The sequence below is a fragment of the Microcoleus sp. S13_C3 genome (assembly GCF_036700905.1).
Lineage (GTDB): Bacteria > Cyanobacteriota > Cyanobacteriia > Cyanobacteriales > Microcoleaceae > Microcoleus.
Genome location: NZ_JAUBPT010000020.1, coordinates 1 through 57,671 on the forward strand (window position 1 = coordinate 1; position 57,671 = coordinate 57,671).

The 57,671-nt window shown below is 45.7% G+C and carries 46 protein-coding genes and 1 tRNA gene (1 of these 47 running past the window's edge); 29 read left to right on the plus strand and 18 right to left on the minus strand.

Features of this window, described 5'->3' with window-relative positions:
- Positions 1 to 178 precede the first annotated feature (178 nt).
- Complete coding sequence (locus tag QUA16_RS08175; protein WP_333102686.1) at positions 179 to 1,222, minus strand: AI-2E family transporter; 1,044 nt, start codon at positions 1,220 to 1,222, stop codon at positions 179 to 181.
- A gap of 311 nt (positions 1,223 to 1,533) precedes the next feature.
- Here QUA16_RS08175 and QUA16_RS08180 point away from each other — a divergent pair, with 311 nt between their 5' ends.
- From QUA16_RS08180 to QUA16_RS08220, 9 genes are all read left to right on the plus strand, one after another.
- Positions 1,534 to 1,797 (plus strand): hypothetical protein, encoded by a 264-nt coding sequence (locus QUA16_RS08180; RefSeq protein ID WP_333181089.1) that lies wholly within the window; start codon positions 1,534 to 1,536, stop codon positions 1,795 to 1,797.
- Positions 1,798 to 2,204: 407 nt separating this feature from the next.
- Positions 2,205 to 3,356: a glutamate--cysteine ligase gene (gshA, locus tag QUA16_RS08185; protein ID WP_333102688.1), complete on the plus strand. Its 1,152-nt coding sequence runs from the start codon at positions 2,205 to 2,207 to the stop codon at positions 3,354 to 3,356.
- Positions 3,357 to 3,733: 377 nt separating this feature from the next.
- Entirely contained in the window at positions 3,734 to 4,195 is a 462-nt protein-coding gene (locus QUA16_RS08190; protein ID WP_333102689.1) for a tRNA (cytidine(34)-2'-O)-methyltransferase, read from the plus strand.
- A gap of 581 nt (positions 4,196 to 4,776) precedes the next feature.
- On the plus strand, positions 4,777 to 7,248 hold the full coding sequence (locus QUA16_RS08195; RefSeq protein WP_333102690.1) for a peptidoglycan DD-metalloendopeptidase family protein: 2,472 nt from the start codon (positions 4,777 to 4,779) through the stop codon (positions 7,246 to 7,248).
- 138 nt (positions 7,249 to 7,386) lie between these two features.
- Positions 7,387 to 7,459 (plus strand) — tRNA-Met (locus QUA16_RS08200).
- Positions 7,460 to 7,585: 126 nt separating this feature from the next.
- Entirely contained in the window at positions 7,586 to 8,185 is a 600-nt protein-coding gene (locus tag QUA16_RS08205) for a peroxiredoxin (RefSeq protein ID WP_015178160.1), read from the plus strand.
- A 147-nt stretch (positions 8,186 to 8,332) separates the two neighbouring features.
- Positions 8,333 to 9,592, plus strand: coding sequence for a transposase (locus QUA16_RS08210; protein ID WP_333102691.1), 1,260 nt, complete (start codon positions 8,333 to 8,335; stop codon positions 9,590 to 9,592).
- A 94-nt stretch (positions 9,593 to 9,686) separates the two neighbouring features.
- Positions 9,687 to 10,229 carry a redoxin domain-containing protein gene (locus QUA16_RS08215; protein WP_333102692.1) on the plus strand — a complete coding sequence of 181 codons (543 nt, stop codon included), beginning with the start codon at positions 9,687 to 9,689 and terminating at the stop codon, positions 10,227 to 10,229.
- Between the two features lie 353 nt (positions 10,230 to 10,582).
- A complete protein-coding gene (locus tag QUA16_RS08220; protein WP_333102693.1) occupies positions 10,583 to 14,632 on the plus strand; it encodes a hypothetical protein in 4,050 nt (1,349 codons plus the stop codon).
- A 233-nt stretch (positions 14,633 to 14,865) separates the two neighbouring features.
- Here QUA16_RS08220 and QUA16_RS08225 read toward each other — a convergent pair whose 3' ends face one another.
- On the minus strand, positions 14,866 to 17,337 hold the full coding sequence (locus tag QUA16_RS08225; RefSeq protein WP_333102694.1) for an ATP-dependent Clp protease ATP-binding subunit: 2,472 nt from the start codon (positions 17,335 to 17,337) through the stop codon (positions 14,866 to 14,868).
- A 436-nt stretch (positions 17,338 to 17,773) separates the two neighbouring features.
- Between QUA16_RS08225 and QUA16_RS08230 the strand changes: the two genes are divergently transcribed.
- Positions 17,774 to 23,113, plus strand: a complete 5,340-nt coding sequence (locus tag QUA16_RS08230) for an AAA family ATPase (protein WP_333102695.1) — start codon at positions 17,774 to 17,776, stop codon at positions 23,111 to 23,113.
- A 4-nt stretch (positions 23,114 to 23,117) separates the two neighbouring features.
- On the opposite strand, the gene QUA16_RS08235 is transcribed toward QUA16_RS08230, so the two are convergent.
- Positions 23,118 to 23,684, minus strand: a complete 567-nt coding sequence (locus tag QUA16_RS08235; RefSeq protein WP_333102696.1) for a hypothetical protein — start codon at positions 23,682 to 23,684, stop codon at positions 23,118 to 23,120.
- Between the two features lie 122 nt (positions 23,685 to 23,806).
- Between QUA16_RS08235 and QUA16_RS08240 the strand changes: the two genes are divergently transcribed.
- The gene (locus QUA16_RS08240; RefSeq protein ID WP_333102697.1) at positions 23,807 to 24,820 is read left to right on the plus strand and encodes a hypothetical protein; all 1,014 of its coding nucleotides are present in this window, start codon (positions 23,807 to 23,809) and stop codon (positions 24,818 to 24,820) included.
- 25 nt (positions 24,821 to 24,845) lie between these two features.
- On the opposite strand, the gene QUA16_RS08245 is transcribed toward QUA16_RS08240, so the two are convergent.
- A complete protein-coding gene (locus tag QUA16_RS08245; RefSeq protein ID WP_333181090.1) occupies positions 24,846 to 24,974 on the minus strand; it encodes a hypothetical protein in 129 nt (42 codons plus the stop codon).
- 12 nt (positions 24,975 to 24,986) lie between these two features.
- Between QUA16_RS08245 and QUA16_RS08250 the strand changes: the two genes are divergently transcribed.
- Together QUA16_RS08250 and QUA16_RS08255 are read left to right on the plus strand one after the other, a co-directional pair.
- Complete coding sequence (locus tag QUA16_RS08250; RefSeq protein ID WP_333102698.1) at positions 24,987 to 26,087, plus strand: glycosyl transferase; 1,101 nt, start codon at positions 24,987 to 24,989, stop codon at positions 26,085 to 26,087.
- A gap of 110 nt (positions 26,088 to 26,197) precedes the next feature.
- The gene (locus tag QUA16_RS08255) at positions 26,198 to 26,614 is read left to right on the plus strand and encodes a secondary thiamine-phosphate synthase enzyme YjbQ (protein ID WP_333102699.1); all 417 of its coding nucleotides are present in this window, start codon (positions 26,198 to 26,200) and stop codon (positions 26,612 to 26,614) included.
- On the opposite strand, the gene QUA16_RS08260 is transcribed toward QUA16_RS08255, so the two are convergent.
- On the minus strand, positions 26,601 to 27,116 hold the full coding sequence (locus tag QUA16_RS08260; RefSeq protein WP_333102701.1) for a heme-binding protein: 516 nt from the start codon (positions 27,114 to 27,116) through the stop codon (positions 26,601 to 26,603). The two genes, QUA16_RS08255 and QUA16_RS08260, sit on opposite strands and share 14 nt — an antisense overlap.
- A gap of 421 nt (positions 27,117 to 27,537) precedes the next feature.
- Here QUA16_RS08260 and QUA16_RS08265 point away from each other — a divergent pair, with 421 nt between their 5' ends.
- Together QUA16_RS08265 and QUA16_RS08270 are read left to right on the plus strand one after the other, a co-directional pair.
- Positions 27,538 to 28,743, plus strand: coding sequence for an EAL domain-containing response regulator (locus tag QUA16_RS08265; protein ID WP_333102702.1), 1,206 nt, complete (start codon positions 27,538 to 27,540; stop codon positions 28,741 to 28,743).
- A gap of 53 nt (positions 28,744 to 28,796) precedes the next feature.
- Positions 28,797 to 29,642 carry a prohibitin family protein gene (locus QUA16_RS08270; protein ID WP_333102703.1) on the plus strand — a complete coding sequence of 282 codons (846 nt, stop codon included), beginning with the start codon at positions 28,797 to 28,799 and terminating at the stop codon, positions 29,640 to 29,642.
- Positions 29,643 to 30,121: 479 nt separating this feature from the next.
- Here QUA16_RS08270 and QUA16_RS08275 read toward each other — a convergent pair whose 3' ends face one another.
- The gene (locus QUA16_RS08275) at positions 30,122 to 31,036 is read right to left on the minus strand and encodes a LysR substrate-binding domain-containing protein (RefSeq protein WP_333102704.1); all 915 of its coding nucleotides are present in this window, start codon (positions 31,034 to 31,036) and stop codon (positions 30,122 to 30,124) included.
- A gap of 390 nt (positions 31,037 to 31,426) precedes the next feature.
- On the opposite strand from QUA16_RS08275, the gene QUA16_RS08280 reads away from it, so the two are divergent.
- The 9 genes from QUA16_RS08280 (at position 31,427) to QUA16_RS08320 (ending at position 38,933) form a co-directional block, all read left to right on the plus strand.
- Positions 31,427 to 32,929, plus strand: a complete 1,503-nt coding sequence (locus tag QUA16_RS08280; protein WP_333102705.1) for an APC family permease — start codon at positions 31,427 to 31,429, stop codon at positions 32,927 to 32,929.
- A 212-nt stretch (positions 32,930 to 33,141) separates the two neighbouring features.
- Complete coding sequence (locus tag QUA16_RS08285; protein WP_333102706.1) at positions 33,142 to 33,846, plus strand: cadmium resistance transporter; 705 nt, start codon at positions 33,142 to 33,144, stop codon at positions 33,844 to 33,846.
- A gap of 20 nt (positions 33,847 to 33,866) precedes the next feature.
- Complete coding sequence (locus QUA16_RS08290; protein WP_333102707.1) at positions 33,867 to 34,520, plus strand: cadmium resistance transporter; 654 nt, start codon at positions 33,867 to 33,869, stop codon at positions 34,518 to 34,520.
- A gap of 549 nt (positions 34,521 to 35,069) precedes the next feature.
- Positions 35,070 to 35,735, plus strand: coding sequence for a hypothetical protein (locus tag QUA16_RS08295; protein WP_333102708.1), 666 nt, complete (start codon positions 35,070 to 35,072; stop codon positions 35,733 to 35,735).
- A gap of 146 nt (positions 35,736 to 35,881) precedes the next feature.
- Positions 35,882 to 36,304 carry a DUF202 domain-containing protein gene (locus QUA16_RS08300; RefSeq protein WP_333102709.1) on the plus strand — a complete coding sequence of 141 codons (423 nt, stop codon included), beginning with the start codon at positions 35,882 to 35,884 and terminating at the stop codon, positions 36,302 to 36,304.
- A 91-nt stretch (positions 36,305 to 36,395) separates the two neighbouring features.
- On the plus strand, positions 36,396 to 36,905 hold the full coding sequence (locus QUA16_RS08305; RefSeq protein WP_333102710.1) for a DUF202 domain-containing protein: 510 nt from the start codon (positions 36,396 to 36,398) through the stop codon (positions 36,903 to 36,905).
- A 19-nt stretch (positions 36,906 to 36,924) separates the two neighbouring features.
- A complete protein-coding gene (locus QUA16_RS08310; RefSeq protein WP_333102711.1) occupies positions 36,925 to 37,161 on the plus strand; it encodes a hypothetical protein in 237 nt (78 codons plus the stop codon).
- A gap of 170 nt (positions 37,162 to 37,331) precedes the next feature.
- The gene (locus tag QUA16_RS08315) at positions 37,332 to 37,835 is read left to right on the plus strand and encodes a hypothetical protein (protein WP_333102713.1); all 504 of its coding nucleotides are present in this window, start codon (positions 37,332 to 37,334) and stop codon (positions 37,833 to 37,835) included.
- Between the two features lie 303 nt (positions 37,836 to 38,138).
- The gene (locus tag QUA16_RS08320; RefSeq protein ID WP_333102714.1) at positions 38,139 to 38,933 is read left to right on the plus strand and encodes a sulfite exporter TauE/SafE family protein; all 795 of its coding nucleotides are present in this window, start codon (positions 38,139 to 38,141) and stop codon (positions 38,931 to 38,933) included.
- A 357-nt stretch (positions 38,934 to 39,290) separates the two neighbouring features.
- Here the strand turns inward: QUA16_RS08320 and cysK are convergent, their stop codons facing one another.
- Complete coding sequence (gene cysK, locus QUA16_RS08325) at positions 39,291 to 40,271, minus strand: cysteine synthase A (RefSeq protein ID WP_333102715.1); 981 nt, start codon at positions 40,269 to 40,271, stop codon at positions 39,291 to 39,293.
- Between the two features lie 18 nt (positions 40,272 to 40,289).
- On the minus strand, positions 40,290 to 40,727 hold the full coding sequence (locus QUA16_RS08330) for an Rrf2 family transcriptional regulator (RefSeq protein ID WP_333102717.1): 438 nt from the start codon (positions 40,725 to 40,727) through the stop codon (positions 40,290 to 40,292).
- A gap of 110 nt (positions 40,728 to 40,837) precedes the next feature.
- On the opposite strand from QUA16_RS08330, the gene QUA16_RS08335 reads away from it, so the two are divergent.
- Positions 40,838 to 41,071, plus strand: coding sequence for a hypothetical protein (locus QUA16_RS08335; RefSeq protein WP_333102718.1), 234 nt, complete (start codon positions 40,838 to 40,840; stop codon positions 41,069 to 41,071).
- A 229-nt stretch (positions 41,072 to 41,300) separates the two neighbouring features.
- Here the strand turns inward: QUA16_RS08335 and QUA16_RS08340 are convergent, their stop codons facing one another.
- The 7 genes from QUA16_RS08340 to QUA16_RS08370 all read right to left on the minus strand — a co-directional run bounded on the left by QUA16_RS08340 (position 41,301) and on the right by QUA16_RS08370 (position 48,572).
- Positions 41,301 to 41,555: a hypothetical protein gene (locus QUA16_RS08340; RefSeq protein ID WP_333102719.1), complete on the minus strand. Its 255-nt coding sequence runs from the start codon at positions 41,553 to 41,555 to the stop codon at positions 41,301 to 41,303.
- Between the two features lie 121 nt (positions 41,556 to 41,676).
- The gene (locus QUA16_RS08345; RefSeq protein ID WP_333102720.1) at positions 41,677 to 42,801 is read right to left on the minus strand and encodes a sulfate ABC transporter substrate-binding protein; all 1,125 of its coding nucleotides are present in this window, start codon (positions 42,799 to 42,801) and stop codon (positions 41,677 to 41,679) included.
- A gap of 542 nt (positions 42,802 to 43,343) precedes the next feature.
- Entirely contained in the window at positions 43,344 to 43,928 is a 585-nt protein-coding gene (locus QUA16_RS08350) for a Crp/Fnr family transcriptional regulator (protein WP_333102721.1), read from the minus strand.
- 87 nt (positions 43,929 to 44,015) lie between these two features.
- Positions 44,016 to 44,747, minus strand: coding sequence for a serine O-acetyltransferase (gene cysE, locus QUA16_RS08355; RefSeq protein ID WP_445252150.1), 732 nt, complete (start codon positions 44,745 to 44,747; stop codon positions 44,016 to 44,018).
- Between the two features lie 156 nt (positions 44,748 to 44,903).
- Positions 44,904 to 46,847, minus strand: a complete 1,944-nt coding sequence (locus QUA16_RS08360; protein ID WP_333102723.1) for an ATP-binding protein — start codon at positions 46,845 to 46,847, stop codon at positions 44,904 to 44,906.
- 253 nt (positions 46,848 to 47,100) lie between these two features.
- Entirely contained in the window at positions 47,101 to 48,132 is a 1,032-nt protein-coding gene (locus QUA16_RS08365; protein ID WP_333102724.1) for a sulfate/molybdate ABC transporter ATP-binding protein, read from the minus strand.
- Between the two features lie 77 nt (positions 48,133 to 48,209).
- The gene (locus QUA16_RS08370; RefSeq protein WP_333181092.1) at positions 48,210 to 48,572 is read right to left on the minus strand and encodes a hypothetical protein; all 363 of its coding nucleotides are present in this window, start codon (positions 48,570 to 48,572) and stop codon (positions 48,210 to 48,212) included.
- On the opposite strand from QUA16_RS08370, the gene QUA16_RS08375 reads away from it, so the two are divergent.
- Together QUA16_RS08375 and gltD are read left to right on the plus strand one after the other, a co-directional pair.
- Complete coding sequence (locus tag QUA16_RS08375; RefSeq protein WP_333181094.1) at positions 48,551 to 48,730, plus strand: hypothetical protein; 180 nt, start codon at positions 48,551 to 48,553, stop codon at positions 48,728 to 48,730. The genes QUA16_RS08370 and QUA16_RS08375 overlap by 22 nt on opposite strands.
- Positions 48,731 to 48,807: 77 nt before the next feature.
- Entirely contained in the window at positions 48,808 to 50,292 is a 1,485-nt protein-coding gene (gene gltD / locus QUA16_RS08380; protein ID WP_333102727.1) for a glutamate synthase small subunit, read from the plus strand.
- A gap of 762 nt (positions 50,293 to 51,054) precedes the next feature.
- Here gltD and priA read toward each other — a convergent pair.
- Together priA and QUA16_RS08390 are read right to left on the minus strand one after the other, a co-directional pair.
- Positions 51,055 to 53,616: a primosomal protein N' gene (gene priA / locus QUA16_RS08385; protein WP_333102728.1), complete on the minus strand. Its 2,562-nt coding sequence runs from the start codon at positions 53,614 to 53,616 to the stop codon at positions 51,055 to 51,057.
- Between the two features lie 79 nt (positions 53,617 to 53,695).
- Positions 53,696 to 54,766 carry an ATP-binding protein gene (locus QUA16_RS08390; RefSeq protein ID WP_333102729.1) on the minus strand — a complete coding sequence of 357 codons (1,071 nt, stop codon included), beginning with the start codon at positions 54,764 to 54,766 and terminating at the stop codon, positions 53,696 to 53,698.
- Positions 54,767 to 55,081: 315 nt separating this feature from the next.
- Between QUA16_RS08390 and QUA16_RS08395 the strand changes: the two genes are divergently transcribed.
- Together QUA16_RS08395 and QUA16_RS08400 are read left to right on the plus strand one after the other, a co-directional pair.
- On the plus strand, positions 55,082 to 55,390 hold the full coding sequence (locus tag QUA16_RS08395) for a hypothetical protein (protein WP_333102730.1): 309 nt from the start codon (positions 55,082 to 55,084) through the stop codon (positions 55,388 to 55,390).
- Complete coding sequence (locus QUA16_RS08400) at positions 55,380 to 56,324, plus strand: fused MFS/spermidine synthase (RefSeq protein ID WP_333102731.1); 945 nt, start codon at positions 55,380 to 55,382, stop codon at positions 56,322 to 56,324. Before QUA16_RS08395 ends, QUA16_RS08400 begins: the two co-directional genes overlap by 11 nt.
- Positions 56,325 to 56,561: 237 nt before the next feature.
- Here QUA16_RS08400 and QUA16_RS08405 read toward each other — a convergent pair whose 3' ends face one another.
- Positions 56,562 to 57,671 carry the 3' portion of a lipid-A-disaccharide synthase gene (locus QUA16_RS08405; protein WP_333102732.1) on the minus strand. The gene runs 153 nt beyond the window's last position, so 1,110 of the gene's 1,263 nt are visible here — the last part of the coding sequence; the start codon falls outside the window, past its right edge — the gene reads right to left on this strand; the stop codon is at positions 56,562 to 56,564.

The following is a 57,671-nucleotide window of genomic DNA, read 5'->3' on the forward strand; positions in this document are numbered from 1 at the left end:
AAAGGTTTCATCCTATTTTACCTTTTTTGGTCTACCCCCTTGACAATTTGCACTTTTTCTTAACTTGTCACAAATGCAAATGGGTACAGGAGAGTTTTTGAAACATGGGACTTCTACTCGGTAAGTTAAAACCGAATTTTGCAGCCGGATTTGATATAAAATAGGAGGGCTCTATCAATTAACCTTCCGCTTGCATTTCTTCAATGTCAAACCAGCTAACTATCACTCCCGCTAGGGGAATCGCCAGAAATATGCCTAAAAGTCCTGCTGATCTTGCTCCGACTAACAGTGCAAAAAATACCACTACCGGATTCAGGTTAAGGGAATTTTGCATGAGTCTCGGATGAATAAAGTTGTCTTGAATTTGCTGCAAAACAATGCAAGCTGCCAATACTTTTAAAGCTAGCCACACATTTTGAGACAATACAATAAAACAAACTAAGCTAATTCCCAGCGTCGCTCCGATCCCTGGAACTAAATCAAACAATCCGATAATAAAGGCTAAAATCAAGGGAAATTTTACATCTAACAGCAGGAAGATTAAAAAACTTGCTGTTGTCAAAAATAACATTAACAGGATTTGTGCCTGAAAAAATCCTAAAAAGTTTTTCTCTATGGTTACACTTAAACGCCTGTGCAGGTGTCGGGGTATAAATTTGAGAACTAACAGCCACAGCCTCTCTCCATCAAGTAACATGAAAGAAGCCACTACCATAATTAATATTAAATTCAATAAGTTGGTTAAAAATACTTGTAAAAAAGCAATACTCGATACAACTCCAGCTAAAGCTTGATTTCGCAGTTGTTCCTCAATAACTCGCAGGTTAACTTGCAGGTTTCTTGCCCGCAAAAATGCTTCGATGCGCTCGGACAGAGGCGCCAGAGCATTCACAAATTCAGTCATGCTGTCAATTAATTGCTGCCCTTGAGATAAAAGAGTGACGCCTACGGTGACGGTGAGGCCGCCAAAAACTAAAATGGTGAGCAGGACAACGAAGGCGACAGCTAAACTTCGCGGTAAAAATCGCTGGAGAGTTCGCACCGGATAGTTGAGCAAAAAAGCCACGAGTGCAGCAATCGTGAAAACCGCGACTGCAGTTTCAAAGTAAGCTAAAAGTTGCAGTCCAGCCCAACCTGAAGCAAATAGAAGCAAAAACCGGACTAAGGCTAAATTGCTTAGCATATTCCAAAAATTGGGAGGGGTTCTTTCTTGCTCTTTCACAGGGATTTTTAGGGGTTAATATTATAGCTCAAAAATATTGCAGAGTCCTCTTTTAGGATCGCACCCAAGATATATCTGTGGCTATCCCCCTCAAGGCAGAAAACAGATGTCGAAGGAAGAAGGAAGTTCGGCAACGGATTGTGTAACGGATTTAACGGATAGAAGGAAGTTCGGCAACGGATTGTGTAACGGATAGAAGAAAGAAGGTAGAAGGAAGAGGGATCTCTTCGGCGAAGCCGATCGGGTAAAAATAAGGAGGAAGCCACAGGGGAGAAGGATGAAGGCAGCAAGCAGTGCTTTATCACTGCTGTTTGGGGCAGGGGTGGGTTCTCTTCACCATAAGTTCGATCGCCCCCAATACCGAATCAAACACAAGCGCGATCGCACAAACAGCCTTTCTGACTCTAAAACCGCCTCGGAAACTCTTTGCCAGGGGAGTATTTGTCCTGGCAGGCCCCCAACTAGGAAACAAAAGCTCAAACAAAGCTGGCGCCGAAAAACCCGGTTTCCGTGCCAGTGGCGAAAAATTTCAACTCTGCTCCGTGGAAGATAGTTTGACATACTCACCGACGTGAAGGTACGGTGATTCTTAAGCCTCGCGACTTAAGTTTCTGCTTCTTGGCAACTGCCTCCACCCTCAAAGAGTTTTGGTCTTATGTTCGCTCCACAGACTAACCCCGCAAGCCCTGCGGTTTTTACGTGTCGAATACCAAACGGAATTCTTCGTAGGTTTGATTCTAGGGTTAGACTTCCATTGCCCTATCCTCTTTTCCCGGTCTACCGATTTTGCTTCGCCGCCAGCACCTCGGGCTGAATTTCGCTCGTATAGGCTGTTTGATCCATCGTCTCGGGTGGGTCGTTGACCAATTACATTCTAATATAAATCCGTCCTAAAAGGACGGGGTTTCTACCCAAATTTGTGATGAACAGGTCAATTTTTGGGATACTAGAAACTAGCACTCAACTTAGCTGAGGAATAAACGTGCTGCTCTCAAAAGGCTTTGAAGTAGAAATGTATACCGGCACTCCCGAAGGTGAGGTTGTCGGTCTCTCCGATCGCATAGTTGCCGATCTAGAGGGATTTGTGCGGGAGCCTGATAGCCGCAATGTGGAGTACACGACCGCCCCGCTGTGCAGCTACGATCGCCTGTTGTGTGCCTTAGTCAAGCCACGAGTTCGGCTGCGCGAGTATCTCAAACAATTGGGCGACTATACCTTGCTGCCGGGAAGTACCCTGTCTCTCGGAGGGAGCGATCGATTTTACAGATCCGATCCCAACAACCCCTACCACACCTACATCGAGCAAACCTACGGCACCAAAGTCGTCACCGCCAGCATTCACATCAACATCGGCATCTCCCAACCAGAAATGCTGATGCGCGCCATCCGCCTCGCCCGCGTCGAAGCACCGCTATACCTTGCCTTGAGCGCCTCTTCCCCCTTCCTCGACGGCGAAGTCACGGGCTATCATTCCACTCGGTGGGGTTTGTTTCCCAAAACTCCCGCCATCGTCCCCCTGTTTGAAAGTCACAAGCATTACATTCAGTGGACTGAAGAACAGCTAGAACTCGGTACTATGCAAAACGTCCGCCATTTGTGGTCTGCAGTGCGACCAAATGGCGATCGTCGCCCCTACTGTCTCAACCGCCTCGAGCTGAGAATTTGCGACCTTGAAGTCAATCCTCTGGCTTTGTTGGCCATCACAGCCTTGCTAGAAGCTCGCATCTGGCAGATGATGGAAGACCCCAGCTTAGACCCTTTAGAACTGTGCACCTTGCCGGCGGCCACCCGCAACGAAGACTTAGTTGCCCTCACAGACGCCAACGAAATTGCTGCATCCCGGCAAAGTTTGGATGCCGAACTTACCCACTGGCAAGACGGCAGAACTATTCTGGCACGAGATTGGATTGAGGAAATTTACCGCGAAGTGTGGCCTATAGCCAAAAAACGTGGCTTTAGCTGCTTTCTCTCGCCCCTCAAAAAGATTCTTCGGGAAGGCAACACGGCCCAGCAGTGGTTAAAGCTACACGAGGGCGGTTCCGACACCCGCAGTATTATTCTGCAAGGGATTCAGGGGATGGCTCACCAAGAATGGGAGCTAGAAGATAACTTGTGCGCCCAGTTAGTTGCCTGAAGTATCGGCGGTTATTATAACGGGGGCTTTCACTAGCCCCTGGCTATGCGTACTCAGCCAATACAAATAGCCCGAACCTCGCGGTCAATCGATTTTAGATTTTAGATTTTAGATTTTAGATTTTAGATTGACCCCATCGATAAATTCGGGGACTCCTTTATCGGATACAGGTTTTTTATTTCTGGACGGATGAATCCGGGGGCTTGTATCCTGGATGCTTGATTGTCAAAAGTTGCAGATCGCCGCCGAAAAACAAATCAGAATATTTAATCAATGGAGCTCGACAAAGGTTATAAATAAAAGCTATAAGGTATATCTACCTGTGGGTAGTTTTATAAATTTCCCAAGAGCTGTATTTTTCGCTTTTAATTAGCTTCATGCCCCAACTTGTCTTGATTCACCCGCAAATCCCCCCGAATACTGGCAATATCGCCCGCACTTGCGCTGCCACAGGCACGGAACTGCATTTAGTTGGCCCGCTGGGGTTTGAAATTAGCGATCGCTACCTGAAACGGGCCGGCTTAGATTACTGGCCCTACGTCAATCTCCAGTGCCACGAAGACTTAGCGACTTTTCTGGCCTATCGGCAGCAGCGCGGGGGGCGAGCGATCGGATTCAGCACTGGCGGGCGATGCAATTACGCCGAATTCCAATTTCAGCCCAGCGACTGGCTGATGTTTGGCTCGGAAACTGTAGGCATTCCCCAATTCGTCTTGGATGCCTGCGACGCCACAGTTTTTATCCCGATGAGCCAGCCTGGAGTCAGGAGTTTGAACCTCTCCGTCAGCGCCGCTGTGGGTTTATTTGAGGCTAAACGACAGTTGGGGGAGCTGGGATAAATCATTATCAACACATAAATATATAGATATTTAATAGCTGCCGGAGGCGGCCAAATCTCCATTTAAATATAAGAAATTTGTATCAAAGGGGTGAAAATCTAGATAGCCGACATTAATATATTTTATTCATTCAAAAACAGATTGTTATCAGCAACACCAAATGACTGCAAGAGGATTCAGCAACAAAAATAAATAATTTTAGCGATTTAGGGCGTCAGCGAGCACCAGCTTAGGTCTGAACACTATATCTAGTAAATATACGGTTGTAGGTTGTCCGGAAATTAGCCTAAAGTCTGATAATAGGTGAGAGTCCTATGCCTTAGCGGAACGCAAAATTTATGTCTTCGTTCCAGCTATTGCGGTGTAAGGCTTGTGGGGTTAATTGCAGCAGGTTTGACCGAGAATTTTAAAATTTCTGACGGTTTGAGCTTGTCTAAATTTAAAAAGCAAGGTAATCTGGCCTAAGCATGATAGCTGTCAACAATCAGAATATTTTTGCTTGTTGATTTAAATTCAGCGTCATGCGATCCCCTTGAGTGTTTCCAAGGACAGTTAGCGCTTCTCAGTAGGAGGTCGTTTTTTTGAAACGAACATATCCCCAAATTAAGCCTGTTCAGGCTAGTGAAATCGACAGAGACGGTTCTGCGGAACCATCCAAACAGACAACGCTCAGCACAGGCAGAGTTCGCTCTCTCGCCACGATCGGTCTGGCAATATCGGTAGGTGCTTCTGGCATCCTGCTACCGAGAAACGGAGACAGCGCTCGCGCGTCTGAACTCGCACCGACATCTGAATCCACCGCTGAAGTACAGCCAGTATCGGCCAACGGGCCCACTACGTCCGCACAAGTGGACGGTTCCAGGGCCGAACAGCCAGGAGCACCTTCTGAGCCGGCGACGGTTAAGGTGCAGGATGGGCAAAGCCTTTGGGAGCTTTCTCAGGATTATCAAGTTGAACCGTTGGCACTAGCAACTGCCAACCACATCAAACCCGATACCATCCTCCAAGTTGGCCAACAGCTAAGAGTTCCGACTGCGACGGAAGCCACACCACAACAGAACGCCGGCTATAGCACATCGGCTTCGCTAGAGCGCGCAGCGACGGTCAATCCCGAACAAGAGTTAAATCTGACTGGCTCCGAGCCGGATAGTGCAGCCATGACAGCGCTGCCATCAACCGCAGCGACCCCGCTGGTCACCACGGTACCGGAACAAAGTTCGATCGACATCCCCAATGCAGACGGGGCGATCGACAGTTTGAAAAAACAGGAAAACCGCACCACAGAATCGGGTCGAACTATGTTCGGGTCGGAGGGGGGAGCAAATTTATCTACATCTGCGGCATTTTTGCCGGAGTCAGCACCGACGCTGACATCCCCCGGATATGCAACTGGGACAACTATTCCTGACCTCGATGCCACACCTGTAATTCCCAATTCCGGGGGAGGTCAAGCAGCATCGCCCGATCGAGCATTCGAGTCAATTGAACAGTCTTTGGCAACACCCAGTTTGCCATCGGCTGTGCTAGTCCCCCCTGCGGGAAGTACCGCCCGGCCGGCTGAGGTTCTCTACAGCGTGCGTCCGGGAGATACGGTAGATGCGATCGCCAAAGGTCACGGCGTATCGCCCAAAGATCTGATCTCCGTCAACAAGCTCGGCAACCCCAACTTGCTGAATGTCAATCAACGGCTCAAAATTCCCCCAGTTGGGTTAAAAAATCCAGGGGTGCAGGCGGCAGCCTCTTATTCTGCCTCCAACTCTACATCTGTCTGGGCGGCGAGTTCGGTTCCCGCATCTTTGAACCCCAGCTCGTCTACCTCGGAAATAGTCGGTGCTGGCATTGCAGCACCCGCGCCCAAAGTGCCTGTTGTCTCTCCCCTGGAGAACCTGGAAGGTCTGAACAATATTTCAGCGCCGATGGTTCCCCAAATTAACAGCATTCCGCTGACTCAAGTTTCCCAAACCATTAGCGATCCACGGAAGCTGGATCTTCAAGGGGAACCAACATTTACAGGTGCAGTTGACACCAGTGCCCTGCCTGGACCAGCCAGTGCAACTGCTACCGCCATCGCTACGGGAGAATACCCGCAGCGGCTCAGCTTCGTGGCAAATACTAGCGCCCAGGGTTTAAATGCCACTCCTACTAGCGCTGTACCAGAGTCGAATTCGGAGGCTCTCCCTACCGCAGAAGCTCTCAACCCTTATTCCGAACGCTTGAGGGCAGAAGTGGTCAGGCTGCGAGAGGAATATCGTGCCTCGCGCAATTCGATCGGCGCAAATGCGGTGTCCCTGGCTCCAAATGACGGGCCCTCGGTCAACCCGTCTGAGGATACGCCAAGTGTCAATCCATATCTCTACACCCCCGACTATACTGAGCCGGTGCAGAATGAAATCAGCAGACCGCCATCGAGAGCCTGGTCTGAGCAGGTTCAGAAGCAGCAGCAAGAGCGTTTAGACCCCGCTCGCGCAGCGGAACTGCAACCGATCAACCTGACGCCGACCTCTGCTGGGCAGGGGCCTATGGTAGCAACTGCTCCTTTGGGATCTGAGGCTTACGACCCCCTAAGCAACCCGTCTTTGGGACGCATGGTTTCTCCAGAACTGCCTCCGCTTTCGAGCCCTGATACCTATCTGCCTAACGGCAAACAACAGTCGGCTAAGGGGTTTATTTGGCCGTCTAAGGGCGTTCTTACTTCTGGCTACGGCTGGCGGTGGGGACGGATGCACAAAGGAATTGATATTGCAGGGCCGATCGGCACGCCAATTGTGGCAGCATCAGACGGGGTGGTTACCTATGCTCAGTGGAACGACGGCGGCTACGGGTATCTGGTGGAAATTACCCATCCTGACGGCACTGAGACTGTCTATGCCCACAACAGCCGAATTTTGGTGCAAAAGGGTCAGAGAGTCGCTCAAGGCGAACAGATTTCAGAAATGGGCAGCACCGGCTTCAGTACCGGGCCGCACTTGCACTTTGAAATTCATCCCGCCGGACAGGGTGCTATCAACCCAATGGCTTTTCTGCCCGACGATGCGTCCAGCGCTTCTCGGTAACGACTGGTCGGAAGTTATGGGTTTTGAATGATTACCAAAACTCATAACTTTTACTGGAACTCATTAGAAATTGTGTTGTTTTAAAACAAGACATAGCTAACCCTACCGTGCTACGATAGTAAATCGTGAAGTAGATTTGGCTCAGTGGCGCAGTGGTTAGCGCAGGGGACTCATAAGCCCAAGGTCGCAGGTTCAAATCCCGCCTGAGCCATTATTTAATCAAAAAAATCGCGCTCTCAATATTGAGAGCGTGTTTTTTTGATTTATCAAGAAGATACTTGTAGTCGTTATGAGTATGATATATTTGTAACAGTTCGTAAAAAAGGAAACAAAATCTATGACCAGTGAATGCCTCCGGGTTGGTCAAGCTGCACCCGATTTCGCAGCAACAGCCGTAGTGGATCAGGAATTCAAGACAGTTAAACTGTCCGACTATAAAGGCAAAAAGTATGTAGTCCTGTTCTTCTACCCCTTGGACTTCACCTTTGTGTGCCCGACTGAGATTACAGCATTTAGCGATCGCTTCGAGGACTTTAAGAAAATCGATACCGAAATCCTCGGCGTATCCGTTGACAGTGAATTCTCTCACCTCGCTTGGATACAAACAGACCGCAAATCTGGCGGTGTTGGCGACCTCAACTATCCCTTAGTTGCTGACCTCAAAAAAACCATTAGTTCGGCCTACAACGTCCTCGACCCAGAAGCAGGCATTGCCCTCAGAGGTCTGTTCATCATCGACAAAGAAGGCATCATCCAACACTCTACTATCAACAATCTTGCCTTCGGCCGCAACGTGGACGAAACTCTCCGTACTCTGCAAGCTATCCAACACGTCCAGTCTCACCCCGATGAAGTTTGTCCCGCCGGCTGGCAGCCCGGTGACAAGACCATGACTCCCGATCCTGTCAAGTCTAAGGTATTCTTTGCTGCGGTTTAAGCAGATTATATGTGTAGGGACACGGCGCTGCCGTGTCCGTACCCGCAGAGGCATTTATCGAAAAATTGGGTTGAAAACCCCGTCCTTGTAGGACGGCTTTATATTTACCAGAGACACATTCACCACTAAATGTGTTAAAATACTGGAATGCTAACCTTGAATTACCGCTATCGAATCTATCCAAACATCGCTCAAGAACAGTCGCTTTTTGAGTGGATGGACATTTGTCGCGTCGCCTATAACTACGGGCTGCGAGAAATCAAGGATTGGTGCAATAGTCGGAAATGCCTGGTTGACAGATGCTCTATAAGCCATGAGTACATCATAGCTGCGAATGCTCCTTTCCCCAGCGAAGTAAAACAACTTAACGCGCTGCCTGGCGCTAAAAAGGTATTTCCCCGTTTGAGCGAAGTACCAAGTCAAGTGTTACAACAGGCACTAAAACAATTGCACAGAGCCCTCGATGGGTTTCAAAAAGTTGGGCATGGGTTCCCTCGATTCAAAAAGTTTGGGCAATTTAAGTCTTTGTTGTTTCCCCAGTTCAAGGATAATCCTGTGACTGGAGCACATATTGCCTTACCAAAATTGGGGTTAATTCCAATTAAACTGCATCGCCCAATCCCACAGGGGTTTGTAGTAAAGCAAGTCCGAATAATCAACAAAGCAGATATTTGGTACGCCTCCATCAATATTCAATGTGATGTTAGCGTTCCCAATCCAATGCCACATGGTCATCCCATTGGGGTAGATGTGGGACTTGAAAAATTTCTGGCAACTAGCGACGGAATTCTTGTAAAATCGCCCAAGTTCCTGAAAGTAATGCTCCGCAAGCTGAAATTGCTGCAACGCAGACTTTCTCGAAAGAAGAAGCGCTCTAAAAATTACGAGAAACAACGTATTAAGGTTGGTAGACTTCACCACACAGTTGATAACACCCGTAAAGATTTCCACTTCAAACAAGCTCATACCCTTTGTGATGCTGGCGATATGGTCTTCATGGAAGACTTGGATTACCGAATCCTAGCCAAAGGAATGCTGGGCAAACAAATGCTTGATGCTGGGTTTGGGCAGTTCCGAACTATCACCAAGTATGTGTGTTGGAAGCGTGGCAAATTCTTTGGTGAAGTCAGCGCTAGGAGAACTTCTCAGGAGTGTCCTGAGTGCTGTACAGAAGTTAGAAAAGACTTGAGTGTTAGAGTGCATGCTTGTTCTAATTGTGGCTATACAACGGATAGGGACGTTGCCAGCAGTCAAGTGATTAGAAATAGGGGAATAGAACTGCAACGTACCGATGGACAGTCGGGAATCCAAAGCGCCTATGCAGACGGTTTGCCAGGGGTTGAGATATCTCAGTCTAGGTCAAAGTCGAAAACCCGCAAGGGAACAACTAGGAAATCTAAGAAGTGATTCTTAGAAGCTCCGTACCTTCAGGTCGGAGTGATGTCACTTAAGCGGATTTTTAATTACCAATTAGCAATTAGCAATTACCAAATTAGGAAATATGCTGACTTCTACTAATTTTAGCGGCTTGTTAAATGAGCGGTTTTTCCAAAATTTATTGCCTGTTCCGGCGAGTAATGTTCTGAAGCTGGGACAGAGGACGCCAGATTTTGAATTGCCGGATATTAATAATGGCAAATTGGTGCGGCTGTCGAATTATCGGGGCGATAAGCCGGTAATTCTGGCTTTTACGCGGATTTTTACTGAAAAGCAATATTGCCCTTTCTGTTTTCCTCACATTAAAGCTTTGAATGAAAACTGGGAAAAATTTGCCGATCGCAATATAGAATTATTGATGGTTGCCAGTACCGACGATCGCCAAAGCCAAATTGTGGTTAGAGATTTAGGCTTGAAAATGCCTCTGCTTTCTGATCCAGGCGGTCAAGTTTTTCGGGCTTATCAAGTCGGTCAGGCTTTAGGTGCTCCTTTGCCTGCTCAGTTTGTTTTGGATGCAGATGGAAAACTCCTCTTCAAACATTTGTTTTCTTTCATAGACCACAATGCTAGTGTGGACACTTTGTTGAAATATGTCGATCATCGGTAAGGACACAGTAGCGGTGTCCTAATTTGGAGTTTTTAGCCGCTGATGCACGCTGGTGTAGGCCTATCAGCGGGATTTTTTCACCGGTTGACCAAGAATTTCTTGATGGTACCCGCCACGTGATTTATCCGTGGAATCAATCCAAAATCTAAAATCTAAAATCCTCAAGCCCCCGCCTTTATCCGTGGGGTCAATCTAAAATCTAAAATCTAAAATCTAAAATCGATTGACACTGGCTGCGACAGATATTTAGTCATAAATACTTATTGTGCCAATTTCGATGGCGGAATGTGGCCATATTGGCTCGACATTAATCTAGGCTATAGCTTGAAGGTACTTAGTACAAGTTTAAGCCCATGTCGTCTCCCAAAGATCGATCGAGCAAAATTGAATTGAGCGTCTTAGCGTCGCATCCTGAGTTGTTGACAGGTTTAGATGCGTGGCTGCGGCTAGGTTTACTTTCGCCCGCTGAGGTTGAGGAATTGTGCCGACAGTATTTAGTCTGCCCAATCAGAGAGCCCGCTGTAGATTTTTCTGAAATTGAAAACCCGATCGCTCCTATTGCCGAGCCAAAAGTACCTGCCTTATCCACGCAAAAAGCAGTATCTAGCAGCCGAGAAAGCGTTGCTAGGCCCACAGAAATTACTCAAACTCCTAATTTGATCGCTCAAATTTTGCACTCGCTAATGGCAGAAATTAGCGTGGTGTGGCTGTTGTTTTTAGGAGTGTTCATGGTAGTTGTCTCCTCTGGAGTCTTAGCTGCCAGTCAGTGGGAAAGATTTCCTGCCGCCGGACAATATGGAGTTTTATTAGCTTATACTTTAACCTTTTGGGCGATTAGCAGTTGGGCAAACAGACAGCAGAATTTGCACTTGACTGCTCAAACTTTGCAAGAAGTGACGCTGTTGCTAGTGCCTATCAATTTTTGGGCGATGGATACTTTTGGATTGTGGCGGTATCCTTGGGATTGGGCGGTAGCAATCGCAGCGGCACTTATTTTGACTTGGATAACTGCCCGGATTATAAAAGATCAATATCAAAGCTTTTCAGGAAAAAACATCACTCGCTCGATCGCCCTAAATCACTTGGGATTGAGTTATTTGCACTCTTGGTGGGCATTGGCCGGCTTTGCCCTTACTGCGGTTTATGTGGGTACAGTGGGAACTGCTGCTACTACTGTTTATCAAGTTCAGCAACAACGATTGCAATCTATCCAACGTGGGGGAAATACTGAAACATTCCCCGCTGCTTTCAGTTTGAGCCGAGATTTTCTGACTTACAAAAAAGCAGCTTTAGTAGCTTATTCGTTAGGAATTTTACTGGGCAGAGCGATATTTGTCAAGGATGTAAATATCGCTGAAATGGGTTTAGCTTTGGCGATTTGCGGCGTGCTTTTAGCATGGCTAGATTGGCAGCACCCCCTCACATCTGGGACTATTGAAAACAATATATCCGACCCGCCAAATCCCAGCAATTTTTTTAAATGGCAATTAGCGGGAATGGGTTTGTTGGGTTTGGGGTGGCTGGTTTGTTTTCGTGACATTCCGCTACAGGCGATCGCAGTTAGCGGATTGGCTGTTTGGTTTTTTTATAACCGTTTAGTGCGGTTTTGGCAAGAGTTTGATTTGGTAATGCTGGAGGCGGTGGGACTTCAGAGTATTTGGCTGTTTTGGCGAGTGCTTCCTTTAGGGATTAAAACACAAGTTGTGGCATTTTTAACTCAGCTTACAAACTCTCAGGAAACTCCTTGGGCTTTTTGGGGTGTTCTGCTGTTGCCTTATTTAATTTTAATGGTAAGTGGATCGCAATGGCTCTACCGCAAGCGAAAGTTTCAACTTGCCAGTTTTGCCGAAAAGGTTGCTCTCGGTTTGGGGAGTGTTTTAACTGTTATTAGTTTTGTCAATCCGTTTTGGCGATCGCTCAATTTATTAGTCTCTACTTTAATTTTAGGTTGGATAACTTGGAAATACGTAATTCCAGATAATTCCCGGCGAGTTTCGATGCCGGCTTCGGCGGCTGAACCACACGGAAATCCGGCAATTTTGGTTCCCATAACTCATATTATGGGTTTAGGCGCGATCGCTTCGGCAATTGACTTATTTTTTCCCAACCAGCTACCAAATATTTGGTCGGCAATATTATTGATTTTCATGGCGGCTGAGTGGGTATTTTTTGTCTGGATGAAAGCGGCGAATTTACGAGAAAATTCGGGCTTTTTCCGCTGGCATCCTGCCTGGTTCCAAAGTTCCTGGTATCTGGGCTTAGTATTAGCAGGATTCAGCTTTATATTGTTGCAAAATTATGTGATTGTCGGTACTGCAACTCATCGCCCTCAGTGGAGTTTGCTTTGTCTGGCGACTCCTTTGGCTTTGACTGCTGTTGCTAAATATACTGAGGTTCCTCACAAACAAGTGGCCAGTACCTTTAGTGTGATAGCCCTAATATTTGCACAATTTCTAATTTTTATTTTTCCCGGGTATCGGTTAATTGGTTTGGGTTTTGCAGCCGGATTAATGTTGGTCAATACTTACTATTTAGTCGAGATACCAGCGGCTGCGATTGGAGTGGGGTTTGGCTTGAGTTTCGTAGCTGCGGTGATTTATCAATTAGGTTTTGTGTCGGGTTGGCTTTGGGGAATTGCCGGGGCGATCGCTGTTTTGTGTCTGTGGTTGGTTCGCAGCATGATTGTTCGTTTTTCCAGCGGTTTACATGAGCCTTCTCCATTAGGTGAAATTTACGATCTAGCTTTAGATGGATGGGCAATCTTACTGGCAGGCTTGCTGTTAACAACTATTACTTTTTATTCCTATGAACTCTACGCAGGCAGTACCTTAACTTTCCCGCCCTCTACTGAAGTTTTGGCTGCTATTTTGGTGATAATGGCTGCGATTATTTTCCGAAGTTTACGCCAACTTTCCCCTCTGGCAATTTATGCCTTGGCTTGGAGTTTGGAGTTGTTGACAACAGTGAGTTTGAGTTTTGTCGATCGCACTACGATTAATTTGGCAGTGGCTAATATCGCTCTCGGATTGTTTACTCAATTGCTGGGGGATTGGTGGCGGCGCCGTCACCCCGATCCCACAATCTTACCTAGCATTCATCTTATACCTTTAGTTTACGGGGTATTGGGTTTAACTTTCCGATCGCACACTTTTGCGAATTGGACGGGTTTAACTGTGTTGGGGGCGTCTTTAATTGCGATCGGCATTGGTAGGCGGGAGCCCGAATTCAAACCTTTGGTTTATTTAGGATTAATGGGCGTTTCCCTTGCTGCTTACGAATCGCTACTCTATCAACTTTTTCAAACACCAGGAGGAGCTTTTGGCGATGGCTTAATTGTCCTGGCCACTCTCGGCACAACTTTAACATATATCTATCGCATTTTATCTCCTTGGCTCAGCAATTATTTACATTTAACCAATGCAGAGTTAAAAAAATTTGCTCACCTGCACTGGGTTTTGAGCAGTTTGCTACTGATTGGGGCTTCTGCCAATGATATTAAGTCCGGCCTACGTTTAGGATTACTCACTGGTGCTTTATTAGTTCAATACGCTTTCTTGCAAGGACGAAATAATCTCGATCGCCAATGGGCAGAAATTTGGATTTACTTGGGTTGGCTAGAAGCCTTTGGCATCCGGGTTTACTGGATCAATACGCCTTTAGTTAAGTATATTTCCGGGCCGCTGGGGCCTTGGAAAGTTGCCCTCGCTTCTCTATTAGCCTATTTCATTTACATTTTGCCTTGGGACAACTGGGGTTGGTCAAAAAAACCTTGGCAGGTAATGGCTGCGCTGATTCCAATAGTTACTATTTTGGAAAGTCCGGCTAAGTTTTATCCGATTAGCTTGCTGATAGCTGCCGCCTTCTATGTTTTCCTAGCTTGGGAAAGGCAGGAAGTCCGTTTTACCTATGTGAGTGTGGCGATAATTGACTGGATATTGCTGCGGTGGTTCTGGCAAATAGGATTGACTCAGCTAGAGTTTTATGTTACTCCTTTAGGACTTTCTTTACTTTACATTACTCAGTTCGATCGCACTCTCAAATTACCAGCAGAAAAACCGCTGCGCCACACTCTGCGAATGCTCGCAACTGCGCTGATTTGCGGGATGCCTCTTTTGACTCAGCAAAGCCACGGTTTAGTTGCAGGAGCTTTTAGTTTGGTGGCTATTGCAGCAGGTTTGGCGCTGCGAGTTCGGGCATTTTTGTTTGTGGGAACGGGAATTTTTTTAATCAATGTTTTCTATCAGTTGGTGGTTCTGATATTCGATTATCCGTTGATAAAATGGGCGATTGGTCTGGCTTTTGGGATTGCCTTTATCTGGATTGCTGCTACTTTTGAAACGCGGCGCGATCGCATTTCTGCTTTTGTACAGCATTGGGTTGTGCAATTACAATCCTGGGATTAGATTCAGCGATAAGGATCGCGAATTAAATAATTTACACAAGTTTGTGGGATGGGCGTCCCGCCCGCCCTTTCTGGACGGGCGGGACGCCCATCCCACAAGAACCATCAAAATTCTAAGTTATTTAATTCTCATTCCTAAGTTGCTTTTTTTTACTGGTATTTTTTAATTAAAAACCCGGTTTCTCGAAGAAACCGGGTTTTTAATCAACAGTATTTATCCGTTGGTAGAGTGCATTAATGGCTTAATGCGAATTCGGGCAATTTCGGCTCAGATGAACCATCGGGCACTACCTTAACCTGACCGTTTTCATCCACATCAACGATCGCCTTTTGGCCGTCTTTCAGCTTCCCAGACAGCATTTCCTCAGCCAGTACATCTTCCAACAACCGCATGATTGCGCGGCGCAAAGGTCGAGCACCGTAGCTGGGATTGTAGCCTTCTGTAACTAACAAGTCCTTGAACCGGTCTGTCACCGACAAAGTAATACCCTGTTCGGTTAAGCGGCTGAAGACTTGCTGCAACATAATGTCCGCAATCTGCTTGACTTCTTCCCTGTTCAACTGGCGGAAGACGATAATCTCATCCAAGCGGTTGATAAATTCGGGACGGAAAAACTGTTTCAGTTCTTCGTTTACCAGGCTGCGAACGCGGTTGTACTGCCCGTCTGCGGCACTTTCAGCAAACTCGAAACCAAGACCGCCACCGCCTTTTTCAATCACTCGCGAACCGATGTTTGAGGTCATGATCAGTAGTGTATTCTTAAAGTCCACTGTCCGACCTTTAGCATCAGTCAAGCGGCCGTCTTCCAAGATTTGCAGCATCATGTTGAAGACATCTGGGTGAGCTTTTTCGATTTCGTCGAACAAGATGACTGTGTAAGGACGGCGCCGGACTGCTTCTGTTAGTTGGCCGCCTTCGTCGTAGCCAACGTAACCCGGAGGCGAACCGATGAGTTTGGAAACCGTGTGGCGTTCCATGAATTCGGACATATCTAACCGAATCATGGCTTCTTCCGAACCGAAGAAATATGTTGCTAGGGCTTTTGTAAGTTCCGTTTTGCCGACGCCTGTGGGGCCGGAAAAGATGAAACTGGCGATCGGGCGATTGGGATTTTTCAAGCCTACCCGCGCGCGGCGGATAGCCCTAGAAACGGCGCTGACAGCTTCTTCTTGACCGATCAAGCGCTGGTGCAAAGTGTCTTCCATGTGCAGCAGCAATTCCGATTCGGATTCTGTCAGCTTGCTGACTGGTACTCCCGTCCAATTAGCCACGATGTGGGCGATGTCTTCTTCGGTGACGATGGGAGAAGTTTTGAGTTGGCTTTTGTTGATCGTAGCTTCGGCGATTTCGGCTTCAATCTCTAATTCGCGATCGCGCAATTTTCCAGCTTTGTCGAAGTCTTGCTCGCGCACTGCTGCATCTTTTTCTTTTGTTACTGCAGGCAGTTGCTTTTTGAGTTCTTTAACTTCGGGGGGGGTTTGTGAATTCATCACGCGGACGCGGGAACCTGCTTCGTCAATTAAGTCGATCGCCTTGTCTGGCAAAAACCGATCGTTAATGTATCTGTCTGACAGTGTGGCCGCTGCTTCTAAAGCTGCGTCGGAAATTGTCAGTCTGTGATGCTGTTCGTAAGCCGATCGCAACCCGTACAATATTTCTATTGTTTCAGCCACGCTCGGTTCGCCGACTTTGATCGGTTGGAAGCGCCGTTCTAAGGCAGCGTCGCGCTCGATGTGTTTGCGATATTCGTCCAGGGTAGTGGCGCCGACACACTGCAATTCGCCTCTAGCAAGGGCTGGTTTGAGCATATTGGAGGCGTCCATGCTACCTTGAATCGCGCCTGCACCGACTAAGGTGTGAATTTCATCAATTACCAGAATGATATTGCCGGCAGCGCGAATTTCGGCCATGATTTTCGTCAGCCGTTCTTCAAATTCGCCTCGGAACTTTGTACCAGCAATCAGCGAACCCATATCGAGGCTGATTACTTGTTTGTCTTCTAGAATTTCCGGGACGTTTCTGTTAACAATTCGCTGGGCTAAGCCTTCGGCGAGGGCTGTTTTGCCGACTCCCGGTTCGCCTACTAAGACTGGATTGTTTTTCGTGCGGCGGCCGAGCACTTGGATCACGCGCTCGATTTCATTTTCGCGGCCCACTACGGGGTCGAGTTTGCCTGCTGCAGCTAACTTGGTCAGGTTTGTGCCAAATTCTTCTAAAGTCGGGATTTTGCGATCGCCGCCGCTATCTCCCCTACCTCCGGGTACCGCTGCGACTTCTCCCACGGCACGAATTACCTGGGTGCGGACTCTCTGGCGATCGATTCCCAAGTTTTGCAGCACCTTCGCCGCCACCCCTTCATCGTCCTGAATCAGCCCTAACAGGATGTGTTCGGTGCCGATGTAATTGTGCCCTAACTGCCGCGCTTCGTTGAGCGCCGTCTCAAAAATCCGCTTAACGCGGGGTGTAAAAGGAATTTCCGGCGGGAGGAACCCGGAACCTCTACCGATGATATTTTCGATTTCATTGCGCGCCTCTTTCAAGTTGAGGCCCATATCCAGTAATACTTTTGCAGCGATGCCAGTGCCTTCGCCGACGAGTCCCAGGAGGATTTGCTCGGTGCCTACAAAATTGTGACCGAGGCGTCGCGCTTCCTCTTGGGCTAGCATGATTGCTTTAATGGCTTGTTCTGTAAAGCGTTCAAACATATTTTTTCTATCCTACTGTCTTGGCGAGGGCTGTATCGCTGCTGGTGAGGAGCGATTTGGAACACTACACAAATTATAGATGTAAATTTTTGTGTATTTCCTTCTCTAACAATGTATCTTGCTAAAGGGGTAGGGACAGTGGGGAGACCCGAATAGTAGGGGTGTGGTTGCCGTCCGCTGTCGATCGGATATTAATTGAGAATAATAGTAGCAAAATGGCTTGATTGCATGAATACTATCATTTTATGTACAAATTGTATTCTTGTTCGAGCAAATAAAGCTTGATTTTTCTTTGCCTAAGTACATGGTTGAATTAAGCATATAACTGTTGCCCTGTCAAGACTTTTGACGGTTGATAGTGGTCGTGCCGTCAGCCAACAGTCAACAGCGAACAGCGACTAGAATTAGATATATTTTCAACTCTCAGCAGAACTCCATGCAATTTCTCTCGCAATACCAAATCCACTCCACTCTCCACGAAGGTATCGAAACGATTATTTATCGAGGAAAAATCCCCACCCACCAGGATACAACCGTACTCAAAATCCTGAAAGCTGAATATCCCACCCTCGATGCAATTACCCGGATCAAGCACGAGTATCGCATTCGCCAACATTTAGACCATCCGGGCCTAGTTAAAGTCCTTAGCCTAGAAACCTTTGACAACCGTCTGGGCTTGCTTTTAGAAGACTTTGAGGGCGAATCTCTCGATCGCCTCATGTCCAGACAAAAGCTCGAAGTCATCACCTGTTTGAGGTTTGGCATCCAACTCATAAAAGCCTTAGAATATCTGCACCTTCAGAAAATTATTCACAAAGATATTAAGCCGAGCAATATCATCATCCACAGCGCAACAGGAATTATTAAACTGACAGATTTCGGGATTGCTTCACGATTGTCCAAAGAAAATCCCCAAATTAATAATATTAACTCTATAGTCGGTACTTTTGCTTATATGTCTCCCGAACAAACCGGGAGAATGAACCGCACCCTCGACTACCGCACAGACTTTTATTCTGTAGGAATCACTTTATATGAAATGCTGACTGGTCAATTGCCATTTATGAGCAACGACCCTTTAGAAATAGTTTACAGTCACATAGCTTCTCAAGCAATTTTACCGGAGCAAATTAATTCCGACATTCCACCAGCAATTTCACAAATTGTGATGAAATTACTGGCAAAAAATGCCGAAGATAGATATCAAACAGCAGGTGGCTTGTTAGCCGATTTAGAAATTTGTTTATATCAGTTAGAAACTACAGGCAAGATAGTCGATTTTACGCCCGGAAACTTAGATATATTGAGTCAGTTGTTGATTCCTCAAAAATTGTACGGTCGGGAAACACAAGTCAGCGAACTATTGGCAGCATTTGAACGTGTAGCTAATCATGGCGAAGAAAATTCTTCCCCTTCCCAAATTGAACTGATCCTAGTGTCTGGTTATGCAGGTATAGGCAAATCAGCCGTAGTTAGCGAAATTCAAAAACCCATCACTAAACAGCGGGGTTATTTTATTTCCGGTAAATTTGATCAATTCAAGCGGAATATACCTTACGCATCTTTAATTCAAGCTTTTCAATCTTTGATCCAGCAGTTACTTACGGAAAACATCAAAAAATTACAAGATTGGCAAGATAAACTTTTAGCCGCACTAGGCGATGCCGGACAAGTAATTATTGACGTGATTCCCGAACTAGAATTGGTAATTGGCAAACAGCCTGCAGTTGCGGAACTTCCCCCCACAGAAGCACAAAACCGCTTTAACAGGCTATTCAAAGAATTTATCCACGTATTCGCGCGAAAAGAGCATCCCTTAGTCATATTTATCGATGACTTGCAGTGGTCAGATTCAGCAACCTTGAAATTAATGGAATTGCTGGCGACTGACCCAGATAGCAAATATTTACTATTAATTGGAGCCTATCGAGACCATGAAGTTAGCTATACACATCCTTTACGGCAAACAGTAGAGTGCCTTCAAGAAACCGGGATTATTATCAAGAATTTAGTGCTGGAACCTCTTTCTTTAGCCCAGGTGACTGAGTTAATTTCTGAGACATTGAATGACGCAGAAAGAATTCAACCTTTAGCGGAGTTAATTTGGAATAAGAGTGGTGGGAATCCTTTTTTCTTGACGCAACTGCTCAACACTCTTTATCAAGAAAAACTTTTGAGATTTGACTTTCCCCCGCTGCTGTCTCCCGGAATAAAAGGGCAGTGGCAGTGGAACATTGAGGATATTCACGCTATTGGCATCATAGATAAGAGTGTAGTTGAACTGGTAGCCAGTCGGATTCAACAATTGCCTGAGACTACACAACAAGTTTTGAAATTGGCGGCTTGTGTTGGGGACAAATTCACTTTAGATGTTCTCTCTACTGTCAACGCAAAATCTCCATCAGTCACTGCGACTGAACTCTGGGATGCTTTGCAAGCGGGGTTAATACTTCCCTTGAATGAGAGTTACCTCATTCCTTTATTTTTAGAGGGAGAAGCAGGAGCTAATTTAACTTTCGATTCTTCGCGAATCAGCTATAAATTTTTGCACGATCGCGTCCAGCAAGCTGCATATTCGCTGATTCCTGATGATGAAAAGAAAGCCACTCATCTTAGCATCGGTAAATTGCTGTTGGAAAATACGCCCGCCGATAAAGTAGAAGAGAAAATTTTTGATATTATCAACCAGTTGAATGTAGGAATTGATTGTCTGAGCCTGCAATCAGAAAAAGATGAATTAGCCGGATTAAATTTAATTGCTGGACATAAGGCAAAAGTAGCTAATGCTTACGAACCCGCTGTTAAGTATTTAAACGCGGGAAAGTCGTTATTAGCACCTGATAGCTGGGATCGTAACTATAGCATGACGCTGCGGTTGTATGTAGAGACGCTGGAAGCGGAATATTTAAACAGCAATTTCGAGCAAGCAGAAAATTTGGCGGAAGTGATTTTGCGATCCGCTAAAAACCAACTTGACATAGTAAAAGTGTATCAGCTAAAAATCATATTTTATCAGGCTCAAAGCCAGATGCTACAAGCTGTTGAAACAGGTCTAGAAGTGCTGAAAATGCTGGGAATAAACCTATTAGACAGTCCAACTATTGCAGTGCCAAAATTGCCGCGAATTGAGGAATTAGAGAACCTGCCAGTTATGACAGATCCTTATCAACTGGCAGCTATGGAAATCCTGACAGCCCTCTATCCTCCTGCTTATATTGCCAAACCAGAAATTGTCTCCTCCCTCGTCTTGACTATGGTCAATCTTTGTATTGAGCGCGGTCATTCAGCATTGGCTACTTTTCCTTATACTCTTTATGGAATGATGCTGTGCGGCGTCGAAGGAGACATCGAAGCTGGCTACTACGCTGGATTAATCGCTTTAAAGCTGCTAGAACAATTTAATGCTAGCCAACAGAAAGCTAAGGTTTATGTAATGTTTAATGGTCATATAAGAATCTGGAAAGAGTCTACTAAAAATACCCTTGCTTCATTTTTAGAAGGGATGAAAGTTGGTGTCGAAAGTGGCGATTTAGAATGGGCAATTTATAATTGCAAGCACTATATTACCAATTTATTTTTGGTGGGGGAATCGCTAGAATATGTCAAAGATAAACAAACCGTTTATATGGAGTTTTTACTGAAAAATAAACACGAATTTGCCATAGGTTATGCTCAAATTTGGCAAGTAACTGCTTCAAGCTTAAGAAGCCAAACAGCAGAGCAAGTACGATTAGTTAGCGGCAGGTTGGATGAACCTGCTGTGATTTCGCGTTGGCAGCAAGAAAATAATCGAATGTCGCTGTTTGCAGCTTATGTTGCTAAATTGATGCTGCTTTATTTACTTAAAGATTATGCTCCGGCTGTTGCCAGCGGTAAATTAGCGGCAGAATACGCAGATGGGGCGATCGGCTTAATCACTGTTGGGGTACACAATTTCTACTATTCGCTGGCCCTCCTGGCTAACTATCCTGACAGTGACAATCAAGAAGCAGACTTAGCTATTGTTAGCTCTAACCAGCAAATTATGAAAAAGTGGGCCTACCATGCACCCATGAATTATCAGCACAAGTACGACTTAGTTGAAGCTGAGAAAGCTCGAATTTTTAGCGATAAACTTGCAGCAATGGATTATTATGACTTAGCTATTAAAGGAGCGGCTGCTAACGGTTACATCCAAGAAGAAGCATTAGCATATGAATTAGCTGGAGAGTTTTATCAATCTTTGGATAAAGAGATAATTGCTCGAGCTTATCTGACAAAAGCTTATTATGCCTACATCCGCTGGGGAGCTACAGCCAAAGTTAAATACTTAGAATCCCGTTATCATTATTTAGTCGATCGCAATCAAGGAGCAATATCTAAAAATGTTGATCTCATGACTGCTACCACTACTGTTGACAATAGCTTGATGCTGGATTTACCAACAGTTGTCAAAGCATCTCAAGCTGTTTCGAGCGAAATTATCCTCAGCCGTTTGCTAGAGAAACTCGTACAGCTTGTGAAGGAAAACGCAGGCGCTCAAAAAGTATTATTTCTTGCCAAGACAGGTAATGAATTATTCATAGAAGCTGGAGTTACAGGTGAGTTAAATGATGTAACTCTGTTACAATCTATCCCGATTGCCGAATCCGAGATTCTGCCCATTTCCTTAATTAACTATGTAGAAAGAACCCAACAATACTTGGTTTTAGACGATGCTACCCGATCCGATCAATTCCAATTTGACCCGTATATTGCCACCAATAAACCCCTATCTATCCTGGTATTGCCGATTATCCATCAAGGCAACCTTACGGGAATTTTTTATTTAGAAAATAATTTAACAAAAGGTGCTTTTACTAGCGACAGGCTAGAAATTTTGGGAATATTGTCTGCACAAGCAGCTATTTCTCTAGAAAATGCCCGTTTTTATACTATTCTGGAAACGCGAGTAGCGCAAAGAACTGAGAAATTGCAAACTGCATTGGAAGAACTCCGCCACACTCAATTGCAGCTAATTCAAAGTGAAAAAATGTCCAGTTTAGGGCAAGTCGTCGGGGGAATTGCTCACGAAATCAATAACCCCATTAATTTTATTTATGGAAATTTACATTACACCAATGAATACGCTGAAAACTTACTAGATTTACTACGTTTATACCAAAATCATTACCCAAATCCCGTGCAAGAAATAGTCAATGAAACAGAGCAAATAGATTTAGATTTTTTGATGACTGATTTCACTAAAATGATAGATTCAATGAGAGTTGGTGCTGCGAGAGTTCGCGATATCGTGCTGTCGCTGCGAAACTTTTCTCGGCTAGATGAATCAGATAGAAAATGGGTTAATCTCCACGAAGGTATCGACAGCACGTTGATGATTTTGGATCACAAATTAATTGATATTCAAGTGCTCAAGGAGTACGGCAATTTGCCTTTAGTGAACTGCTATCCGGGAGAAATTAATCAGGTATTTATGAATGTACTGACTAATGCTATTGATGCTTTGTCTCGCGAAAAAAGAGGGAGGGAAGTTGACTCGACAATTCAGATTTGCACTGAAGTCGCCGAAGGAAATCAAGTAGCAATTCGCATTGTAGATAATGGTGTGGGGATGAGTTCGGAGGTATTGGGTAAAATATTTGACCCGTTTTTTACTACTAAAGAGGTAGGTAAGGGGACGGGTTTGGGATTGTCTATCAGTTATCAAATTGTGGTAGAACAACATGGAGGAAAGCTAATTTGCAAGTCGGAACCCGGAGAGGGAAGCGAGGTTAGTATTTTCCTTCCGTATTGATGAATTAAAGCCATCGTGAAAGCAACTGTTCAACTACTTTCACAAAGCCGATCGCAATTTGAATCAACGGCCAACCCACAAAACAAATGAACACCGCCCAGCGAGTTTGAATATCCAAACCTTGGCGAACCGCCACAATTACAGCTAGCAAACTCCACACAGCTAATATCCGCTCAATTCCTTCTCCCAGCAAGGGAATTAGCGTTAAAAAATTCAGCACTTGGGGCGCGTAAGCAAACCCGATCGGAACCAACAACTCCCCATAAGTTACGTGCCCCTGCTTCAGCCACTCTCCGATTTTAAAGATAGTGAAAGTCCAAAAATAATAACCCCCCGCGACTGCCAAACCATCTATCCAAAGTGCTAAAAATAACACTGATAGCTCAGTTCGATTGATTAACAAAATGACAGCACTGCCCAACACGCGGGACAGCGCAGCTAAAATTACAATTGTTAAAGCTATCCGCTTAGTTCTGCGAGTGTAGGGAGTTTTTTCGTAAAAATTGCCGTTCAATGAAAGTGCGTTCCAAAGGGTTGCCCCCAAGCCTGCAATTGAATCTTCTCCCTTCACGTTGAACTCCTGCTCCTCAAGATAGTTGACAACTTTAAAAAAATAAGCTCTAATACAGCACAATCACCGAACTATTTCTAGGTAATTAGGTAATTAATTGGCATTATACCAGATTTTATTAAATGCTAAGATTGATTTTACGGATACTTGCATGGCTGCGCGGGGGAAGTTTAAATTTGTTGCTCATCGCAGGTGTAATCCTGATAATTTGGGGCCTTCTTTCGCCGGTGGGAACTGTTATATGGTGGCTGAATCAAAGTGCCGAAACTTTTGGTATCAAGAAAAATCCGCCGGAGATATTGCCCTCAAACAAGGGCAATTTAGAAGCCCGCAAGTCTTCGCAGCTCAATTGTTATATCATCTTTTTACCGGGAGTTGGCGATTTTTCAGGGGATGAATTAACCCCTGGTGAAGAGTTTTTTCTCAAGCGTTTAGTTAAAAGTCACCCGCAGTGCGTAGCAGTGGGCGATGTTTTTCCTTATTCAGCGTCTAACAAAAGTTTAGGAGGAGAGCGTTGGCTAGCTCCTTTTTGGCGGTTTGCAGAACACGCACAAAAAGGGCCGATTGCGGGGGATATATTCATCAAAATTCGCAATCTCTGGAGGTTTGCAATTTCTCTAGATTATCGCTACGGCTTTGCATACAATCAGGGAATTGCTAAGGCAATTATCGCTCGCATGAATGCTCAATCTCCGATAACAGTTAATCCTCAAAAACCTTTGAAAGTTATTTTAATTGGCACTAGCGGCGGTGCACAAGTTGCTTTGGGTGCTACTCGCTATCTTAAAGAATGGCTGAAGGCAGAAATTACGGTTGTTTCGGTTGGGGGCGTGTTCTCGGGAGAAAATGGTTTTGCAGAGGCCGATCGCATTTTCCACTTTCGCGGCACTCGCGATTCAATTGAGGATATTGGCGGCATAGTTTTTCCGAGTCGCTGGTACTGGTACGCGACTTCTCCTTTCAACCAAGCTCGTTTGCAAGGCCGCTATGCAGCAGCTTTGAGCGGCCCTCACAAGCATGACGGCGATGAGGGATATTTTGGGGAAAATCTAGCAGCGGACGGTATAAAGTATGTAGATATAACGCTGGACAAGATTAATCAATTGCCTGTTTGGTCTGAGGGCGCGCGCGATTGATGAGTTCTTGCATATTCGATAGCCATTAGTTATTAATTGTGTCATTGTTAATTGTACGTCGCTTGAAGCTTGGCATTGTTGCCTTCCAGTCTCTACCTCCAATTCCCAATTCCCTGTTTGGCCGATGCCCGATGCCCAATTCCCAATCCCCCATTCCCTATTATCAATGTCTCGACCAACATTATATATTGCCATCACAAATCACGGATTCGGGCACGCTGTCCGAGTCTCCTCCGTAGCTGCAAAAATTCAAGAATTAAATCCAGATATCTTACTAATTATCACAACAACAGCACCTCGCTGGCTGCTAGAATCTTATATTACGGGCGACTTTATCCACCGTCCCCGCGCTTTTGATGTCGGAGTCGTGCAAGCTGACAGTTTGAATATGGATAAAGATGCGACGCTGGAAAAATTGCGGGAAATTCGGAAAAAGCAAAATTCCCTAATTGCCAGCGAAGTTACTTTTATCAAGCAAAATCGGGTGGGTTTGGTGCTGGCAGATATTCCTCCTTTGGCAACGCGAATGGCTGCAGCGGCTGGAGTTCCTTGCTGGATGATGAGCAATTTTGGGTGGGATTTTATCTATCGAGATTGGGGCGGGGAATTTGTAGAAATGGCAGATTGGATTGGTGAATGTTTCGGGATGTGCGATCGCCTTTTTCGTCTTCCTTTGCACGAACCGATGCCAGCTTTCCCAAATATTCAAGATGTGGGCTTGACTGGCGGCAATCCTCGCTACACTAACGAAAAAGTTCGGGAAGTATTCGGCATCGAAACACCGCTGGAAAAAACTGTATTGTTGACTTTCGGCGGATTGGGTTTAGAGGAAATTCCTTATCAAAATTTACAGCAATTTAGCGACTGGCAATTTATTACTTTTGATGCGGGAGCACCCGATTTGCCGAATTTGATTAAAGTCAAAAATCAGGAGTTTGCAAAATCTCTCCCGATTTTACCCCGTCCGGTTGATATTATGCCTGTCTGCGGGCGCTTAGTTTCTAAACCGGGATACAGCACTTTTGCGGAAGCTTTGCGCTTGGAAATACCTGTTGTTTCTATAATGAGAGAAGGTTTTGCAGAAGCTGCGGTGTTGCTGGAATGGCTTCAAAATTATGCGGAACATCAAATTGTGACGGCGACGGAGTTTTTTGAGGGGGATTGGGAGTTTTTGCGACAACCGCTGCATCCCCCCTGTTTGTCGGATAAATTGGATAAAAATGGTACGGAGGCGATCGCCCAAGCTGTTGTAGACTATTTTTCATAAGTGCGATTAGAAATCGATCTTATACAAACAAAGTCTACCTCCGCCAACAGAAGAGTTTGGCATCAGTCTCATCCAAAATCTAAAATCTAAAATCTACAATCTACAATCGAATGAATCACTATCAACAGATACTCAAGATTCAAACTACCGGGAAATCTCTGTCCAAAATCACTCCTAAGATAGAAGATGCGGTGGCGACTTCAGGTATTAAAACAGGACTTTGTAGCTTATTTTTGCGCCACACTTCTGCTAGTTTGGTGATTCAAGAAAATGCTGACCCGGATGTACTTAAGGATTTGGCTAACTTTTTAGCTAAACTGGTACCGGAGGACGATCGCTACATTCACGATGCGGAAGGCCCAGACGATATGCCGGCGCACATTCGCACTGCGCTGACTCATACTTCTGAACAAATCCCGATCGATCGCGGCAGATTGCTGTTAGGAACTTGGCAGGGAATTTACCTGTGGGAACACCGCCAGCGGGGTCACATTCGCGAATTAGTTGTTCACGTCAGCGGCACTTGATCGGAATTTGTACCTCGCTGATTTTAGTTGCTTCCGGCGTCATCGGGGAATTGTAAAAAAAGCGACGCGGCGGCCCGACTATTTCGTATTCAGGATGTTCTTGAAGCCAATCTTTGAGTTTCTGGAGGTTATTTTCGTAGCTTTCCCAAGTGTAGGCCCCGCGCACGCCGATGCTGACAACCGTCATCGGCGAAGTATCCGTGATTTCTACAGCGGAGTTAACGCTACTGGGGGCGATATTTGGTGCGGGATAGAGGAACGAAACTTCTGCTTGGGGAACCGCATCGATTTGCCCGGAAGTTTCCGTGTAGCGCGCTTCTACTGGTGTTGTCATCGCAATTTGGTTGTTGCTGATGTGTTGAAATAAGGGATTGAAGGCGATGCCAGTTGCTTGTCGCAAATCGCCCGCGTGGGTGTAGGTGACAGCGCGGTACTGAGGATATTGCTTAACTTCTATCACCCCAATCTGTGCGGGTTCAGGGAATCCAGTAGGTAATACCATTTGAGATTTAAAAGTTTAGATTTTACATTGAAGAAGGGGAAAAGACTGACTATGCAAGGGTTTGGAACTTGCTTGCAGTTGCATGGTTTTTGGCAACTGGTATAAATAGGCTGAGATTGTTTGCAGACAATCGTTCAGGCGGCACAATTAGTTTAGCAGTTATTTAAGGCGCTGCTAACTGTCGATCGCCTAGAATTAGTTGAGAGATTATCAATTAACCTCGTAATAATACGGACGGCACTGAGTAAGCACAGAAACATTAATCTAGTTGTGCTTGAAAAATTAGCGTTTTTCAGGTGTTTGCTATTTGTGTCGGAAAATATTCCGCTGTTTGGTCGATCGAGCTGTGCGTTCTCAGTTATTGGGACGCTTATCGCGTTCAGTAACGCCTATCAATTATACCGCTTTCAGGGAATGACGTATGAAAAAGATTCTAGTGATTGAGGACCAGCAAGTAATTCGGGAGAATATTCTCAAACTCCTCAAAGCTGAAGGTTTCGACGTGACGGGTGCAGAAAATGGAGCACAAGGTTTATATGCGGCGGTGTCAAATGTTCCCGACGTGATTATTTGCGACGTGATGATGCCAGAACTTGACGGGTATGGGGTGCTGATGGCCTTGCGATCTAATCCTGTTACTGCTACAGTACCTTTTGTTTTTCTCACGGGTAAAGCCGATCGCTGTGAAATGCGGCAAGGTATGGAATTGGGAGCAGATGATTACCTGACTAAACCTTTTACTAAAGCTGAACTTGTGGGCGCGATATCGAGCCGCTTGAAAAAACAAGAAGCTTTCGCCGAACAGTACAATACTTTGCGATCGCAAAGCAGCGAATTGATCCAAGATGCCACCGACAAATTAGAGCGGATAAAAATAAGTTTGCGCGACGCACTGGAACGAGAAGAATTCCAAGTTTACTATCAGCCGCAAGTCAATGTCCACACTGGTAAGATTATGAGCGCAGAAGCTTTAGTGCGCTGGGTACATCCAGAAAAAGGGCTGATTTCGCCCGCAGAATTTATTCCGGCTGCCGAAGAAACTGGCTTCATTGTACAGTTAGGGGAGTGGGTTTTGCAGACAGCTTGCAAGCAAATACAAGTTTGGCAAAAGGCTGGTTTTTCGGGGCTGCGGGTAGCGGTGAATCTGTCGCCACGCCAATTTCACCAACCGGATCTCAGCAGCAGAGTTGCCCAAATTTTAGCAGAGACTGGTTTGCAAGCGAGCAGTTTGGAATTAGAGCTGACCGAAAGTTTGATGGTAGAAGATGCCGAAAGTGCGATCGCTACTTTGCAACTATTGAAAAATTTGGGAGTTTCTATATCTATTGATGATTTCGGAACTGGGTATTCTTCTTTAAGCTATCTGACGCAATACCCCTTCGATACTTTAAAAATAGACCGCTGTTTTATCAGCAATATCACCGATGGTTGCACCAATGCAGCAATTGTGAAAGCTATTATTGAAATGGCGCACAGTCTCTGTCTTGAGGTAATTGCCGAAGGAGTTGAAACAGAAGCCGAAAAAGATTTTCTCTGGCGCTATAAGTGCGATATAATGCAAGGATATTTGTTCAGTCCTCCTTTGGCGGCAGCGGATTTTGAACAGTTGTTGGTGGCAGGGAAATAGAAGATTTGCTAAATAAATATTAGTCATTGAATTAAGCGCGATCGGGGTGGAATATGGTTTTAGAATCCAGCAGTAACGTTGACTCACTCAAATCCAGCACTAAAAACAATAAGGATTTTTACCGAGCTGTTCAACTAGCTATAGTAATAGTATTTTTAGCTATTTTGTCCAAATTCTTTGTCATAGTCAACGCTGGAGAACGGGGCGTGCTGATGCAGTTTGGTAAAGTGCAAGAACAGGTACTCGGAGAAGGAATTCACGTAATAGTCCCCACAGTTTATACTGTAAAAAAGTTGAGCGTCAGGGTGCAAAAACAGGAAAGTTCCGCTGAAGCTTCCTCAAAAGATTTGCAAGATGTTTTCACGGATGTAGCGCTCAACTGGCATATTATTCCAGAAGAAGCAAATGCTATTTTTCAACAAATAGGTGACGAAAAGGAAGTCGTGGCTCGCATTATCGATCCGGCGGTTGAAGAAGTATTAAAAGCAGTTATGGCCAAATACACGGCTGAAGAAATTATTACTAAACGGGGAGAAGTTAAAGCCGCAGTTGATGATTCTTTGACCTTGAGGCTGGTTACATATCACATTGCAGTAGACGATATTTCTTTAGTACACGTTCACTTTTCTGAGCGGTTTAGCGAGGCGGTGGAGGCGAAACAAATTGCCGAACAGGAGGCAAAAAGAGGGGAGTTTTTAGCGCTGAAGGCAGTAAAACAGGCTGAGGCTAAGGTGAATTTAGCCAAGGGAGAAGCCGAAGTGCAAAGGTTGCTGCGGGACAATTTGACTCCCGAACTTTTGGAAAGGCAGGCTATAGAAAAATGGGATGGGAAATTGCCGCTGATTGTTGGTGATGGGGGTAAAAATTTATTGGACTTGAGGAAATTGGTTGAGAGATAACAGCCCTGGAGGCATCAGCCCAAAGAAACCGGGTTTTTTACCTAATCTGTAACCTACAACGAAGGATTTTCGGAAAAAAACCCGGTTTCTGACCGAAAGCATCCAGGATACCCGCCACGTGATTCATCCGTCCATAAATAAAAAACCTGTATCCGATGAAACTTGCCCCCCGAATTTATCCGTGGGGTCAATCCTTCAATCTCAAATCTCAAATCTCAAATCTAAAATCGATTGACTATCTGTGCACAATTCCAGTACAAAAATACAGGGAATTTAGCTTTTTATGTCGGTAAAAAACCCGGTTTCTTGAGTATTCGTGCGTAACTCCTGAATTACCAATTATATCATGTCCGGTCGATTACCCTGATTATTGTAGGGGCGGGTTCACCAATAATATTTGCCCCTAACGGACAATCTCACAAACCCGCCCCGGCTTATGTATTATGGGCGATAGATCAGACATGATATTACCCAGCACCTTAAGTTAATATCTGTTCAAAAGCTTTAGCAATTCCCGTTTGAAAGCGCTGTCGGTGTTTCAGTTTCAAAACAGGTTTAATTATTTCAAAAGATACATTTGAACTCGGTTCGATAGCTGAAATTTTAATCGCTCGCAGTGTAGATAGCTGCAATTCTTTTTTTACCATCAATTCAGGAATAGCCGCTGCACCTGTGCCACTTTCCACCACTGCTTTTACCATTTCACTGCTGTTCAAAACTAAAGTTACATTCAATTCATGGGGATTAATGCCCCAACTTTGCAAAGCTTGTTCCAACATTTGCTGAACTCCAGAACCAGCTTCTCGCATCACCCAATCCGTTTTCGCAATTTCCGCTAAACTCACCTCTGCACGTTCAAACCAAGGGTGAGATTTGCCAACTACAATCAGCAAGCGTTCGCTGCCTACAACTTCTTCCTCCAGAGTGCTCTTAAGTGAAGCTTTAATATCTCCCGTCACTAAACCCAAATCAAATGTGCCCGTCGCCGTCCCCGCACAAATTTCTTCGGCATTTGCCAGAGTACAATTCACGCAAATACCAGGATATTTTTGTTTGAACTTGCTAAGTTTATCAGGCAACCAATAATTGCCAATGGTCAGACTGCAACCCAATTTTAAATCGCCTCGCTGCAAGTCGTTCAACTCCCGCAAACCTCTCTCTGTCAAAGCAACTTGGTCTAGAATTTTCTGCGTTTCAACTTGCAGCAACTTCCCAGCATCTGTGATTTCGATGCGGCGGCCGATGCGGTGAAATAGTTTTACTCCGTATTGCGCCTCTAAGCTTTGGATTGCCGCGCTGACAGCGGGTTGGGTGATGTAAAGTTCTTCCGCTGCGCGGCTGAAGTGCAGGTGTTCCGCGACAGCTAGAAAAACTCGCAGTTGGTCAAGCGTCATTCCGGCCATGCTGAGTACCCTTTTACTAAATACAGACAGTTCTTTTTTGAAATAAAAATCTTTGGCGGCTAAACTTTGACCTGAACTTTTCGAGTCTCTGGTACAGACTGGAATTCCCCGAAAGCACGGTTGCCAGCCGCTATTTAAATTTTCCTTTTAACATAAAGGGTTTGGGCTGGTGGCGACAGATAGGTGTCGTCTTCCAACAGTTCTTTGGCCGTGGCACTGCATCACTTGTATTTATTAATTCGATAACAAACAACATTTGATTCTACCTGTCAAGAGCCTTAAGGTGATACTTAAGCTTCTAACGCAGGGCCCGATGCTGAAGCAGCACCGACAAGTTTAAGCCGATCGCCAAAAGTCGATCGGCAACAAGAGAGAAGATAAATGACTAAGAAAACGCCAAAAAATCACAGTCCCCACGGCTTAAAGCCGGACTGCCTCTCGTTTGGGGAGGTTTTAGCTCAATCCTTTGCTGTCATTGCACCTACAACTATACCCGCATCTAATCTAGGGTTAATTGTCGCTCTTTCGGGTAACGGGGCTTGGCTGAGCTTTCTCATCGGCTTGATGGGCCTAGTATTTGTCAGCATCAATATCAACCAATTTGCGAGTCGATCGGCTTCTGCTGGTTCTCTTTATTCTTATATTGTTAAAGGACTTGGCCCGACGGCAGGCGTAATTTGCGGCTGGAGTTTGGTACTGGCTTATCTATTTACTGCGATGTCCGTTTTGTGTGGTTTTGCCAACTTTACGGGTACTTTCATCGGTCATTTAGGCATCCATCCCTCGCCGATTACGCTGTTAGCGATCGGGGCGGGCGTTGCTTGGTATGCAGGTTATAAAGATATCCAACTCTCAGCTATGGCGATGCTGTGGCTGGAGGGGGCATCAGTGGCAGCGATTTTTATCTTGGGAATCATCATCTGGGCGCACAAAGGTTTTGCCCTGGATATGTCCCAATTAACTTTGGAAGGCGTAACCCCCGGCAATATAGCGACGGGACTTGTATTAGTAATGTTTGGTTTCTCTGGTTTTGAAAGCGCTACATCTCTGGGCGACGAAGCGAAAAAACCCTTAAAAAATATCCCCAGGGCTGTCATGGGCAGTGCTGTCATGGCAGGCTTATTCTTCATTTTGATGACCTATATTGAGGTTTTGGGTTTTAGCGGTACTGGAGTTTCTATTACTAATAGTGAAGAACCTCTGACTTTTCTGGCGCAACAAGTGGGCATGGGTTGGCTGGGAGAGTTAGTGGCTTTCGGCGCTTTATTTAGCTTTTTTGCTTGCGTGCTCGGCAGCATCAATCCAGCCGCGAGAGTGTTTTTTATGATGGCGCGCCACGGTTTGTTTCACTCTTCATTAGGTGTAGCGCATTCGTCTAATAGAACTCCCCACGTTGCAGTAACGATGTGTACATTTATGACATTTTTGGTGCCTGCTGTGATGTCTATGTTTAACATCAAACTGTTCGATTGTATGGGTTATTTGGGGGCAATTTGCAGCTACGGATTTTTAACCGTGTACGTCTTAATTTCGATCGCCGCACCGATGTACCTGCACAAAATTGGTAAATTGCGCGTGCGGGATGTAGCGTTTTCGGCTGTGGCGATCGCATTTATGATGATTCCGATTGCGGGCAGCGTGGGCATTCCCGGCAGCACTATGTTCCCACCTCCAGAAGCTCCTTACAATGCCTTTCCTTACTTGTTCTTGATGTACTTGGTGGCTACTTGCGGATGGTTTTTCTGGCAACGGCTGCGTTCTCCTGGACTGGCGGGATCGATGCAGCAGGGTATTGACGCAATTCATGCCAAGTTCGAGGAAGAAAATGCAATTTATGGTGGTGTTCGATTGAAAGCCGTTCCCTTTGACAGCGAGCGTTTTTGATTAACAGTTACCAGTTCACAGTCAAAACTAATAGTTTTTAGCAACTGGGTTTTTGCTGAGATATTGCAGCCTTGTCAATAAGCATTTCAAGGACGTTGCTCTGATCAACAGCCCACAATAAAATTTGATTTTTGTGGAACGGGCATCTTGCCCGTTCCTAAGATACAATCCCAGCAAGTACAACCAAATAAAAAATCGGAGGAGACAGAGAAATGAATGAATTACTAACAGCAATTTCTACGGGAATGACAGCTTTTACGGCTACGAATCTAGACGATATTCTGATTCTGCTGCTGTTTTTTTCGCAGGTGAATGCAGTATTTCGGCGCAGGCATATCGTCTTCGGTCAGTTTCTGGGCTTTACTGCACTGGTTTTTGTTAGCCTTCCCGGCTTTTTTGGCCGCTTAATCTTTCCGCCAGATTGGATCGGAATGCTGGGTTTGCTGCCAATTGCGATCGGGCTTAGCCGCTTGCTGAATCCAGAAACTGACGATTCGGAAGTTGAGGCAGAATTAGAGCAATCTGAGAAATCTTTTTTTAGCAGTTTTCTGTCTCCTCAAACTTACAGCGTAGCAGCGGTGACGGTGGCCAATGGCGGCGACAATATCGGGATATATGTGCCGCTTTTTGCTAGCAATACTTTAGAAAGTTTGGCGGTGATTCTCGGCGTATTCTTCGCGATGGTGGGCGTTTGGTGCTACGCTGCTTATCGGTTAATTCAGATGCGGGCGATCGCAGATACTCTGACTCGCTACGGCAATCAGCTTGTGCCTTTTGTTTTAATCGGATTGGGAATGGCGATTCTGGTTAAAAGCGGCACTCTGGCAAGCCCAACTTTAAGTATAATATCTTTAGTGGGTTGCGGTTTCTGTTTGATAACGATGAGCAGAAGTAACGCCAGCGAAACTGAAGTTTAGAAAAATTGCAGGGACAGCACATGAATTGGATTGCAGCAGCGATTATTGCCGGTATTACATCTTTTGCCGCAACCAATATCGACGATATGGTGATTTCGATGCTGTTCTTCGCCCAGGTAAATGATACTTTTCGCCCCCGGCATATCTTTGTCGGTAAGTACCTCGGATTTGCAGCACTCATCGCTGCTAGTTTGCCCGGTTTTTTTGGTGGGTTAATTGTGCCGAAAGCTTGGATTGGTTTGCTGGGTTTGGTTCCGATCGCGATCGGCATCAGTCACTTAGTCAAGAGAGAAAATGAGGAAAATGACGTACAAGCAGTATCGGGCGAATTTAACCGTCAATCTAACTCATCTGCTGTGTCAAAATTAGCAAATCTTTTCAATCCCCAAACTTTGAATGTGGCTGCGGTAACAGTAGCGAATGGGGGTGACAACATCGGTATTTACTTGCCGCTGTTTGCTAGCAGCGATTTGCCGAGCTTGGTGGTGATTTTGGCGGTTTTCTCGGTGATGGTAGGTGTTTGGTCTTATGTCGCTTACCGGTTAACTCGCCAAAGGGCGATCGCCCATATTTTGACTCGCTATACCAAGGCTGCTGTCCCTTTTGTCTTGATTGGTTTGGGAATATTCATCCTGATTGAAAGTGGTAGTTATCGGGTGATCCCGCCATTTTAATCTAACTAATAATCGACCAATGTTTCGCTACTTTCATCCCTCTATAGGTAGATAATTTGCCATAAATTTTAAGTCCGAACTCATCACTTTTCCCTTAACAATTGTTTGCTTAAGAAGGGCGGGAAATTGCTTGAAATTTATCAACAAATATGCTAAGTTAATAATGAAGTGAGTGACCAAGCTAAAACCAGCTTCAAACTAATTTAGCCTCAAGTAGTCACGAAACTTGAAACCATCTTTTGAGCTAGCCAATTGCCAGACTTAGGCAACAATATACCTCTTGTCTCAAGAAATCCTGTAGTGGTGAATCAAACCGAGCTAAAAAATTGAGGATTAATCCCTAAACGCTCGCCCGCTCGCTTCGCCACTACCCCACGCCGAGCGACTTTGACAATAGGTATAATGCTAAAAAAAACAGATTTTTCGCTTCGGCAAAATTGGGTTTTTCAGGCAAACCAGTTAAAGAGATATCGTTTTTGCCTAAGTCCTAAAATAGCAAGCAAACAGAAAGTGGGAAAAAACCTGACAATCGAGAAAAGGAGAAAAATTGTGAAAATCTTCAAATTTGTTTTAGTGCTCTTGGTAATGACCGCCAATTTAGTATTCGTTCCCCCATCCTGGGCCGACGCTCCAAAAACGCCGAAATATGCGAGCAATCCCGACTACATAGAGGTGACTCAATCTCTGAACACTCTCAAGGCAGCGAAAGACGCACCCGATACCGCCCAGAATTATACCCCTGAGCAACTTCAGCAAAAAATCTCTCAATTGGAGTTTCAAAAATACACTTTAGAAACGGGAAAACCTTGGGGTCAGTGCCGCAACGAGACAGGAAAAACCCTGGCTGTCTACGGCCCGAAAGGCAAAAAAGCCGCTTCTTCTACTTACGAGAATGCCCTTTATTTTCTAGCTGACGGCCAAACCACTGAACATAAATGGGATTGCGATGGAATTTATCTACCCAGCGATATCAAAGCAACTGATTTAAGAACGACAGATCAACCTTCAGAAGAATTGACGGGGGGTCTAGCTGTTAAGATAGTTGACGGAACTCAAGTTGTAGCCAGAGCTAATCCCGATACGGGGGCTGTAGAATTCAACGTTCCTACTGCTAAGGTTTTCCAGCCTGGGGATGCGAATTGGTTTGTTCCTGATGTGACTCAGGCTTACATAGATACGCAAGTTCCCAACGCACCAACGGAGGAAAATGATTAGTTTTGGTGAAGTGGTAATGCGATCGGCTGTTTAAAGCCCGTTGCAACGCAAAATCCCGCCGGGTATTTATACCCGGCGGATAATCGTCCCAGCGCAAATATATCGGTTGACCTTCTCATTTCCAGTAAAAATTAAAAGGTTTATCTATGCTATTAAATTGGAAATCCACAAAAGTAAATACAGAAAAGATTAAGCGACTTAATCCGTCGCGGGTGCGGGATCACTTGGCAAACGAGCGCACTTATTTAGCATGGATGCGGACAGCAATATCGCTGATGGGTTTTGGCGTAGTTATCGTGCGCCTTCGCACCTTTCATCCCCCTCTACTCCCAACTCCCGGCAATGGCTGGAAGTTGGGTTTGCTTTTTTCAGCAGTGGGTTTGCTGACGGTGTTATTCTCAACTAAGCACTACTTTGGTGTCCGTCAGGATATCGATTACGATACTTATGAACCTACGGATCGCTGGGTAATTCTTTTTAGCCTCGCGATCGCCATCCTAGGGGCTGGGGTAATTTATTATATGTTCACCGTTCCTTCTAGCTCATTTGGTTTGATGGCACCTGAATAATGGTGGCGGTTTAATATGAAGATTAAAGAGTTCGATCGCGTGCAATTATCGTTCCAACTGAGATGTTGCACCATTGTCAAGAACAGGCAAGATGCCTGTTCCACAAAAAGTGCATTTTCTTGTGGGGAGTAGGGGGTTGGGCATCCTGCCCGCCCAAAAAAGGCTTATCGAGAATGGTGCAAGATGTGAGCTCCCACCGATGCAAGTAGATGATGAGAAACCAAACCAGCACAATCTGTCGCGGGCGATCGATCGATCGGCAAATGAGCGCACCTTCTTAGCCTGGATGCGGGCCGCGATCGCCCTCATGGCTTTTGGCGTCGTCATCATCCGACTTCGCGTGGTGCAAATGCCCGTACATTACCGTCAGGCGATGGGGTGGAAGTTGGGTTTAATTTTCTCTCTAATAGGTTGGGTGACAGTCTTAATCTCAACTAAGCATTACTTCACCGTTCGCCACCAAATTGACCACGATACCTACAATCCCCCAGACGGCATGGTTTTATTTTTCAGTTTTGCTGTGGGCTTATTGGGGATTGGAGTAATTTATTCAATTTTGGCAACCGCCCTGAGCCCAAGTAGTTTTGTAATACCCGATTGATTGTCAACAGGAGTTAATCATGAATAGCGATATAGTTGCCACGATCGCTTCCATTCTCATCTTAGGTGCTGCTATCTGGGCCGCATTCGTAGTGCTGGAGACTGTCGCGAAAATAGTCCCTAAATTGCTGGGCGTGACAGTCGCGATCGGGCTTTTACTCGTTTACCTGCAATTTTACTGGGGCATCGACACTGCATATCTTTGGCAAACTGTCAAGCATTTGCCGGAAACTTTCAATTTGTCGATCGGCGCTTAAATTATCACCAGCCAGCATTCTCAACAACCTCTCTCGGATAGATATTTTAGTACCGCAAACAAAGTATATTTAGCCGATTCCACAAAATACGGTAACTTGATTGACTTACTAGACATAACTGATTTAGGCTGTTAAACTACGGTAAGTCGATCGAGTAATGAGCTATTAACGTGGAAAACGCTAAAAAAGTCATTGAAGAGTACCAGCTTGCAGGACAACTAAGCCAACAGTTGCCACAAGCTAAGGGCTTTAACGAAGTCTGGTTTAAAAAAATCCGAGGCGGGTTGCTTCTGGCAATTGGATATTTGCTATCACCGCTGTGTTGGTGGAACGACATATTTTTCAATCTGCCAATTGCCTACGCCTTTGGGTATATCTTCAGTTGGCTTTCCCCAGATTTACTGTTTCCTTGCACAATTGTCGGCTACTGGCTTTCCAATATTGTGGGAATTCTGTTGATGCAGCTAGGAACTTTAGATGTTTTTACAGACAAACCCAAGGAAAAAAACCTCAAAAAAGAGTTATTGACGGGTGTAGTTTCCTCAACCGCCTTCACTGTTGTCATTGTGGCATTGATTTATTTTAATGTTCTCGATACTCCCGATTTCTTTTCCGGCCAGCAGCCGGTTAACCTCAGCTCTGCTTTACCTGTGACGCTCGTCACTTCAAGGTAAAAAGCAGAATATAAACCCCATAAATGAATCGAGGGTTTTTCATCAGTTACACAGGTACATTTAAGAAAATCAGGGAGCTTTTACACTACAATTTTTGTAGTATTGTTTATTTGCATTTACTTAATTTTACCAAGAACATTGTTGCTGAAAACGCGATCCTTCTAAAGCGTTGAAGAGACATTTTTTTGGTAAAAATCTTGAAATGCAAGTGATATTTAGCCTGTGTAGCTGTGTTGTTATAGCCACCCAAGTTATCTATTTGTTGGTTGGCAGCGCTTAAATACACAGTTTTTGGGCATAACAGTGAACTACTTATTACTATCGTTTCTCAGCTTTTTTGTTGGCATTATCGTTGGTTTGACCGGAGTTGGCGGAGCGTCGCTCATCACCCCAATGTTAATTTTTGTTTTCCAAATTCCAGCATCAATTGCTATTAGTTCGGATGTCGTAGCTGCCACACTGATGAAAGTTGTTGGCGGCTTCAAACACTGGCAGCAAAAGACCCTCGACTTGCAAATAGTTAAGTGGCTGGCTTTGGGCAGCGTGCCCGGTTCGCTGACTGGCGTGTGGATTTTACACTGCATCAAATCCAGCGGAAGTCAGGACTTAGACAGCATATTGCTGCGCTGTCTCGGAGTAGCGATCGCACTAATTGTCGCTTTATCGCTGACCCAATTAGTGGTCAAAACATTTTTCCCTAATTTTAAATTGCCTTCGCCCCCTAAATGGGACTTAAATACTAATTATGGCCGTATTTGTACTGTGAGTGCGGCAGCAATTTTAGGCTGCATAGTGGGAATCACTAGCGTGTCTTCCGGTTCGATGTTTGCACTGTTGCTGATTGCTTTTTTCCGCCTGGATACTTCTAAATTGGTGGGTACAGATATTTCGCAGGCGGCAATTTTGTTGATGTTTACATCTCTGGGACACCTCAGCCTCGGAACAGTAGACTGGGGTTTAGTATTGCCGATTTGGTTGGGTTCGGTGCCGGGAGTTTTGGTAGGTGCTAAATTATGCCAAATTATGCCTCAGCGCCCGCTAAAGTTTGTTATTTACGGAATGTTGGCGATGGCTAGTTGGAAGTTGTATCAAGTCTGATAGGTAGGGTAATGTCAGGAGTATTGCTGTCAACAAATATGCGCTTTCTCTGCATTCTGGCAGGGGTTTAAACCCCTGGTTCAAAGCTGAAGTCCTCGCTATGAGGACTATTAATATCGTGTCCGATCGATTGACCGCGATTAAATGCCGGGGCGGGTTTACAGATTTTCCCGTTTCTATTCCATATCTGGGCGAACCCGCCCCTACAGGAATCATGGTTAATTGACCGGACATGATATAACTCATTAGTCCTAATAGCGAGGACTTTCGCTTTGAGCCAGGGAATTAATTCCCTGGCGGTCTTTCGGGTTAAGCTGATATCAATGCCGCAGGAGGGGCGATCGCCCAACCTACAATTTAATACTTGCTGACTAATGCTTCGAGTTCGCTGACAGTCGGTAATTCTAAATCTTTGAACAAGGCTGTACTGAGGTAGCGTTCGCCATAAGAAGGCTGCACAAAAACTATCAATTTTCCTGCATTTTCGGGACGCTTGCCGACTTCAATTGCAGCAAACAAAGCAGCGCCTGCTGAGATTCCTGACAATAATCCTTCTTCTCTGGCTAGTCGGCGGCTGTAGGCGATCGCATCTGCGTCGCTAACTGCAATCACCTCATCAATTAACTCTGGTTTCAACACTTCTGGGATGAATCCTGCGCCAATCCCTTGAATTTTGTGAGCTCCAGATTTGCCTCCAGAAAGCACGGGGCTGCTGGCTGGTTCAACTGCGATCGCCCTAAAACTCGGTTTCCGCTGTTTAATTACCTCAGCAACTCCCGTAATCGTACCGCCGGTGCCAACTCCAGCAACTAAAAAATCTACTTTACCCTCTGTATCTTCCCAAATTTCCTCGGCCGTGGTTTCCCGGTGAATTTTCGGATTAGCGGGGTTGCGAAACTGTTGCAGCAGGAAAGCATCGGGGGTTTCTTCTGCAATTTCTTCCGCACGGGCGATCGCGCTTAACATCCCTTCATGTCCCGGAGTTAATTCCAACTGAGCTCCGTAAGCTTTTAACATCGATCGGCGTTCCGTGCTCATCGTATCCGGCATAGTTAAAATCAGACTGTAGCCTTTCGCCGCCGCGATCATTGCCAAAGCTATTCCAGTATTGCCTGAAGTCGGTTCAACTAAAATAGTTTTTCCCGGTTGAATTAACCCCGCATCTTCTGCCGCCTGAATCATGCTCGCCGCAATCCGATCTTTCACCGAAGCAGCCGGATTCATCCCTTCCAATTTTGCCACAATTCGAGCAACTACTCCTTCGGCTTGGGGAATTTTATTGAGCTGAACTAAAGGAGTTCTGCCAATTATTCCTGTAACATCCTTAGCAATTCTCATGGCTTAATTTCTCTCCCTTTAAATGTAGTACATGGGATGTGCTTGTTTGCGAACATCCCGCTGTTCGCACAAATCTTGTAATGTATATTTCCCCAAAACAGCCCAAGATGCCTGTTGAGCTTCCTGCCAAATTTCTAGCACCGCAGTTTTTTCTATTGTTACAGATTCCGAAACTTTTTGGGTTTGGCCGCTGCCGGATCCTTCGAGTGTCGAAAACACCTCTAGCAAAGTAATCTGCCAAGGCTCTTTCGCCAGCAAATAACCGCCTTTAGCGCCCCGCAAACTCTGGACAATACTTGCACGCCGCAGCACGGCAAGAATTTGGTCTAGATAGCGTTCCGGTATCTCACCAGAAGCAGTAAGTTCGCTTACTGTTAGGGGCGAATCCTTCGGGTAGTGGCTCGCCAGTTCCAAGAGCGCTAACAGGGCATATTGTACTCTAGAAGATAGTTCCACATTCCCCACTGGCGATCGAGTTTAAATTGTACATTATATCATAGTACACAATTCCGGTAGGTGTACAGGTGTTAGTATATTTTTATTACAAAAACGGTTGGAGAAATCCCGTGAGCAACGTAAATGTAGGTTTAAGCTGTCGGCACTGTCGGTATTACGAGCAGCACGGGCACAGGGGCGGAAACTGCCTGATGCTCGGCGTGGGGGTACAGGGTGGGTGGAAAGCTTGCCCCTTCTTGGTTCCGCCCTTTGCACCGTCTTGGGAATACCCAGAAGCGGGTAGATCCCGAAAGTCTCAAATGTTGCAGGGAGCGAGTATTTTAGAGGCAATACCGCCCCCTTAAAGTAAGGGCTAAGGGATGAGAATTAAATAAAATCCACTTTTCATGACTGTTGTGGGATGGGCGTCCCGCCCGTCCTTTCTGGGCGGGCGGGACGCCCATCCCACAAGAAAAAAGGGAAATTATTTAATTGACGATCCTAAGTAGGTAAGCGGATATACAGCGTATTCCAGGTTTATGGAGTACACCCTAGAAACCTGGTTTCTTGACAGTTCTCGCCTCTGGTATTGATTCAGTTCACGAAACCCGGTTTCTCGCCCTCTACATCTACAGAGAATATGCTGTATGCTGTGTCATCGTTAAGTTTATCCATACTGAGATATTGCACCATTGTCCGCAACAGGCTTTCCGGCCTGTTCCACAAAAGATAAATTTTCTTGTGGAACAGGCCGCAAAGCCTGTTCATAAAAGGCTGATTGAGAATGGTGCAAAATATGAGTTCATACTCACCTACTTGGCGACAGTCAACAGGTGCGAGATATCGCATCTGTTGGCACTGAGAAGAAAGAAATCAAGAGAAAGAAAAAAGCAAGTGCGATTGTGGCACTTGCTTTTAAACTTATTGAGGATTCGAGGATTAAATTTAATTAACGCAATTTCGCTCCAGATTATCTCCGGCCCAGAGCATTCTCAATTTGATCGAATATCGCATTGTCAGCGAAGAATTTCTGTTGCACCGCATTCCAACCGCCTACATCGCCCACAGTAAACAGTTTGCCAATTTTGGGAAACTTACTGCTAAATTCTCCGGCTACCGTCGAGTTAACAGGCCTAAAACCCGCTTTAGCAAATTCTCGCTGAGCTTCAGGCGTGTAAAGATATTTCACAAAAGCCTCTGCCACCTTAGTAGTTCCGTGTTTGGCGGCGTATTTATCAACTACAGCCACGGGGTTGTCAATGGAAATATTCACTTGGGGGATGATGAAAGGTTCAGCTTCGCCCTTCGTTTTCGCCAAGAGAATTTCGTTTTCGTAGTTGATCAGTACATCGCCTTGGTTTTGTTTGTAGAAGGTATCAGATGCTTCGCGGGCATCTTTGGGAAGCACTGGCACGTTTTTGTAAACCTGGCTGACAAAGGTGCGGGCTGCTTGTTCGTTTCCTCCGTTTCGAGTTATGGAACCCCACAAAGCTAAGAAGTTCCAGCGCGCTACACCAGAGGTTTTGGGATTAGCAGTAATTACTTTGATACCCGGTTTGGCTAAATCAGCCCAGCCTTGGATTTTTTTGGGATTTCCGGCCCGCATTACTAATGCTGCAACTGATTTGCTAACAATTCCGCTATTGGGTACTTCTCGTTCCCAACCCTGTTTAATTAGACCGGCTTCTTGGATGCGATCGGTATCATAAGCTAAGGCTAAGTGTACGACATCGGCTTCCAAACCGCTAATCACAGCACGGGTTTGGGAACCTGAACCGCCGTAGCTTTGGCTGATAGTGACATTCTGATTGTTTTCTCGTTTCCACTTCGCTACAAAGCCGGGAACAATCTTTTCGTAGGCGGACTTGGTAACAGAAAAAGAAACTAAGGTGAGTTCGACATCTTTTGGTTTTGGCTGGCTGATTGCAGGCTGAGGAATTAACCAGCTCAAGCCTAAACCTACTGCAAAAAAGAAAGTAAAAACTTTAAACAGCGACGATTTCAGGAACTTTGCTGACTTCAGAGAAAAAGCTGCCGAACCAGTCTTTTTTTTCGAGAACCCAAAAATTCTACTTTTTACACGTTCATACCACATTAACGAGAGTTCCTTTTGTTGTTTGATTTTCGGGTGAATTGAGCGCAAAACTTAACGTAATGCGCTGGCAAGCAGTGCAAATGCAATCCGATTATATTTGCCAGGAACATCTATAACATTTCGCTATGGCACTAATTTGGGCCAATGGTAACAATGACACTATTGAGAGAGTTTTTGCCCAGTTGTTGGGCATCGCACTCAAGGAGCGATCGCCAACTCTCTCTACTTAATTTAACAGACTACACGATTAAATACTTAATGTCTATAGGTGAACAGTAGTTTTTTGTTTGCTTAATTCTGGAGTCGGAGGAGCGATCGCAATTTAACTCCCGTAACACTACCCACTTCATCAGCAGCAATCGACAGCCCACCGTGCCAACTGATGGGCAATGCCGCTAAAAAAAGCGTTGAGATTGCAGCCAACACCTAGCAGCGAGCCATAGCCAATCCAAAATATCTCACAAACTCCATAGAAGTTTTTGTGAAAGATTATACAATATTGGGGTTGAACAGCTTAACAGTTAACTGTTAATATCGTTTTTTTATATTTCGTAGTGCCACACCTCAGAAGGTTGTAGAATAATCCGGTGGAGTGGCAGACGATCGATCAAGCCTTGCTGCTCAAAATGACCGAGGGTGCGAGTGACAGTTACGCGACTTGTACCGATGATTTCTGCAATGTCCTGATGCGTTAAAATCATATCGATTAGATGTCCTTGCTCTACCTCAGAACCAAACCTCTTAGCCAGCCAAGTTAATAGTTGATATAGCATAAAATCAACTCTTTTGTAACCTCGCATTACCATAAAATCTTCAGCCTGCTGAATGTGAGTGAGCAAAATATCTCTATTTAGCCAGCGCTCGCCCGATAGTAAAATTGCCTCGACTTTAGTGAGGCATTCAATTTGAAAAGGATCGCATTTTGATATCGGTTTGCCGATCGTATCACCAGGCCCCCACAATCCCAAGGTGATAATTGTGCCATCTTCAAGCCACGTTACAGTTCGCACTACTCCAGTTTCAATTCGCCACAGAGCATTGCTTCTGTTGGGCAAGTGCGAGCGACGAGGAAATATATGTCTGCTCGTTTCATCAAAAGTTTTAGTGGAAAGAGAAGCAATAGTCATAGCCAGTTACTGAAAGAATAAAAGTTAGTTTGTCCAATGAGAGCAGGATTGTGTGGCTGGCAAAAATCTATATAAATTAAAGCTTTACTAGATTCCTGCACCGTCTAAAAACTGTGTAATGAATAAATCCGAAGACAGGAATAATTCATGTTTTTCTGCCCCTTTTTGCTCTAATTGAGTTGTTTTGAGCGGAGATAAGTGAGATTTTAAAAAAGCGACCTGCTCTTCTAAATCCTTAATTCTATCGAACAAAGCTCGAATCGCTTGAGCTTCCAAATCCGGTAGACCTTGAGAATTTAGAGCATCTTCCACCTGCGTTTTCCGAGAGATAATGCGGCCGGGAATTCCCACAACTGTGCAATCGCTAGGGACATCCCGCAGCACTACCGAACCCGCACCAATCCGAACATTATTGCCAATTTGAATATTGCCTAAAACTTTAGCACCGGCTCCTACCACGACATTTTCTCCCAGGGTTGGATGCCGTTTTCCTATTTCTTTACCCGTGCCGCCAATGGTGGCTCCTTGATAAATTACAGCATAATCTCCAACGATCGCAGTTTCGCCAATTACCACCCCCATGCCGTGGTCGATAAACACGCCCCTACCCATTTTCGCACCTGGGTGGATCTCAATACCTGTTAAAAACCGACTCAGTTGGGAAATCAAGCGCGGTACAAACGGCAGGCCAACGGAATAAAGCCAGTTTGCTATCCGGTGCAAAAAAATTGCTTGCAGTCCGGGATAGCAAAATAATACTTCCAGCCAGTTGCGCGCTGCGGGGTCGCGTTCGTAAATAATTTGCAAGTCACTGAACATATTTAGTCTCGCCGTGTTTGGGTTATACAGTATCGGCAGTGCCCACGATTTAAGCTGCATAAAGCAGTATTGGTTTTGGGATTATTACATATAATACTATAATCCGACCGAATTACAGTAGTTAATGGGAAAAAAATTTTCCTTCCCCAGCCCTTTCTAAGCTGCCTCCGATATTTTCCGCGAAACAAACGGTACAGCTTGTCTGACTTCTTGCCGCAGCGGAATCTCGATCGAGAATTCCGTCCCCAATCCCGGTGTCGAATCGCAGCGCAGCGCACCCTTGTGCTTTTCTACGACAATTTTATAGCTGATTGACAGTCCCAATCCTGTCCCTTTTCCCACAGGTTTAGTCGTAAAGAACGGGTCAAACAGCCGTTTTTTGACATTTTCTGCCATACCGGGGCCGTTGTCAGATATCCGCACAATTATTTTATCGGGGATCGAATATTCTGTGGTTATGGCGATCGCGATCGGATTGGCTTTCGCTGCTTCGGGCCCGCGATCGAGGTTGTAACTCTCCAGGGCGTCGATCGCATTAGCTAGAATATTCATAAACACCTGATTTAATTGTCCGGCATAGCACTCTACTAAAGGTAAATGGCTGTAATTTTTAACAATCTCAATCGCCGGGCGATCGTCTGTAGCTTTCAGGCGACTTTGCAGAATTAGCAGAGTGCTGTCAATGCCTTCATGGATGTTGACAGGTTTCATTTCGCTTTCGTCTAAGCGAGAGAAATTCCGCAAAGATTGGACTATTTGAACAATGCGCTCTGCTCCTATTTTCATCGAAGACAGCAGTTGCGGCAAATCTTTGCTGAGAAAGTCAAAGTCAATATTGTCTAAATACTCGGAAATTTCCGAGGGAGGGTGTAAATATTGTTTTTGGTAGATTTTTACCAACTCCAACAAATCGCTAGTATATGCCGTGGCGTGGTGGATATTGCCGTAAATAAAATTAATAGGATTGTTAACTTCGTGGGCGACACCAGCAACTAATAAACCCAAACTAGACATTTTTTCCTGCTGAATTAGTTGAGCTTGAGTTTGTTGCAACTCTTGCAAAGTTTGCTCTAACTGTTGAGATTTAGCCCTGCGTTCGGCTGCGATTTTTTCAATTTTTTCGGTATAATTTAACAAGCTCATCAAATAAATTGTCGCCACTAAAGTTAAGAGTGTCCCTAATATTAATACAGTCAAAGAACGCCAAAATTTTAGAGGATTAATGTACTCTGGGGTTAGCCGTAATTGCAGCAACCACCTGCGATTTTCAATATTGAGAATGCGGGTGCAACTGCTGCCGTCTGGGCAGTAAGCTCTTTCCCCAATTTGGATTTTATTTTTAATGTTTTCATCGGTAATTATCCTTTTTGTCTTGGCTTCATAAAAGGCAAGAAACCTTTCTGCTTCAGGAGCCATAGCATCTTGAAGATAAACGTTGACAAAGTTGAGGTTAGTTTCCTGTAAAGCCGATTTTACAATAGCATCAACCAGCAAAACGCCAAAAGTAAAACCTTTCAAATTTTCTCGCGATCGAGCAGGTAAATTTGGCTGTAATTCTGCGCCATCGTCAGCAGAATTTTGAGTAAAAATTGGCATAAAGACGAAGACGATGGGTTGATTTTGCGAAGACATTTTTTGGCGATCTGTCGCGGTAATTTCTTGTCTTTTTGTGGCGTTTTCTAACGCTACCCGATTGGCAGTTAAATCTAAACCTAAATCTATTTCCTCTGTCAGGAATTGCGGAGAGTCAGAAACACTGGGCAGCCAAGCGATCGCCTTTAGGCTCGGATGGCGGTAGAGGGCAGGCCCAACAAATGTCTTCATTTCTGGTTTTTTAACGCCGTCAAATACGCTGTAAAATGCTCCCGCAGCCCGAATTATTTCTAAATTGCCGCTAACATCTCTCTGAATGTCTGTAGCTATTTTGTCCAGTCGGTCTTGAAGTTCGGCTTGCATGGATTTGTATTCCCAATTGTACGCAACTGAAGAGGCGATCGCCGACAGTCCCAATCCTGCACAAAGTGTTAATCCTGCCTGGATGTAACGGCGATAACTAAGTAAAGTGCTAGTTGCTAAATTCAAGAATTTGTTAGCAGTCATATTCTTCACCTATCTTGTTTCTAGTTCTCCGTCCCAGGCTCTGCCTGAGATTTCTCGTTTTTCTCGTTTTCTGGTTCTCAGGCTCTGCCCATTTTCTCGTTCCCAGGCTCTGCCTGGGAATGAATTTCAGGAGGCTCTGCCTCCGATTTAGAGCCACGAGACAGCATTACCAGGCACGAGCCTGGTAACGATGTGGCAGCAGTGTTTTGTAGAAGCTCCCCAATAGTATTTTGAGTAAGATGCAGCCGCTGATTTAAATTGAATAAGCAGGGAAAGTCATCGCGTGTTTGGGCTTGACGTAAACTTGCTGATCTCGCTTTAACTGTAGAGAATCGAAGCGCTCGCGACTCACGTAAGCTGTTACTACCTGCTCGGATTCTAACACTAACTCGGTTTGTATTTCCCGCCCTAAATGAATGATGCGACTGACTTTTGCTAATGAAAAACCCGACTCCGGCTTAGTTTTAATTTCCACGTCGTGGGGGCGCAAAAACACTACGTCCGAATGAGCTGCTCCATTATTCCGAGCCGTTGTGGCGTTGCTGGCGAACAAACCTGCAGCATTCGACAGCACATTGACCGGCCCAATAAAACTCATCACAAAAGCTGATGCCGGTTTGTCATAAATTTCAGCAGGAGTGCCAACTTGTTCGACTCTACCTTTGTTCATCACCACAATTTCATCGGCTACTTCCATAGCTTCTTCTTGGTCGTGAGTCACAAAAACTGTGGTGATGTTAACTTCTTTGTGAAGGTTGTGCAGCCACGATCGCAATTCTTTGCGGACTTTAGCATCTAATGCTCCAAAAGGTTCGTCTAGCAGTAGCACTTTTGGTTGAACTGCTAGAGCTCTCGCCAAAGCCACCCGCTGTCGCTGGCCGCCGGAAAGTTGCGAAGGATAGCGATCGCCCAAACCTGTCAACTGCACTAAATCCAAAAGTTCATCAACCCGCTTGCTAATAGAGTTTTTAGGAACTTTGCGAATTTCCATCGCAAAAGCAATATTTTTCCTAATACTCATGTGTTTGAATAAAGCGTAGTGCTGAAACACAAAACCGATATGCCGTTCCTGCACCGACTGCTGAGTAGCATCCTCGCCGATCAAGTAAATATGACCGCTGTCTGGCGGTTCGAGTCCCGCAATCATCCTCAGCAGAGTCGATTTCCCCGAACCGGAAGGCCCCAACAGCGCGACTAGAGAGCCGTTGTTTATTTTCAAACTCACGTTGTCAATGGCGTGGAAGGAGCCGAAGTGTTTCGATACGTTCTCAATTGTAATGCTCATGACTTTGTGTACCTATTTTAGGAGTTGACGGTATTAACTCCATATATCTGACCGATTTACAGTAGTATATCCTGAAATTAATATTTGGCAAGGCCTGTAACTTTTTGTATTGTATTTCGAGCCCTCCTGATGGGAACGGCGCTTGAAAGTTGACGCTGGCGGGCCGTCCGAGTTAAGCCGCGAGGGTTTCCCGATGTGGGATTATCGGTAAATGCGATCGTCGGAGAATAAGCCATGCGGAAATTACGTAGAAACCGGGTTTGATGGACGGGGAGCATCTCATATTTGTAAAAATACTTCTTCTGGCTCCTTCCTTCTGGCTCCTTCCTTCTGCCTCTTTCCTTCTGCCTCCTGCCTCCTGCCTCCTGCCTCAAAACTCCAATTTCTAGCGGAGGGCTGCAAAGGTGAGATGCTCCCGATGGACGAAAATACTGCATCATCACCTTTAAAACCTTTAATCTCCGTAAAAAACCCGGTTTCTTTGCTGTCGATGTATCTATATTTTACCGCAGCCAACAATTCCCCGACTCCCGGCGATATTAAAGATTTCATGTACAAATTGCTCAATCTGAGGTGCGATCGCCCACAATTTATATGACAATAGTTAGTTCATAAGCATACAGGCTTCAGCTTTGACAAACTACCAGAATAGTAAATTCTAACCAGAACACCACTATGGGAAAACCAACAGGCTTTATCGAATTCTTGCGCGAACTGCCCTCCGAACTCTCACCAGTCGAGAGAGTCCACAACTGGGACGAATTTCACCTACCGATGGAGGAGGACAAACTCCGCACCCAAGGCGCGCGCTGCATGGATTGCGGCATTCCGTTTTGCCACACGGGCACAATTATCAGCGGCATGGCAAGCGGCTGCCCGATTAACAACCTCATCCCCGAATGGAACGACCTAGTATATCGCGGACTGTGGAAAGAAGCCCTAGACAGACTCCACAAAACGAACAACTTCCCGGAATTCACCGGCCGCGTCTGTCCCGCCCCCTGCGAAGGCGCTTGCGTGCTCGGCATCAACAACCCGCCGGTGACTATTAAAAACATCGAAGCCGCAATTATCGACAAAGGCTGGGATGAAGGCTGGGTTACTGCCGAACCACCCGCCAAACGCACCGGCAAAAAAATCGCCGTCATCGGTTCCGGGCCCGCCGGTTTGTCCGCCGCCGCGCAACTAAATAAAGCCGGTCATTGGGTAACAGTATACGAAAGAGCCGATCGACCCGGCGGCCTGCTAATGTATGGCATCCCCAACATGAAGCTAGACAAAGAACAAGTCGTAATGCGCCGCCTGAAAGTCCTCGAAGACGAAGGCGTGACATTCGTCTGCAACACCGAAGTCGGCAAAGACTTACCAGCAGAACAACTGCTAAAAGAATACGACTCCGTTGTGCTCTGTACCGGCGCCACCAAACCCCGCGACTTGGGCATCCCCGGCCGGGAATTAAAAGGCATCCACTTCGCAATGGACTTTTTAACTGCGAACACCAAAGCAGTTTTAGACAAGAGCACCAACGATAACTTCATCTCCGCCGAAGGCAAAGATATCGTGATCATCGGCGGTGGCGACACCGGTACCGACTGCGTGGGCACCTCCATCCGCCACGGCTGCAAAAGCCTGGTACAGCTAGAAATCCTGCCCAAACCGCCCTCGGAACGGGCGACCAACAATCCCTGGCCGGAATGGCCAAAAGTCTACCGTCTCGACTACGGCCAAGAAGAAGCCGCAGCAAAATTCGGCGACGACCCCCGCGGCTATCTCACCACGGCGACGAAGTTCGAGGGCGACGAAAACGGCAATGTCAAAGCTGTGCACACCGTTGAGGTGGAGTGGGCTAAAAACGAGAAAGGGCAGTTCATTCCGAACCACATCCCCGGCACCGAAAAAGTGTTGCCCGCACAGCTTGTGTTGCTAGCGATGGGCTTCCTCGGCCCGGAACAGCCCTTGCTGGATGACTTGGGATTGGAACGGGACGCCCGCAGCAACGTGAAAGCCGAGCACGAAAAATATACAACCAGCATTCCGGGAGTTTTCGCGGCTGGTGACTGTCGCCGGGGACAAAGTTTGGTGGTTTGGGCGATTAATGAAGGGCGCGGCGTGGCCCGGGAGTGCGACCTTTATCTGATGGGGAGCACTGATTTGCCTTAGTTGGTAGGTGTGAGTCGATCGAGATTGTTTGATTTCCGATAATTTATTAGGCCCGTAAGGGCGGGTTCGCCAAGATTTTGATTTAAAAACCAAAAATATTGTAAACCCGCCCTTTGTACCTTGAAAGAGGTAGATTGCGATTTACCTTTGGGTGGGGGCGGGTTTACGAGATTATGGATTTTAGGCAATTATTATTGGTGAAACCCGCCCCTACAAATCTCTCGATTTGGGATGATTTTCGTGAATAAATTCCGATAATTTATTAGGCCTGTAGGGGCGGGTTTTACCAACAATATTTGAGGCTGACAAACAATCTATAAAAACCCGCCCCCACCCAACAAATAACCCAGATTAACCTGATGTTTGAGATCATCCCAAAAATGTAGGGGGCGGGTTTATTATATTGTTGGTTTATGACAGAGATGGTTGGTGAAACCCGCCCCTACGAATCGGTTCATTTGGATTTGTCGTTGGGGGGGCGGGTTTATTATATTGTTGGTTTATGGCAGAGATGGTTGGTGAAACCCGCCCCTACAGGCCATCGTAGGGGCGGGTTTTACCAACAATATTTGAGGCTCACAAACAATCTATAAAAACCCGCCCCCACCCAACAAATAACCCAGATTAACCTGATGTTCGATCGAATTCAAAAAATGTAGATTCGGATTTGTCGTGTTCGTGGGAACGGGTTTATTATATTGTTGATTTCCGACTTAGATGGTGGGTGAAACCCGCCCCTACAATGGCCTGTAGCCCCACCAATCAACCAAAATTCAACGGATCGACATCAATAGTTAAACTAACAGAACGCGGCGTGCGATCGCGCAATCCGATCAAATCCGACAAATCCACCGACTCATCCAAAGGCAACTTCAGCAAAATCTGCCAGCGATAGCGATTTGCCACCCGCATAATCGCCGCCGGTGCAGGCCCCAACAACTCACACCCCGGTACAGACAATCGCTGAATATACTCCTGACAAACAGACGCCAATTGTACCGCCGTCACCGCCACTTCCGCTGCATCTGCACTGCTTAACCGCAACAATACCAGCCGCCCCGAAGGTGGATAATTCAGCGCCGCTCTTTCTGCTAATTCTGTTTCCACAAAACCTGCATATTCGTGCCGCCTAACTGCTTGAATAACCCGATGTTCGGGAGTGTAAGTTTGAATAATTACCCGCCCCGGATCGTCGCCTCTGCCCGCACGGCCAGCGACTTGAGTTAATGTTTGAAAAGCTCGTTCGCTGGCCCGATAATCGGATAAGTTTAGCAACCCGTCAGCAGACACAACTCCCACCAATGTTACTCCAGCTAAATCTAACCCTTTCGTCAGCATTTGCGTACCCAACAAAATGTCAGCTTCCCCATTGGCAAATTGCGTTAACAATCTGCGGTGGTCGCCCTTATTTCTAGTCGTATCGCTGTCAAACCGAATAGCCCGCAATTCTGGAAACAATCTCGTTAATTCCTGTTCGACTCGCTGAGTGCCACTACCAAAGTTTTTGAAGTAAGGAGAACTGCATTCTGGGCAGTTTTGGGGGTGTCGTTCCGTGTGGTTGCAGTAGTGACACCGCAACACTTCTGCTGTTCCTTCGCCGACGTGGTGATAAGACAGGGAAACATCGCAATTCGGGCATTCCATCACATAGCCGCAACTTCGACAAGAGACAAAGGTACTGTGTCCTCTTCTGTGAATAAACAGGATACCTTGCTGTTGTCTTGCTTGCAATTGTTCCAGTGCGTTTTGCAGGGAAGCACTAAAAATTGAGCGGTTTCCTTGCCGCAATTCTTGGCGCATATCGACTACTTCCACAGGCGGCATCGGGCGGGAATAAATGCGATCGGGCAATGATAAATAATGGATAGTTGGTAATGAGTAATAATCTCGGCGCGTCCCGACAAAAGTCTCTAAAGCTGGCGTTGCGGAACCTAAAATTAAGGGACAATTTTCTAATTCGGCGCGCCATTTGGCAACGGTGCGGGCGTGGTAGCAGGGGGCTGGTTGGTCTTGTTTGAAGCTGCTGTCGTGTTCTTCATCGAGGATAATTAAGCCGAGGTGAGGTAAAGGCGCAAAAATGGCCGATCGCGTGCCGATGACAATTTGCGGCGTTCCAGTCAGCATCTGACGCCATGTATCGTAACGTTCGCCGTCGGATAGGGCGCTGTGGTACACGCAAATTTGCTCGCCAAAACGGGCTCGGAATCGATCGGTAAGTTGTGGCGTCAAACCGATTTCGGGAACGAGTACGAGGGCGGATTTGCCGCTGGCTAAGATGGGGGCGATCGCCTGCAAATACACTTCGGTTTTCCCGGAACCTGTAACGCCGTGCAGCAGCACTTGACGAAATCCAGAAAAAGAGTTAATAAACGCTAAGGCTTGAGCTTGAAAATGAGTTAAAGTCTTCGGTGCATCGGGCAATTGAGAAATTCCGCGATCGCCCCTGAGCACTTCCCTTTGGTCAATTACAACGCTACCTTTTTGTTCCAAATTTTTGACAACAGAAGAACTCGCGCTGCAAATTCTCAGCAAATCGTTCATCCACATTTCACCGCCGCCGCGCCGCAAAACTTCCAATACTTCTTGTTGCCGCTTGGTTAAATCTGTGACAAATGCACTAGCAATTAATGTCACTGCCGGTTTGAGTTGTGGTTTGGGAGGATTGGGAGGTTCTAAATAACTTTCTACCCAACCGCGTTTCAATAAATCTTTCAATCCCCGATAACTTCCCTTAACTTGGCGCTGGAGGTATTGCCAAGTGTAATCGCCGTTTTTTTGAGCTTGCAGCAATTGCAAAATTTGACTAGCGGCGGGATTAAGAAATGTTTCGGCATTCGGAGAAATTGCGTCCTTAATTAAGCGAATTCGGCGCACGGAACGGCTTAACAAACCGGGCGGCAGTGAGGCTCTAATTACTTGAATTAATGGTGTGCAATAATAGGTGGCAGTGCGATCGAGCAATTCCCAGTAATTAGGCGGGAAAAAACCCGCACTGACAACATCTTCGACATCTTTAACCCGCGCCGGATCTAAGTCGGGCGGCAGTTGAGAAATGAACCGAATTGCGATCGCCCCTACCTGTTGACTGCCAAAGGGTACACTCAAGATATCCCCTGGTTGCACGGTAAGTTCCGCAGGTAAACGATAGGTAAATAACTTGTTTTCCTCCCCTGGGGAGTCCCCCGCAACCCTGAAAGGAGAGTCCACCAATACCTCGATCCACTCTGCTTGCACGGTGGGGCGCTGTGGCGGTTCGCTGCTGCCGTAGGATGCCCCGGCCTCTGCCGCTATAGGGGTTGACAAACCAAAAGTGACAGTAGACATAGGGTTGCACATCAAACTAGGAGGAGCCGCGGTCAAAGGGAGTTTTCATTATCCCTCAGTTTAGCTCGATCGATCGCTCTTAGCTGCGGGAATTGGCGATCGGAATCTCGATCGCGAATTCAGTCCCTTCTCCAATTGCGGAGATGCACTCCAACCTCCCGCCGTGTTTGTCCACAACAATCTGATAGCTAATTGACAATCCTAAACCCGTCCCGTGACCAACTTGTTTAGTGGTAAAAAACGGATCGAAAATTTTCGCTTTTACAGATTCATTCATTCCCATACCATTATCTTTGATGCTAATTTTTGCCCAATTTCCGGAAATAATAGAAGTAGTAATGCTCATCTGGATAGGGTTTGCTTCTATCTCCTCCTGTGAAGACTTTTGCTCTCGCTCTCGCAGGGCATCAACAGCATTATTAATGATGTTCATAAACACCTGGTTTAATTGCCCAGCATAACACTCTACCTTGGGTAAATCCCCATAATTTTTAATAAGATTAATAGCGGAATGACCGGGCTTTTGTTTAGTTAAATGCTGCAAAATTAACAAGGTGCTGTCAATTCCTTCGTGAATGTTAACTGGTTTCTTTTCACCTTCATCTACCCGCGCAAAGTTGCGTAAAGTCAGCACTATTTCGCGGATGCGCTCGGAACCCACTTTCATTGACGAAAGAGTTTTCAACAAATCTTCGCGCAAAAAGTCTATGTCAATTTTTTCCAGAAAAGCTTCAATCTCTGCATCTGTTTCGGGATACCGATCCTGGTACATTGCTAGCAATGTTAAAATGTCGCCAGCGTAATCATTGACATAGGTAATATTGCCGTAGATGAAGTTGACGGGATTGTTGATCTCGTGGGCGATACCAGCTACCAAAATTCCTAAAGCCGACATTTTTTCGGCTTCGATCAACTTTAGCTGCATTGTTTGCTGGTTTAAGAGAGCTTGTTCTAGTGTAGACATTTTTGCTTTTAAAATATTTTCCGAATCTCTAAATTCCTCAGTGACTATTTTTAGCAAAAATTCTTGTTTTTGATTAAGGGCTTCTAATTGGCTGCGTTCGGTTTCCGAAGTTTCTAGTTTGTCCCGCAGGATTCCATTTTCATTTTCCAGCTCTTTGATTCTGTTTTCCCAGTCAGTTGGTTCCATCGGCTATTATTGTGAACCTAAAAATAGTGTCAGAACAGTTTTATTAGGAAATTTAGTTGCACCCTTTACCTAGTGATAATTTCGTCGCACATCGCCTCGGCAATTTGGTCAGAAGAATTTAACACTTCCTTTATTTTGCTAGGTCTAAAAATCTTATCTAATATAGATTCTCAATGTCAAGTTATTAATAACAAGTCTGGTTAAAACCGATCGCTACTTTTATTCCCCGCTCTTCCATGTGCGGGGTTTTCATCCGATTATTGATAAATAAGCAGGCCGATCGCCAACTTATAAAGGCGGGCCCAGCGCGAAAAATTGCCCGATTCAGACAACATTTGTACAAAACCCGCTGGCTTTGCGGGCCAAAATATTAAATGTGACTGCGATCGAGTGGGGGCGACGGGAAAAGTGATCTCGACTGGGCGCGGGATCGCCCACAAGCAATCTCAAGTACCAAGCCACTTGCTCTATCCCAGAACGCAATCACACTATACCATTGCTGAGAAATCTCACTTTAATGTGTCGATCGTACTCACACACCCGCACCATTTTGTGCTAATAACTACTACTTGTGACAACATCGACACAGCAGTTTATATTTGGAGAGTAATTGATGTCAGGTAGCGAAGTTCGTGCAGACTTTTGGATGAGCGAGTACATTACCCCTTGGGATATTTACGTTCACGGCGTCATCGCGGTGCTCGCTTACAAAAAAACTGCCTATCAAGAAATGTACGTAGTTCAGACCGGTACTTACGGCAAAGGCTTAGTTTTGGACGGTAAGTGGCAATCTTGTACAGGCGACGAGTTTCTGTACCACGAACCCCTGGTACACCCAGCCATGATTTGTCACGGTTCACCCAAAAAAGTCCTCGTTCTCGGCGGCGGAGAAGGAGCTACAATTAGAGAAGTGCTGCGCTGGAAAACAGTTGAAAAAGTCGTGATGATCGACATTGACGGCGAAGTAGTAGAAGCTTGTCGCGAACACCTGCCCGAAATGCACCAAAATGCCTTTGACGACCCCCGCTGCGAAGTAGTAATCGGCGATGCTTTGGACTATTTAGATAAAACTGACAAAGATTGGGATATTGTCATTTCTGACTTGTCCGATCCCATTGAAGAAGGCCCATCTTTCCAGTTGTTTACCAAGGAGTATTTTGAGAAAGTTCGCAGCGTAATGTCACCTAACGGATATTTCGTAGTGCAAGCGGGCCCCGTTTCTCCGGCAGAAATGAAAATGCACGCTCGAATTGTAAATACCCTGAAATCTGTTTTCTCCAATGTTCAATCCTGCACCAGCTTTATTTCTACTTACGGAGCTCCTTGGGGTTTTGCCATAGCTTCTAATCAAGAAATAAATACGCGACCCGAACCGGCAGTTACTGACAAATTACTTGCCGAGAAAACAACAGGCGGGTTGCGGATGTTCGACGGAATTACACTGTTGGGGTTGATGCAGCTTCCCGGTCACTTACGGCAGGTAATTGCCGCTGAAACCGAAGTTTACACTATGGCAGCACCGCCTAAGTTTTTCGGGAAAGGCTCTGTCAGTCAGTGAAGTTAAATTGAAATCGAGGTTAAGTTCCTGTAGGGGCGGGTTCACCAACAATAATTGCCAAAAACCGACAATCTCAAAAACCCGCCCCCACCCAACTAATAGCCTGTATCAACCTTTATTTATAAAATACTGGAATAATGCAGATTGAGATTTACCGTTGGGCGGGGGCGGGTTTATTTAGATTATGAATTACAGTCAGAGATTGTTGGTGAACCCGCCCCTACCAGGTTTTATTGATTATTGCACCTCAATTTCTTCACAAACCAATTCAGCAAGTTTTTTCGCTGCCCCCGATTCTCCTCGAACCGCACGCAAACGATCGCCCATCTGTGCTAATTTATCAGGATGGCTCAAATAGTCGATCGCCAATTGAGCAATTACTTCTGGTTCCAGCTTCCCAATCAACTCCGGCACAATCTCCTCCTGTGCCCAAATATTCGGCCAAGCATAAAGCTTTCCCTTTCCCAATTGCCAGATAAGCCAATTAATCACCGTCGCAAAAACTGAACCGACTAACGGCAAATTTGCCAGCAAACCCGGCAAACCATCCCAGGCTTTCATCGCATCCAATTGCTGCGTCGGAATCAAAACAATCATCGGTACAGCTAACGAACCCAATTCAGCAGTATTCGCTCCCACAGTAGTTAAACACAGGCTGCATTCTGATAGCAAATCGTAAGCGGGTGTCTGCGTCCAAAGTTCTACTTGTAAGCCATTTGCTGTCTGCAAAAACGGCCGTTCTGTTAACTGAAGTTCGGCGCTAGCGTTCTCAAATAAATGCAGGCAAGGATTTTGTTTTGGGTCGGCAAAACCTGCTAGAGTTTGCACATCTAAGGTAGGAGCAACGGGAATTACAAAGCGAGTTTGAGGGCGGAGGCGATGGATGGATTGGGCGATCGACAAACATAACGGTACACCTAAAGCTAATTTGGCCGCTTTAGAACCGGGCAACAATCCAATTAATTCTATTGTCCGTAGGGGCGGTGTCCCCGTGCCCGCCCTGCCCGAGTTCCCGTTCCCTACTTCCGCGATCAAATCTCCGACAACTGTAAATTTATTAGCATATTTTTGGGGAATTTTAGCAAAAACTTGTGGTTTCATCGCCGCAAATTTATCAATCCAGCGATACCACCGCGCGTCCCATTCAGCATAAATAACAGTGCGATATTTGAGTCTTTTGCCAATAACAACCGTAAAAAATTGATCGCCGCCTAAAAACAAAACAACTCCTGTTTCATACCAATCCCAATTTTGAGCAGTTTTGCCCGACAATAAGAATGGAAAAAAATGCTCCGGTGCTTGCACTCTGTCAACTTCTGGGTAGGAACAAGCGATTTGTGCTTCTTT

Bases quoted from the DNA above. Each gene is read 5' to 3' on its own strand.
- QUA16_RS08190 (WP_333102689.1), top strand. From the start codon at position 3,734: ATGCCCCAACTTGTCTTGATTCACCCGCAAATCCCCCCGAATACTGGC.
- QUA16_RS08205 (WP_015178160.1), top strand. From the start codon at position 7,586: ATGACCAGTGAATGCCTCCGGGTTGGTCAAGCTGCACCCGATTTCGCA.
- QUA16_RS08210 (WP_333102691.1), top strand. From the start codon at position 8,333: ATGCTAACCTTGAATTACCGCTATCGAATCTATCCAAACATCGCTCAA.
- QUA16_RS08215 (WP_333102692.1), top strand. From the start codon at position 9,687: ATGCTGACTTCTACTAATTTTAGCGGCTTGTTAAATGAGCGGTTTTTC.
- QUA16_RS08220 (WP_333102693.1), top strand. From the start codon at position 10,583: ATGTCGTCTCCCAAAGATCGATCGAGCAAAATTGAATTGAGCGTCTTA.
- QUA16_RS08225 (WP_333102694.1), bottom strand. From the start codon at position 17,337: ATGTTTGAACGCTTTACAGAACAAGCCATTAAAGCAATCATGCTAGCC.
- QUA16_RS08230 (WP_333102695.1), top strand. From the start codon at position 17,774: ATGCAATTTCTCTCGCAATACCAAATCCACTCCACTCTCCACGAAGGT.
- QUA16_RS08240 (WP_333102697.1), top strand. From the start codon at position 23,807: ATGCTAAGATTGATTTTACGGATACTTGCATGGCTGCGCGGGGGAAGT.
- QUA16_RS08245 (WP_333181090.1), bottom strand. From the start codon at position 24,974: ATGGGGGATTGGGAATTGGGCATCGGGCATCGGCCAAACAGGGAATTG.
- QUA16_RS08250 (WP_333102698.1), top strand. From the start codon at position 24,987: ATGTCTCGACCAACATTATATATTGCCATCACAAATCACGGATTCGGG.
- QUA16_RS08255 (WP_333102699.1), top strand. From the start codon at position 26,198: ATGAATCACTATCAACAGATACTCAAGATTCAAACTACCGGGAAATCT.
- QUA16_RS08260 (WP_333102701.1), bottom strand. From the start codon at position 27,116: ATGGTATTACCTACTGGATTCCCTGAACCCGCACAGATTGGGGTGATA.
- QUA16_RS08265 (WP_333102702.1), top strand. From the start codon at position 27,538: ATGAAAAAGATTCTAGTGATTGAGGACCAGCAAGTAATTCGGGAGAAT.
- QUA16_RS08270 (WP_333102703.1), top strand. From the start codon at position 28,797: ATGGTTTTAGAATCCAGCAGTAACGTTGACTCACTCAAATCCAGCACT.
- QUA16_RS08275 (WP_333102704.1), bottom strand. From the start codon at position 31,036: ATGACGCTTGACCAACTGCGAGTTTTTCTAGCTGTCGCGGAACACCTG.
- QUA16_RS08280 (WP_333102705.1), top strand. From the start codon at position 31,427: ATGACTAAGAAAACGCCAAAAAATCACAGTCCCCACGGCTTAAAGCCG.
- QUA16_RS08285 (WP_333102706.1), top strand. From the start codon at position 33,142: ATGAATGAATTACTAACAGCAATTTCTACGGGAATGACAGCTTTTACG.
- QUA16_RS08290 (WP_333102707.1), top strand. From the start codon at position 33,867: ATGAATTGGATTGCAGCAGCGATTATTGCCGGTATTACATCTTTTGCC.
- QUA16_RS08300 (WP_333102709.1), top strand. From the start codon at position 35,882: ATGCTATTAAATTGGAAATCCACAAAAGTAAATACAGAAAAGATTAAG.
- QUA16_RS08305 (WP_333102710.1), top strand. From the start codon at position 36,396: ATGCCTGTTCCACAAAAAGTGCATTTTCTTGTGGGGAGTAGGGGGTTG.
- QUA16_RS08310 (WP_333102711.1), top strand. From the start codon at position 36,925: ATGAATAGCGATATAGTTGCCACGATCGCTTCCATTCTCATCTTAGGT.
- cysK (WP_333102715.1), bottom strand. From the start codon at position 40,271: ATGAGAATTGCTAAGGATGTTACAGGAATAATTGGCAGAACTCCTTTA.
- QUA16_RS08340 (WP_333102719.1), bottom strand. From the start codon at position 41,555: ATGCGATATCTCGCACCTGTTGACTGTCGCCAAGTAGGTGAGTATGAA.
- QUA16_RS08345 (WP_333102720.1), bottom strand. From the start codon at position 42,801: ATGTGGTATGAACGTGTAAAAAGTAGAATTTTTGGGTTCTCGAAAAAA.
- QUA16_RS08350 (WP_333102721.1), bottom strand. From the start codon at position 43,928: ATGACTATTGCTTCTCTTTCCACTAAAACTTTTGATGAAACGAGCAGA.
- cysE (WP_445252150.1), bottom strand. From the start codon at position 44,747: ATGTTCAGTGACTTGCAAATTATTTACGAACGCGACCCCGCAGCGCGC.
- QUA16_RS08360 (WP_333102723.1), bottom strand. From the start codon at position 46,847: ATGACTGCTAACAAATTCTTGAATTTAGCAACTAGCACTTTACTTAGT.
- QUA16_RS08365 (WP_333102724.1), bottom strand. From the start codon at position 48,132: ATGAGCATTACAATTGAGAACGTATCGAAACACTTCGGCTCCTTCCAC.
- QUA16_RS08375 (WP_333181094.1), top strand. From the start codon at position 48,551: ATGGACGAAAATACTGCATCATCACCTTTAAAACCTTTAATCTCCGTA.
- QUA16_RS08370 (WP_333181092.1), bottom strand. From the start codon at position 48,572: ATGATGCAGTATTTTCGTCCATCGGGAGCATCTCACCTTTGCAGCCCT.
- gltD (WP_333102727.1), top strand. From the start codon at position 48,808: ATGGGAAAACCAACAGGCTTTATCGAATTCTTGCGCGAACTGCCCTCC.
- priA (WP_333102728.1), bottom strand. From the start codon at position 53,616: ATGTCTACTGTCACTTTTGGTTTGTCAACCCCTATAGCGGCAGAGGCC.
- QUA16_RS08390 (WP_333102729.1), bottom strand. From the start codon at position 54,766: ATGGAACCAACTGACTGGGAAAACAGAATCAAAGAGCTGGAAAATGAA.
- QUA16_RS08400 (WP_333102731.1), top strand. From the start codon at position 55,380: ATGTCAGGTAGCGAAGTTCGTGCAGACTTTTGGATGAGCGAGTACATT.